Annotated in this window: 39 protein-coding genes and 1 pseudogene (1 of these 40 running past the window's edge); 20 read left to right on the plus strand and 20 right to left on the minus strand. The window is 63.0% G+C overall.

Annotation, left to right across the window (positions count from 1 at the left end):
- Nucleotides 1–1,123, minus strand: the 5' portion of a protein-coding gene (gene tgt / locus EDE08_RS10690; protein ID WP_131868825.1) for a tRNA guanosine(34) transglycosylase Tgt. Its footprint begins 23 nt before the window's first position; the window shows 1,123 of its 1,146 coding nt (coding positions 1–1,123); the start codon lies at nucleotides 1,121–1,123; the stop codon falls past the left edge of the window.
- A 217-nt stretch (nucleotides 1,124–1,340) separates the two neighbouring features.
- On the opposite strand from tgt, the gene EDE08_RS10695 reads away from it, so the two are divergent.
- The 4 genes from EDE08_RS10695 to EDE08_RS10710 all read left to right on the plus strand — a co-directional run bounded on the left by EDE08_RS10695 (nucleotide 1,341) and on the right by EDE08_RS10710 (nucleotide 5,527).
- Nucleotides 1,341–2,525 carry a patatin-like phospholipase family protein gene (locus EDE08_RS10695; RefSeq protein WP_245524760.1) on the plus strand — a complete coding sequence of 395 codons (1,185 nt, stop codon included), beginning with the start codon at nucleotides 1,341–1,343 and terminating at the stop codon, nucleotides 2,523–2,525.
- A 134-nt stretch (nucleotides 2,526–2,659) separates the two neighbouring features.
- Nucleotides 2,660–3,406, plus strand: coding sequence for a TetR/AcrR family transcriptional regulator (locus EDE08_RS10700; RefSeq protein ID WP_131868827.1), 747 nt, complete (start codon nucleotides 2,660–2,662; stop codon nucleotides 3,404–3,406).
- A 249-nt stretch (nucleotides 3,407–3,655) separates the two neighbouring features.
- Nucleotides 3,656–4,258 carry a PepSY domain-containing protein gene (locus EDE08_RS10705; protein ID WP_165935794.1) on the plus strand — a complete coding sequence of 201 codons (603 nt, stop codon included), beginning with the start codon at nucleotides 3,656–3,658 and terminating at the stop codon, nucleotides 4,256–4,258.
- Nucleotides 4,259–4,489: 231 nt separating this feature from the next.
- Nucleotides 4,490–5,527 carry an aspartate-semialdehyde dehydrogenase gene (locus EDE08_RS10710; RefSeq protein WP_131868829.1) on the plus strand — a complete coding sequence of 346 codons (1,038 nt, stop codon included), beginning with the start codon at nucleotides 4,490–4,492 and terminating at the stop codon, nucleotides 5,525–5,527.
- Nucleotides 5,528–5,714: 187 nt separating this feature from the next.
- On the opposite strand, the gene queA is transcribed toward EDE08_RS10710, so the two are convergent.
- From queA to coaD, 5 genes are all read right to left on the minus strand, one after another.
- The gene (queA, locus tag EDE08_RS10715) at nucleotides 5,715–6,782 is read right to left on the minus strand and encodes a tRNA preQ1(34) S-adenosylmethionine ribosyltransferase-isomerase QueA (RefSeq protein ID WP_131868830.1); all 1,068 of its coding nucleotides are present in this window, start codon (nucleotides 6,780–6,782) and stop codon (nucleotides 5,715–5,717) included.
- Nucleotides 6,783–6,902: 120 nt separating this feature from the next.
- The gene (locus tag EDE08_RS10720) at nucleotides 6,903–7,367 is read right to left on the minus strand and encodes a peptidylprolyl isomerase (RefSeq protein WP_028180549.1); all 465 of its coding nucleotides are present in this window, start codon (nucleotides 7,365–7,367) and stop codon (nucleotides 6,903–6,905) included.
- On the minus strand, nucleotides 7,364–7,789 hold the full coding sequence (locus EDE08_RS10725; RefSeq protein WP_131868831.1) for a UCP034077 family protein: 426 nt from the start codon (nucleotides 7,787–7,789) through the stop codon (nucleotides 7,364–7,366). Before EDE08_RS10725 ends, EDE08_RS10720 begins: the two co-directional genes overlap by 4 nt.
- 8 nt (nucleotides 7,790–7,797) lie before the next feature.
- Entirely contained in the window at nucleotides 7,798–8,361 is a 564-nt protein-coding gene (locus EDE08_RS10730; protein ID WP_028180551.1) for a peptidylprolyl isomerase, read from the minus strand.
- 35 nt (nucleotides 8,362–8,396) lie between these two features.
- On the minus strand, nucleotides 8,397–8,894 hold the full coding sequence (gene coaD, locus EDE08_RS10735; protein ID WP_131868832.1) for a pantetheine-phosphate adenylyltransferase: 498 nt from the start codon (nucleotides 8,892–8,894) through the stop codon (nucleotides 8,397–8,399).
- 292 nt (nucleotides 8,895–9,186) lie between these two features.
- Between coaD and EDE08_RS10740 the strand changes: the two genes are divergently transcribed.
- From EDE08_RS10740 to EDE08_RS10760, 5 genes are all read left to right on the plus strand, one after another.
- Nucleotides 9,187–9,444 (plus strand): hypothetical protein, encoded by a 258-nt coding sequence (locus tag EDE08_RS10740; protein ID WP_061881756.1) that lies wholly within the window; start codon nucleotides 9,187–9,189, stop codon nucleotides 9,442–9,444.
- 200 nt (nucleotides 9,445–9,644) lie between these two features.
- Nucleotides 9,645–10,622, plus strand: a complete 978-nt coding sequence (locus tag EDE08_RS10745) for a phosphotransferase family protein (protein ID WP_131868833.1) — start codon at nucleotides 9,645–9,647, stop codon at nucleotides 10,620–10,622.
- A gap of 506 nt (nucleotides 10,623–11,128) precedes the next feature.
- Complete coding sequence (locus EDE08_RS10750; RefSeq protein ID WP_165935793.1) at nucleotides 11,129–13,420, plus strand: TonB-dependent siderophore receptor; 2,292 nt, start codon at nucleotides 11,129–11,131, stop codon at nucleotides 13,418–13,420.
- Nucleotides 13,421–13,425: 5 nt separating this feature from the next.
- Nucleotides 13,426–14,589, plus strand: coding sequence for a PepSY-associated TM helix domain-containing protein (locus EDE08_RS10755; protein WP_131868835.1), 1,164 nt, complete (start codon nucleotides 13,426–13,428; stop codon nucleotides 14,587–14,589).
- Nucleotides 14,586–14,780 carry a hypothetical protein gene (locus EDE08_RS10760; RefSeq protein ID WP_028180870.1) on the plus strand — a complete coding sequence of 65 codons (195 nt, stop codon included), beginning with the start codon at nucleotides 14,586–14,588 and terminating at the stop codon, nucleotides 14,778–14,780. Before EDE08_RS10755 ends, EDE08_RS10760 begins: the two co-directional genes overlap by 4 nt.
- A 90-nt stretch (nucleotides 14,781–14,870) precedes the next feature.
- Here the strand turns inward: EDE08_RS10760 and gyrA are convergent, their stop codons facing one another.
- Together gyrA and EDE08_RS10770 are read right to left on the minus strand one after the other, a co-directional pair.
- Nucleotides 14,871–17,609 (minus strand): DNA gyrase subunit A, encoded by a 2,739-nt coding sequence (gene gyrA, locus EDE08_RS10765; RefSeq protein ID WP_131868836.1) that lies wholly within the window; start codon nucleotides 17,607–17,609, stop codon nucleotides 14,871–14,873.
- A 530-nt stretch (nucleotides 17,610–18,139) separates the two neighbouring features.
- Nucleotides 18,140–20,050 carry an AAA family ATPase gene (locus tag EDE08_RS10770; RefSeq protein WP_131868837.1) on the minus strand — a complete coding sequence of 637 codons (1,911 nt, stop codon included), beginning with the start codon at nucleotides 20,048–20,050 and terminating at the stop codon, nucleotides 18,140–18,142.
- Between the two features lie 148 nt (nucleotides 20,051–20,198).
- Here EDE08_RS10770 and EDE08_RS10775 point away from each other — a divergent pair, with 148 nt between their 5' ends.
- Together EDE08_RS10775 and EDE08_RS39060 are read left to right on the plus strand one after the other, a co-directional pair.
- Nucleotides 20,199–20,984 carry a hypothetical protein gene (locus EDE08_RS10775; RefSeq protein WP_131868838.1) on the plus strand — a complete coding sequence of 262 codons (786 nt, stop codon included), beginning with the start codon at nucleotides 20,199–20,201 and terminating at the stop codon, nucleotides 20,982–20,984.
- A gap of 36 nt (nucleotides 20,985–21,020) precedes the next feature.
- Nucleotides 21,021–21,274: pseudogene (locus EDE08_RS39060) on the plus strand (FitA-like ribbon-helix-helix domain-containing protein).
- Nucleotides 21,275–21,455: 181 nt separating this feature from the next.
- Here EDE08_RS39060 and EDE08_RS10785 read toward each other — a convergent pair.
- The 3 genes from EDE08_RS10785 to EDE08_RS10795 all read right to left on the minus strand — a co-directional run bounded on the left by EDE08_RS10785 (nucleotide 21,456) and on the right by EDE08_RS10795 (nucleotide 23,546).
- Nucleotides 21,456–21,860, minus strand: a complete 405-nt coding sequence (locus EDE08_RS10785) for a VPA1267 family protein (protein ID WP_131868839.1) — start codon at nucleotides 21,858–21,860, stop codon at nucleotides 21,456–21,458.
- A gap of 9 nt (nucleotides 21,861–21,869) precedes the next feature.
- Nucleotides 21,870–22,379, minus strand: a complete 510-nt coding sequence (locus EDE08_RS10790) for a hypothetical protein (protein WP_165942110.1) — start codon at nucleotides 22,377–22,379, stop codon at nucleotides 21,870–21,872.
- 147 nt (nucleotides 22,380–22,526) lie between these two features.
- The gene (locus EDE08_RS10795; protein WP_131868841.1) at nucleotides 22,527–23,546 is read right to left on the minus strand and encodes a GSU2403 family nucleotidyltransferase fold protein; all 1,020 of its coding nucleotides are present in this window, start codon (nucleotides 23,544–23,546) and stop codon (nucleotides 22,527–22,529) included.
- A 132-nt stretch (nucleotides 23,547–23,678) separates the two neighbouring features.
- Between EDE08_RS10795 and EDE08_RS10800 the strand changes: the two genes are divergently transcribed.
- The 3 genes from EDE08_RS10800 to EDE08_RS10810 all read left to right on the plus strand — a co-directional run bounded on the left by EDE08_RS10800 (nucleotide 23,679) and on the right by EDE08_RS10810 (nucleotide 25,566).
- Nucleotides 23,679–24,152, plus strand: a complete 474-nt coding sequence (locus EDE08_RS10800) for a helix-turn-helix domain-containing protein (RefSeq protein ID WP_245524761.1) — start codon at nucleotides 23,679–23,681, stop codon at nucleotides 24,150–24,152.
- Nucleotides 24,124–24,702, plus strand: a complete 579-nt coding sequence (locus EDE08_RS10805) for a VapC50 family PIN domain-containing toxin (RefSeq protein ID WP_207912912.1) — start codon at nucleotides 24,124–24,126, stop codon at nucleotides 24,700–24,702. Before EDE08_RS10800 ends, EDE08_RS10805 begins: the two co-directional genes overlap by 29 nt.
- Nucleotides 24,703–24,828: 126 nt before the next feature.
- Nucleotides 24,829–25,566: a hypothetical protein gene (locus tag EDE08_RS10810; RefSeq protein ID WP_131868842.1), complete on the plus strand. Its 738-nt coding sequence runs from the start codon at nucleotides 24,829–24,831 to the stop codon at nucleotides 25,564–25,566.
- Nucleotides 25,567–25,883: 317 nt separating this feature from the next.
- Here the strand turns inward: EDE08_RS10810 and EDE08_RS10815 are convergent, their stop codons facing one another.
- The 4 genes from EDE08_RS10815 to EDE08_RS10830 all read right to left on the minus strand — a co-directional run bounded on the left by EDE08_RS10815 (nucleotide 25,884) and on the right by EDE08_RS10830 (nucleotide 31,686).
- Nucleotides 25,884–27,959 (minus strand): hypothetical protein, encoded by a 2,076-nt coding sequence (locus tag EDE08_RS10815; protein ID WP_131868843.1) that lies wholly within the window; start codon nucleotides 27,957–27,959, stop codon nucleotides 25,884–25,886.
- The gene (locus EDE08_RS10820; protein ID WP_131868844.1) at nucleotides 27,956–29,515 is read right to left on the minus strand and encodes a tyrosine-type recombinase/integrase; all 1,560 of its coding nucleotides are present in this window, start codon (nucleotides 29,513–29,515) and stop codon (nucleotides 27,956–27,958) included. The genes EDE08_RS10815 and EDE08_RS10820 overlap by 4 nt, the downstream gene beginning before the upstream one ends.
- Complete coding sequence (locus EDE08_RS10825) at nucleotides 29,512–30,726, minus strand: tyrosine-type recombinase/integrase (RefSeq protein ID WP_131868845.1); 1,215 nt, start codon at nucleotides 30,724–30,726, stop codon at nucleotides 29,512–29,514. The genes EDE08_RS10820 and EDE08_RS10825 overlap by 4 nt, the downstream gene beginning before the upstream one ends.
- Nucleotides 30,727–31,191: 465 nt before the next feature.
- Nucleotides 31,192–31,686 carry a single-stranded DNA-binding protein gene (locus EDE08_RS10830; protein WP_061881761.1) on the minus strand — a complete coding sequence of 165 codons (495 nt, stop codon included), beginning with the start codon at nucleotides 31,684–31,686 and terminating at the stop codon, nucleotides 31,192–31,194.
- A 441-nt stretch (nucleotides 31,687–32,127) separates the two neighbouring features.
- Here EDE08_RS10830 and EDE08_RS10835 point away from each other — a divergent pair, with 441 nt between their 5' ends.
- The 4 genes from EDE08_RS10835 to EDE08_RS10850 all read left to right on the plus strand — a co-directional run bounded on the left by EDE08_RS10835 (nucleotide 32,128) and on the right by EDE08_RS10850 (nucleotide 37,467).
- Complete coding sequence (locus tag EDE08_RS10835; protein ID WP_131868846.1) at nucleotides 32,128–32,895, plus strand: outer membrane protein; 768 nt, start codon at nucleotides 32,128–32,130, stop codon at nucleotides 32,893–32,895.
- Between the two features lie 238 nt (nucleotides 32,896–33,133).
- Nucleotides 33,134–33,832: an outer membrane protein gene (locus tag EDE08_RS10840; protein ID WP_131868847.1), complete on the plus strand. Its 699-nt coding sequence runs from the start codon at nucleotides 33,134–33,136 to the stop codon at nucleotides 33,830–33,832.
- Nucleotides 33,833–34,107: 275 nt separating this feature from the next.
- Nucleotides 34,108–37,089, plus strand: a complete 2,982-nt coding sequence (uvrA, locus tag EDE08_RS10845) for an excinuclease ABC subunit UvrA (protein ID WP_131868848.1) — start codon at nucleotides 34,108–34,110, stop codon at nucleotides 37,087–37,089.
- 48 nt (nucleotides 37,090–37,137) lie between these two features.
- Nucleotides 37,138–37,467 carry a hypothetical protein gene (locus EDE08_RS10850; protein ID WP_131868849.1) on the plus strand — a complete coding sequence of 110 codons (330 nt, stop codon included), beginning with the start codon at nucleotides 37,138–37,140 and terminating at the stop codon, nucleotides 37,465–37,467.
- Nucleotides 37,468–37,548: 81 nt separating this feature from the next.
- Here the strand turns inward: EDE08_RS10850 and EDE08_RS39630 are convergent, their stop codons facing one another.
- Together EDE08_RS39630 and EDE08_RS10855 are read right to left on the minus strand one after the other, a co-directional pair.
- Entirely contained in the window at nucleotides 37,549–37,785 is a 237-nt protein-coding gene (locus EDE08_RS39630) for a DUF5615 family PIN-like protein (protein WP_502700585.1), read from the minus strand.
- A 10-nt stretch (nucleotides 37,786–37,795) separates the two neighbouring features.
- Nucleotides 37,796–38,023, minus strand: a complete 228-nt coding sequence (locus EDE08_RS10855; RefSeq protein WP_131868850.1) for a DUF433 domain-containing protein — start codon at nucleotides 38,021–38,023, stop codon at nucleotides 37,796–37,798.
- A gap of 98 nt (nucleotides 38,024–38,121) precedes the next feature.
- On the opposite strand from EDE08_RS10855, the gene EDE08_RS10860 reads away from it, so the two are divergent.
- Nucleotides 38,122–38,763 (plus strand): HAD-IA family hydrolase, encoded by a 642-nt coding sequence (locus EDE08_RS10860; RefSeq protein WP_131868851.1) that lies wholly within the window; start codon nucleotides 38,122–38,124, stop codon nucleotides 38,761–38,763.
- A 129-nt stretch (nucleotides 38,764–38,892) separates the two neighbouring features.
- Here the strand turns inward: EDE08_RS10860 and EDE08_RS10865 are convergent, their stop codons facing one another.
- From EDE08_RS10865 to EDE08_RS10880, 3 genes are all read right to left on the minus strand, one after another.
- Entirely contained in the window at nucleotides 38,893–39,846 is a 954-nt protein-coding gene (locus tag EDE08_RS10865; protein ID WP_131868912.1) for a YVTN family beta-propeller repeat protein, read from the minus strand.
- Between the two features lie 17 nt (nucleotides 39,847–39,863).
- Nucleotides 39,864–40,427 (minus strand): SRPBCC family protein, encoded by a 564-nt coding sequence (locus EDE08_RS10870; RefSeq protein WP_131868852.1) that lies wholly within the window; start codon nucleotides 40,425–40,427, stop codon nucleotides 39,864–39,866.
- 925 nt (nucleotides 40,428–41,352) lie between these two features.
- Nucleotides 41,353–42,120, minus strand: a complete 768-nt coding sequence (locus EDE08_RS10880; protein ID WP_131868853.1) for an AAA family ATPase — start codon at nucleotides 42,118–42,120, stop codon at nucleotides 41,353–41,355.
- A gap of 266 nt (nucleotides 42,121–42,386) precedes the next feature.
- On the opposite strand from EDE08_RS10880, the gene EDE08_RS10885 reads away from it, so the two are divergent.
- The coding region (locus tag EDE08_RS10885; protein ID WP_131868854.1) for a DUF1217 domain-containing protein at nucleotides 42,387–44,533 on the plus strand (2,147 nt) is incomplete at its 3' end.

A 44,533-nucleotide genomic window follows, 5' to 3' on the forward strand; every position in this document is an offset into this window, starting at 1 on the left:
TCGCCCAGTCCTCGCGTGTGCGCTGATAGAACTCGTCGAATTGTCCCTGCGCGATCGCACCTCTGATGCCCTGCATCAGGAACTGGTAATAAGCGATATTGATCTCGGACAGCAGCATCGCGCCCAACGTCTCGCCCGCCTTGACGAGATGATGCAGATAGGCACGCGCGTAGTTGCGCGCCGCAGGCCATGAGCTCTCTTCGTCGAGCGGACGCGGATCATCGGCGTGGCGCGCATTGCGCAGATTCACCTGGCCGAAGCGCGTGAAGGCGACGCCATGCCGGCCATTGCGCGTCGGCATCACGCAATCGAACATGTCGATGCCGCGCTTCACGGCTTCGAGGATGTCGTCGGGCGTACCGACGCCCATCAGGTAGCGCGGGCGCTCTCTCGGCAGCAATGGTGCGGTCTCGTCGATCATCGCCAGCATCACTGCCTGCGGCTCGCCAACCGCAAGGCCGCCGATCGCATAGCCATGGAAGCCGATCGCAACGAGGCCTTCGGCGCTCGCATGACGCAGTTGGGGGATGTCGCCGCCCTGCACGATACCGAACAGCATGTAGCCGTCGGGGGCGTTCTCGAAGGCGCGCTTGCTTCGCTCGGCCCAGCGCAGCGACAATTGCATCGCGCGCTCGATGTCGGCGCGCTCGGCCGGAAGCCGCACGCATTCGTCCATCTGCATGGCGATGTCGGAGCCGAGCAAACGCTGCACCTCGATCGAGCGCTCCGGCGACAGCTCGACCTTGGCACCGTCGATATGCGAGCGGAAGGTGACGGCGTTCTCGCTGACCTTGCGCAAATCCGCCAGCGACATCACCTGGAAGCCGCCGGAATCCGTCAGCATCGGTCCGTTCCAGCCGGTGAACCGCTGCAATCCACCGAGGGCGGCGATCCGCTCCGCGCTCGGACGCAGCATCAGGTGGTAGGTGTTGCCCAGCACGATGTCGGCGCCGGCATCGCGCACCTCGCGCCAATGCATCCCCTTCATGGCACCGGCGGTGCCGACCGGCATGAAGGCCGGCGTCCGCACAACGCCATGCGGCGTGGTCAGCCGCCCGGTGCGCGCGGCCCCATCGGCGGCGAGCACTTCAAAGTGATTGGGGAGATCATTGTGCGGATTCATGGCGGTGCTTATTGCGTGTCGGGGCTGGCCGATCAACCCGCCAGACCGGGCTCCCGCCGATTTGTGCTCCAGACCGGGACAGCAATTCGCCCAAGGGGTCAGCGCCCTTCGCCCTTGCCAAACAAAACGATACCGTGTAGTTTTATCGTGGGGACTGGACGGGATGCCGCGGCGAATTTGCCGGCGGTCGTACATGCGTGATCGCCGGCCACCGACAATGCCCACCCCTTCATATTCGACCGACGCATCCGTCTCCTCGTGCGACCGGATCAGGCAGACTATCGTCCGCCTGACCGCATCGCTGGTCCTGGTGTGCAGCCTGGCGCTCGGCGCCTGCACCTCCCTGCCCCGCACGCCCTATACGGCCGCTGAAGCCAGCACGTCGCGCGTGCTCGATATCGACGGCCTCCGGCGCTACGCCGACGATCCCGTCACGAAATTCAGCTTCGAGAAGAGCAACAGCACCGCGACGAGATCCTATCTGGCGCTGTCCGGCGGCGGTGCTGACGGCGCCTATGGCGTCGGCGTGCTCAACGGCTGGACCGCGGCCAGAACCCGCCCGACCTTCACCGTCGTCTCGGGCGTCAGTACCGGCGGCCTGATCGCGCCGTTTGCGTTCCTCGGCCCGCAATATGACGACACGCTGAAGGAGGTCTACACCAGCGGCATCGCGGAGAGCCTCCTGAACGATCCCAGCATCATGCGCGTGCTGTTCGGATCCGGCCTCTTCGGCAATACGCGGCTGCGCGAGCTGGTCGCGCGCTATGTCGGTCCGGAGATCATGGCGCAGGTCGCGCGCGAGAATGCGAAGGGTCGGAAGCTGCTGGTGGTGACGACCGACCTCGACACCCAGCGCACTGCAATCTGGGACATGGGCAAGATCGCCGCGGTCGGAACGCCCGAGGCCCTGAAGCTGTTTCGCGACGTGATGGCGGCCTCGGCCAGCATTCCCCTGGTGTTTCCGCCGATCATGATCGATGCCGAAGGCCAGGGCCGCAAGTTTCAGGAGATGCATGTCGACGGCGGCGTGACGGCCCCGGTGCTGACATTGCCGGAAGCCCTGCTGTTCCAGAGCGGCCGCATGCCCGGCAGCGCGAGGATGGACATCTACATCCTCGTCAACAAGAAGATCGAGCGCAACTTCGAGCTCGTCTCCAACGGCACCATCGACGTTGCCTCACGCAGCCTGTCGGCAATCACCCAATCGCAGACGCGCTCGATCATCTTCTCGACGTACGATTTCGCCAAGCGCAACCGACTGGGCTTCCATCTCTCCTACATCGCGCGCGACTACCCCGCCCCGCCGTCCGAGGGGTTCGATACGACCTATATGCGGGCGCTGTATCAGTACGGATACGAGAAGGCTGCATCCGGCCAGGCTTGGACCTCGACGCTTCCGTGAATCCGCGTGACGGAACGAGGCCGTGTCGAGACCGTTGACGATACGGCCAATTCGGCCAGATTCGCGATGACGCCCCGGCTGCTGCGCGTTATAGAGCAACGACGACTGTCAGAAACGCGCAGGAATCATTGGGCATGGGATTGACTGCGACCAGGACAAAACCGGCAGCACCGCGGCGCGAGATCCCGAAATCCCGCGGCGGCCGGCCGACGAAGACCGCTGCGATCGAGCGCGACCAGCGGCTGATCGAGGTCGCCACGCGCCTGTTCCTGGACCGCGGCTTCGATGCGACCTCGCTCGACGCGGTCGCGGAAGCGGCCCGGGTGAGCAAGCCCACGGTCTATTCGCGCTATGGCGACAAGCGCGGGCTGTTCGCGGCCGTACTGAGGCGGGAGATCGCCCGCTGGCTCGCGCCGCTGTCGGCCGCGGCAGAGACCCAGCTGAGCAGCGCCGCCGACATCTCGGTCGAGCAGCGGCTGGTCGAGATCGGGCGCGAGATGCTCTCATTCACCTGCGGTCCCGATGCCGTCGCCTTCAGCCGCATGATGACGTCGCAGGCCATCAACTTCCCTGACGTCGCCAAGCTCGGCAAGGAGGAAGGCTGGCTCAAGGCCGTCGCCACCACCGCGCGCTTCTTCGATCATCTGGTGGCGCAAGGGGCGCTCGATGTCGAAGACACGACCATCGCAGCCGAGGTGTTCCTCGACGTTGTCGTCGGACACACCCACCGCATGGCAACGTTCGGAACGGCGCTCGAGCCGAAATCGGCCGAAAAGCGCATGCGCATTGCGATCAGACTGTTCCTTGCCGGTGCCCTGGGTCCTGCCGACCGGGTCCGGGACGCCGCAAAGGGTCCGGCACGCCGCCGCTCCTCCCGCTGACGATTCCGTGAACTGACGCTCTTTCCCCCAAGGGGCCGTCGCAACGGCATTGACCGAAACAAAACGATACGGTATGGTTTAGTTATAAGCTGGTACGGGCCGCTTTTCACCAGCCCCGAAGAGGTCCGGACCGCTTCGATCGTCACGGCAGGTACAGCCCGCCGCGGCGTTCCGCGGCCGGCCTTGCCCAAGGCCGGCCGCGAATTCTTTACGTTCATCCGGCACACTCGCAGGCCGAAGGTTTCGAGCATGACGACAGCCAGACGACGGACCTTGCAACTGCTTGCGATCGCCTTGCCCGCGCTGCTCCTCGCCGCTCCGTCGCAGGCGATCGTGACCGCGGACACGCCGACCGCGCTCCACAACGACACAGATGGTGATGCCGAAGCAGACCGCCAGGCAGTCACCCGCGAGATCGAACGCTTCCGCAGCTCGTCGATCACGATCAGCCAGGCCATGGCGATCGCGGAAGCCCGCCATGCCGGCGCCACCACCGCCGACGTGAGTTTCGACGGCGCTTCAGGCGTCCCTGTCTACCGGGTCAAGACCCTGCATAACGACCGGATTTGGCGCCACACCATCAATGCCGCGACCGGCGAGTTCGTCGGCGGCGAGGCCGCCCTGCCCCTCAGCGAACTCGACAACGAGGACCGCAGCAACCTCGCAGCGCTCGGTGCGATCAGGCACCGTCTTGCCGATGCCGTGCGCGTCGCCGAGCGCGCAGCCTCGGGCAAGGCCATCAGCGGCGGCCTCGTGCGCGAACGCGGCCGGCTCAATTTTGCGATCGTGGTGATCAGCGGCGACGACCTCAAGGAGGTCATCCTGGAGCCGCCGGGCGCCCGGGCCCGATAGCGACGAATTTCCCCCGGTCCCAACCGGGGCGAAAAGCCATTGACGGCCGCAAGACTCTCCCGCATAAGTCGCCGCCATGTTCACGACCACCAAACGCACGACCAAAACCACCACGGCCTCAGGGGCCCGGGGAGGCGTGCGCGCGTAGTCGTCGACGAAAACGCATCAGCTCTACGGCAAGCCCCGCCCTCGATGGTCCGGGGCTTTTTTGTTGTCTGGATTTCAAAAGCAATGGAGGACAAAGTGAGTAACGATCCCGTCGTCGCGATTGTCGGCGTCACCGGCGCGGTGGGCGCCGAATCCATCGCCACCATGGACAAGCGCGGCTTTCGCGTCAGCAGGCTCAAGGCGCTCGCCAGTGCCCGCTCGGCCGGCAAGACGGTGTCGTTCCGTAGCCAGAACGTCGTCATCGAGGAGCTGACCGAGCAGTCTTTCGAGGGCGTCGACATCGCCCTGTTCTCCGCCGGCGGCAGCATCTCCAGGAAGTTCGCGCCGATCGCGGTCAAGGCCGGCGCGGTGGTGGTCGACAACTCCTCCGCCTTTCGCATGGACCCGAACGTGCCGCTGGTGATCCCCGAGATCAACGCCAGCCGCATCCGCGACCACAAGGGTATCATCGCCAACCCCAACTGCGCCGCGATCACCGCGCTGGTGCCGCTGTGGCCGATCCACCGGCAGAACCGCATCAAGCGCGTCATCATCTCGACCTACCAGGCAGCCTCCGGCGCAGGTGCCGCCGCGATGGAAGAGCTCGTCGAATCCACCCGCGCCAACCTCAACGGGCAGGTCTATACGCCCAGGGTGATGCCGCACCCCTACGCCTTCAATCTCTTCAACCACAACACCGCCGTCGATCCCGACACCGGCTACAACGACGAAGAGACCAAGGTCATCAAGGAAACCCGCAAGATCTTCGAGGACGACACCATCGCGGTCGGCGTCACCTGCGTCCGCGTGCCGGTGCTGCGCGCCCATTGCGAGGCCATCACCTTCGAATGCGAGAAGCCGATCACCGAAGACCAGGTCCGCGCCATCATGGCGCAGGCGCCCGGCGTGAAGGTCGTCGACGATCGCGCCAGGAACTACTTCCCGATGCCGATCGACGCCTCGGGCCAGGACGACGTCCTGGTCGGCCGCATCCGCAAGGACCTCAGCGACGCTAGCGGGCATTCGATCTCGATGTTCGTGGCGGCCGACCAGCTGCTCAAGGGCGCGGCGCTGAATGCGGTGCAGATCGCGGAGCTGCTGCCGCAGCGGGTGATGGCGTAGCACATTCTCTATCCGTCATCCCCGCGCAATGGCGAAGCCATTTGTCGCTGGAGGTGCGAGCCGTGCAGCGCAAGGCGCTGCACGGGGAGCCTCGAAGGATGCACGGCCGAGGTGTCGCAGTGGGGCCGTCGCCCTTCGAGGCTCGCCGAGGAGGCGAGCACCTCAGGGTGACGGTGATAGATTTGCTCTACGCCCGAAACAACAGGCATGCATCGCCGTACGAATAGAACCGGTATCCGCTCGCGATCGCGTGCGCATAGGCCTGCTTCATCGTCGCGAGCCCCGCGAAGGCCGACACCAGCATGAACAGCGTCGACTTCGGCAGATGGAAATTCGTCATCAGGACATCGACGGCGCGGAAGCGATAGCCGGGCGTGACGAAGATCGACGTCTCTGCCGCGAAGGGCTGGATCGTGCCGTCCTCGCTCGCGGCGCTTTCGAGCAGGCGCAATGACGTGGTGCCGACGGCGATGATGCGGCCGCCGTTCTTTCGCGCCGCGTTGAGCCGCTCGGCAGTCTCGGCCGAGATGGTGCCCCACTCGGCGTGCATCTTGTGGGCTTCGGTGTCATCCACCTTCACCGGCAGGAACGTCCCTGCGCCGACATGCAGCGTGACGCGGTTGAGACCGACGCTGCGCGCGCGCAGCGCCTGCTCCAGCGCCGGGGTGAAATGCAGCCCGGCGGTGGGCGCAGCGACCGCGCCTTCGTTCTCCGCGAACATGGTCTGATAGTCGGCAAGATCCTGGTCGTCAGGCGTGCGCTTGGAGGCGATGTAGGGCGGCAGCGGCGGGCTGCCGAGATCGGCGATCGCCTGGTCGAGCGCCGGGCCATGAAACGAGAATGACAGCGTCACCTCGCCCTCGCCGCCCTTGGCCTCGACCTCGGCATCGAGATGGCCGAGCAGGCACACCTTGCCCTCGTTACCGAAACGGATGCGATCGCCGGCTGCGAGCTTCTTCGCCGGCTTCACCAGCGCCTGCCAGCGCGAGCCGTCGAGCCGCTTGATCAGGGTCGCCTCGATCTTCGGCTCGGTCTCGCGGCCGATGCGGCGGCCCTTCAGCTGCGCCGCGATCACCTTGGTGTCGTTGACGACGAGTTGGTCGCCCGGCTTCAGCCATTGCGGCAGGTCTGAAATGATCTGGTCGCGCAGCGCGCCATTCTCGACCACCAGCATTTTCGCGGAGTCGCGCGGGCTCGCCGGACGCAACGCGATGCGCTCGGGCGGCAGGTCGAAGTCGAAGAGGTCGGTGCGCATGAGCGCCGTCGCGCCTTAGGTCTTGGCTCGCGTCATTCCGGGGCGATGCGCAGCATCGAACCCGGAATCTCGAGATTCCGGGTTCGCGCTAACGCGCGCCCCGGAATGACCGCTACGCGGTCATTCCTTGTCGGCGGCCATCCGCGCCTTGACGATCTTGTCCGGATTCATCACCGGCTCGCCGCGCTTGATCTTGTCGACGTTCTCCATGCCCTCGGTGACCTTGCCCCACACCGTGTACTGGTTGTCGAGGAAGCGGGCGTCGTCGAAGCAGATGAAGAACTGGCTGTCGCCGGAATCGGGGTTGGCGGCGCGGGCCATCGAGGCGGTGCCGCGCACATGCGGCTCCTTGTTGAACTCGGCCTTCAGCTTCTTGCCGGAGCCGCCGGTGCCGGTGCCGTGCGGACAGCCGGTCTGCGCCATGAAGCCCTCGATCACGCGGTGGAACACGATGCCGTCATAGAAGCCCTCGCGCACGAGCTCCTTGATGCGCGCGACGTGGCCGGGCGCGAGATCTGGCCGCATCTCGATGGTGACGGGGCCCTGCGTGGTCTCGAGGATCAGGGTGTTTTCGGTGACGCTCATGCTCGTCTCTCTTGTGTTGGGGGTGAAGTCTTGTCAGGTGACGTTTTGCGGTTGCGGAACTGGATCGCGAACGGACGTCCCGCGGCGGCGCCGGCCATTGCATCGGTAAATGGCATCGGCGTGCAGCGTTGCAACGCCTCCATCACCGCGATCCGGTATTGCAGCCGGTCATTGTCGGAGGCCTCCGCGGATTCATAGGTAATCCTCGGATGGCCCAGGATGTTTCCGGCCCGGTTAAAGCTCACCACGACGGTGATGTCGAGTGGGCGAGCCTTGGCCGGCGATGGCGGTCTCCAGCAGGTAAGCAAGTGCCGGAAAATGTCCTGGATGGTGTTGACCTGCGCGTCCTCCGCGGCCGTGCTGGAGACTTCGAGCAGCAGCATCGCGGCAACCAGCAGCAGCTTGCCACCGCGGCGCGCCATGGTCGCTCCTATTTGATGTCGGAGGCGACCTGAACCTTCACCATCTTGTCGGGATCGGTGACGGAGCCGCCTGGCGAGCCCGGGGGCGCCTTCTTCAGCTTGTCGACGACGTCCATGCCCTGCACGACCTCACCGATCACGGTGTACTGGCCGTCGAGGCTGCCGCCATCGGCGAACATGATGAAGAACTGCGAGTTGGCGCTGTCGACACTGTCGCCGCGCCGGGCCATGCCAACGATGCCGCGGGCGAAATGCACCTTGGAGAATTCCTGCTTCAGGTTCGGATATTTCGAGCCGCCGGTGCCGTTGAAATTCTGGCCGTCGCCCGTCTGCGCCATGAAGCCGTCCATCACGCGATGAAACGGCACGTTGTTGTAGAAACCCTCCCGCGCGAGCTGCTTGATGCGCTCGGCATGCTGCGGCGCGATGTCGGTCCTGAGCTTGATGACGATGCGGCCCTTGGTGCTGTCGATGACGATGGCGTTGGCCTTGTCGAGGTTCGCCGGCAATTGCTGCGCCACCGCCGGCACCGCGAACAGGAGCGCGGCAAGAACTGCGAGAATTCGGATCATGACAACTCCGGTCAGGATGAGAAGGAAGCGGGCCGTTATCCGGCGAATTTGGCCTTGAGCTGTACCGCGACCTGCGGCGGGACGAAGGCCGAGACATCCCCGCCCATGCCGGCGATCTGGCGCACCAAAGTGGCGGTGATCGGGCGGACCATGGGAGAGGCCGGCAGGAAGACCGTATGCACCTCGGGCGCCATCGCCTCGTTCATGCCGGCGAGCTGCATCTCGTAGTCGAGGTCGGTGCCGTCGCGCAGGCCCCGGATCATGATCGTGGCGCCGTGCTTGCGCGCCGAGGTAACCGACAGATCGTCGAAGGTCACAGCCTCGAGCACGCAGCCAGCCTGGGCTGCCACGGGCCCGCAGACGTCATGGAGCATCTTCAACCGCTCCTCGGTCGAGAACAGCGGCTTCTTGCCCGGGTGCACCCCGATCGCGACCACGAGCCTGTCGCACAGCGAAGCGCTGTGCCGGACCACGTCCAGGTGGCCGTTGGTGATGGGATCGAAGGAACCGGGATAGAAGGCAATGCGCGGCATGGCTCCCTCCTACCGCGCCCGGCCCGGCCCGGCAAGCCGGGCAGGTTCCTTGCCCGTTTCTTGCCCGTTTCTTGCCCGCTTCCTGGCACGTCGCCCGGGAATGTCTCGCTGGACGTGTCGGCAATGGCTGGTTTGTTTCGTCCCCGGGGCAGCCACGAAACAAAACGGAGCGAGAACGAAACCATTTCCCGCATCGGCGAAGACGTCCGGAAACTGGCCATGGTTACTAATCCGGTCAACGAATGACGGGCCGCACACCGGGCGTGAGCGGCCGCATCACAGGGGACCGTCAATGATCAAGACCCTTTCAGCGATCGCACTCTCTGCATGTGTTGCCGGAGCGCTCACCCTCCTGCCCGGCTTTGCCCCCACCGTCGAAGCCAGCGTGCCGCAGCCGCTGGCCAAGAGCGACCGGCTCGACATCCGCACCATCGGAAAGGACTGCTCGCAGCAGGCCTGGCCGAACTTCGAGGCCTCCTGCCTGCGCACCGCCGGCACGAAGACCAATGTCCGCGAGGCGCGCCTCGTGACTGCCGATCGGACCCCGTAGGCCCTGTCAGATTCGCGTCAGCTAACCCCTTCCAGGCCCGTTCCAGTAGCAATTTGCGGCGTACCTTTGCAGACTGTTTGATGTTCGCGCCCCTCGGAAATGGTCCGTTGGGCGCGATTGCTTTGGGGGCGCATTTGTCCCGTACGTCCGTGAAGGAGTCGCCATAGTGCAGACCGCCCGCGCTGCACGAGGCAGCACGAATGTCCAACGATCCGCCTCTGCAGTTGAAGCCACGGCTGGCAATCTCGGTCGATCAGGCGCAAGCGATCGTCCGTCATGCAATTCCCCATGCGGCGGTGCAGGACGTGATCGAACTGCATGGCGGAGAGATCGGTACCGTCCTGGAAATCGCGGTGACGGATTCGCCCGCCTGCGTACTCAAGGCCTACCCTGCATCGCTGCAGTGGAAGATGGCGAAGGAGATCTACGTTCTGGGGCTTCTTCGTGACGTCAACGTAGTCGTTCCCAGCGTACTGTTCGCCGACGACACGAGATCGGTGATCGACCACAACTACGTTCTCATGACCAAGCTCGATGGTGCGGTGCTCGGCCGACGAGAGGCAGCGCTGACGGCCTCACAATTGTTCGACATCTATGCGGAGATGGGCGCGGCTCTGCGCAGGATCAATGACGTGACCCTCGACAGTTTCGGCTATATCGGCCCGAGCGGCGTCTGGACGGCATATCCGAGCAATCATGCCTACATGTCCGCGCAGTTCGACAAGAAGCTGAAGGAGTTTTGCACGCTTGGGGGAGATCCCGCGCTTGCCGAGCGGCTCCGACGCGATCTCGCAGGTCGTAAGCATCTGTTCGACGCGGCAGCCAGCCCCAGCCTGTGCCACTACGACTTTCACGCCGGAAACATTTTGGTCACGTCGCAGGGCGAGCCTCGCCTGTCGGGAATTGTCGATTTCGAGAATGCGACGTCCGGCGATCCGCTGATGGATATCGCGAAGGCGATATATTATTTCACGCCCGAGGATGCGCCGAAGCGAGATGGACTGCTCGCGGGCTATGGCGAAATCGAACGCCCCGACTGGCAGGAAACACTCGATCTCTACCGCGTGTATTGCACGCTCGAATTATGGTGCTGGATGGCGCAGATCGGCAAGCGGGAGGCGCTTACGCGTCTTTCCAATGAGCTGGCGAATGCCAGATGCGACGGCGGTGTCCGCTAGTCTAGGCGCGATTCGCGCTCCCGGCCGATTCCGTGACGCGCTCGACCGAGACGACGTCTCGCCGCACGCAGCCTCGTGGCAAAGCCGACGTTCCGCCTGCGATCGCTGACTGGTGGAGTTCGACGTGATGGCCTACCTGGGAGTGTGCGACATTCGAGCGCAACTGAATCTTGTCTGGCTCCGTCGCCAGACATGCGCAGCAACAAATTCCAACGTCCTTTCGATCGGTTAGCTTCGGTATTTTAGAAATTCTAAGAATGCTTCCAATTTTGACGTTTCGAGCGATTCAAAATTCGATCACCTCGACACCCCGGATATCGACCATCTAACACGCGCAAGGGTGCGAGGTCGCGTGAGGTCAGAATGATCATCCCGCCGGCGCGGCGATCGCCGGATGGGGTGCTGACATGGACTGCGCTGAACACGACCTGCATGGTCGTGCGGATCATCTTTCGAGTAACACTTTCAAGAACACCACGAGCTTACTCGCACTCGGCTGCTTGCTGATGGCGGCCACGCCTGGCAACGCGCAGAGCGCCGGCCCGTCCACCTTGCCGCCGGTGACGGTCGACGCTCCCGTTCAACGCGCTCAACGTCCGGTGCAGCCGCGACGCGACGCCACGGCGCGAGGCAATGCAAGCCGGCGCCCCGCTCAGCAGAGCAGCTCATCGCAGCAGCCCGCGCCTTCCGCACTGGTGGGGACCGCAGCGCGCGTCAATGCCGGGACCAAAGGCTTCCTCGCGACGCGAGCCTCCGGCGCGACCAAGACGGATTCACCGATCATCTCGACGCCGGCATCGATCGCCGTCATCACCCGCGACGAAATCGACGTGCGGCGCGCACAGAGCGTCCGCGATCTCATGCGCTACGCACCCGGCATCTATTTCAGCGACGATACCGACTTTCGCTTCCAGGAGGTCAGGGCGCGTGGATTCACCGTCGAGCAATATCTGGACGGTTTGCGCCTGCGGGGCGGACCGTTCGGCTTTCCGCGCATCGATCCCTATCTTATCGAACGCGCGGAACTCATCACTGGACCAGCGTCGATCCTGTACGGTGCGGCCTCGCCGGGCGGCATCCTCAACATGGTGAGCAAGCGCCCGACCGAAAATGCCTTCGGCGAGGTCTCGCTGCAAACCGGCTCGTTCGACCGCATTCAGGGTGCGTTCGACGTTGGCGGCCCCGTGGACAAGGACAAGACCCTGCTCTATCGGATCACCGGGATCGGGCTCAACGCCAACACGCAGGTCGACAATATCGGCGAGCAAAGGTTCGCGATTGCGCCAGCCTGGACCTGGCGTCCGAATGTCGACACGACGATCACCTTCCTGACCAGCTACCGGCAGGACCCGAAGGGCGGCGCTTTCGCACTGTTGCCGATCCAGGGCACGCTGGTGCCCGGCACCTACGGGCAAATTCCGAGGAATTTCTTCGCCGGCGACCTCAACTATGAGAGCCTCAAATACAAGCAGGCAACCGCCGGCTACGAATTCGAGCACCGCTTCGACGACGTCTTCACCGTGCGGCAGAACGTGCGCTATCTGCACAATGAGCTCAACTATGTCGAAGTGCAGCCCAGCGCCTTCACGACGACGGGCGCCGGTGCCACGCTTCGGTTGGTCGACGGCCGTACCATCAGGCGGAACTTCTTCTCGACCAACGAGAATCTCGACACGTTTGCCGCCGACAACCAGCTCCAGGCCAAATTCAACATGGGACCGTTGCAGCACACCGTGCTCGCCGGCTTCGACTACCAGCGATTCGACTTCAACAACTTCGCCCGCTTCGCCGCTACCAACACACTCGACATTCTGGCACCGAATTACACCCAGAACATCCTGGTTCCGACCGCGCCGTTCCAGAACCTCGACCAGCACCTGCAACAGCGCGGCCTCTATGTTCAGGACGAGGCGAAGCTCGGGCGGCTGACCGTGCTCGGCGGCATCCGCTACGACTGGGCCGAGGGCAACACGCTGGCCCAAAATACCGGCGTGCGCGTCCTCAACGACGATCAGAAACCGACCGGTCGTATCGGCGCGATCTACAATTTTGATAGCGGCGTCGCGCCCTATGTCAGTTACTCGACGTCATTCCAACCGACCAGCGTCGGCACGCTGGTCAACGGCCAGCCCGGCAAACCAACCACCGGCGAGCAGTATGAGGCCGGGGTAAAATACCAGCCGGTCGGCACCAATTTGATGTTCACGGCTGCCATCTACGACCTCAAGCAGCGGAATGTCCTGACCACCATCACCGGCCCCGGCGTTCCGCCCAACACCACCGCACAGATCGGCGAGGTCAGCTCGCGCGGCTTCGAGGGATCGGTGGTCGGAAGCCCCCTGCCCGGCCTGAGCCTGCGTGGGCAATATACCTATCTCGACAACCGGATCACCGCGCCCCAGGACGCCGATTTCGGCAAGCGGCTCGCCCTCACGCCGATGCACACGGCCTCGCTGTGGGCCAACTACGTGGTGCAAAACGGCCTGGCTGCCGGCTTTGGCTTCGGCGGCGGCGTCCGATACATTCACGAGATGTACACGACCAATGCGAACAACCTTACCGTTCCCACCATCGTTCCCGGCGTCTCCGTGCCCGCCAATGTGATCCCGGCCAGCACTGTATTCGACGCAGCGCTCTCCTACGATTTCGGAATGCGGCGCAAGGAGTGGATGGGCCTGAGCGCGGCGCTGAACGTCAACAACGTGTTCGACAAGACCTATGTCTCGTTCTGCACGGCCGGTGGTTGCCGCTGGGCGCTGGGACGAACGGTGTTGGGGACGCTGACCTACCGGTGGTGATGGGAATGACGGCACAGTCAGTCAAATGGTGGTCACTGGTCCACAAATGGACCAGCCTGATCTGCACGCTGTTCCTGCTGATGTTGTGCATCACCGGGCTGCCTCTGATCTTTCATGACGAGATCGACGACCTCTTCAAGTCGGAGGCCTCAGCCCGGAATCTCCCGGCGGATACTCCGCAAGCTCCGCTAAGCCGGCTGATCGACGCCGCCAAAGCGCGCTATCCGCAGCGTTACCTTCAAGTGCTCGGATGGGACGATGATCGTGCCAACGTCGTCAACGTGTTCCTCTCGAGTACGCCGGAAGCGCCCCCCGGGCAGCGCTTCCTGAAGCTATCGTTCGATTCTAGAACCGCGGAGCTGATCGGTGAGGACGCGCAGCAGGGCGGCCTGATGAGCGCGATCCGCATATTCCACCGCGACATGTTCCTGGGGTTGCCGGGTGAACTGTTTCTCGGCGTCATGGGCCTGCTGTTCGTCGTAGCGATCGTTTCCGGCATCGTGCTGTACGCGCCCTTCATGCGTCGGCTCAGCTTCGGCGCTGTGCGTCGTGCGGGCGCTCCGCGGGTCAAATGGCTCGACCTGCATAATTTGATCGGCGGGGTGGCGCTGGTGTGGCTGCTCGCCGTCGGCATCACCGGTGTCATCAACACGATATCCTTACCGCTGTTTTCCGCTTGGCGCGCGGAGGTGATGCCGGAACTGATCGCGCCGCATTTGGGCAAGTCGCCGCTTGGAAAATGGGCCGACGTCGATGACGTCGCGGCGACGGCACGCCGGGCGATCGACGGCAATACGCCGGCCAGCATCATCTTTCCGACGGTCGCGCGGTTCGGGACACCACGGCACTTCATCGTCTGGACCAAGGGATCGACGCCAATCACCTCGCGCCTGTTCACGCCCGCGATGCTGGACGCCGAAACTGGGCAGCTCGTCACCGCGCAGGGCCTGCCGTGGTATCTCCGGGCGTTGCAGGTGTCACGCCCGCTGCATTTCGGGGATTACGGCGGCCTGCCGCTCAAGATCATCTGGGCGCTTCTCGACATCGCCGCCATCGTCGTGCTCGCGAGCGGCGTCTATCTCTGGCTCGGCAGGCGCAAATCACCTCGGATCACCACGCGCGCGCAGGACCGGCCGCCTGCCGCAGCGACATCCGGAATTCGTCCATGACTCGCAAGCGCCACACCACGGGCGAGATCTTTCGCTGGCCGCTCCTGCTCGGAGTGCTCATCCTTGTCGGGCTGGCGTCAGCGCTGTTCGGAGACGATGGCTGGGACGCGCTGTCCTGGGCAGCACTGGCAATTCCGCTAGCCGTGCTCGGCTGGAAGGCATCGCGCCGGCCGCATCTTCCACGATCATAGGCCGGACACCGGCACGTCGCGCCATGCCGGTCCTGTCAAATCGATTGCAGCCGTCGACAGGGAACCGAGAGCTGACGGGATCTGCTTGAGCTACGAGCCGTTCCCGTTCTCGCCATTGCCGCTCTCCGCCTCTTCCGTGATGTGCTCGACCGACACCACATGCTCGTCCTCGGCGGTGTCGAACACGATCACGCCCTGGGTCGAGCGGCCGGCGATGCGGATGCCTTCGACCGGGCAGCGGATCAGCTGACCCTTGTCGGTGACCAGCATGATCTGGTCGGCATCCTCCACCGGGAAGGAAGCCACCAGATTGCCGTTGCGGTTGTTGACGCTCATGGCGACGATGCCTTTGCCGCCGCGGCCGGTGGTGCGGTACTCGTAGGACGAGGTCCGCTTGCCGTAGCCGTTGACGGAGACGGTCAGCACGACCTGCTCGGCCGCCGACATCTCGACATAGCGCTCCTGCGGCAGCTGGAAGCTGCCGGACGTCTCCTCGGCCTCGGCATCGGCCGGAACCTCTTCCGCCACGGCTTCGCCGGCCACCGCTCGGCGCATCTTCAGGTACGCCGAGCGCTCGTCCGAGGTGGTTTCGACGTGGCGCAGGATCGCCAGCGAGATCACCTTGTCGCCCTCGGCAAGCGCGATGCCACGCACGCCCATCGAGGTTCGCCCGGTGAACACGCGCACGTCGGTGACGGGGAAGCGGATGCACTGGCCGCCGGCCGCCGTCAGCAGCACGTCGTCGCGCTCGGTGCAGATCTGCACGTCGACGATCGCCTCGTTGTCGTCGAGCTTCATCGCGATGATGCCGGAGCGGCGGACGTCGACGAAGTCGGACAGCTTGTTGCGGCGGACGTTGCCGCCGGTGGTGGCGAACATCACGTCGAGATTGCCCCAGGTCGATTCATCCTCCGGCAGCGGCATGATGGTGGTGATGCGCTCGCCCTGCTCCAGCGGCAGGATGTTAATCATCGCCTTGCCGCGCGCGTTCGGCGCCGCCATCGGCAGCCGCCAGACCTTTTCCTTGTAGACCTGGCCGCGCGAGGAGAAGAACAGCACCGGCGTGTGCGTGGAGGCCACGAACAGGCGGCTGACGAAATCTTCGTCGCGGGTCTGCATGCCGGAACGGCCCTTGCCGCCGCGGCGCTGGGCTCGGTAGGCTGACAGCGGCACGCGCTTGACGTAGCCGGCGTGGGAGACGGTGACGACCATGTCCTCGCGCTGGATCAGGTCCTCGTCCTCGACCTCGCCTTCCTGCTCCATGATCACGGTGCGGCGCGGCGTGGCGAACTCCGCCTTCACCTCGGCAAGTTCGGTCTTGATGATATCAAGCACGCGCTCGCGCGAGCGCAGGATGTCGAGATAATCGGCGATCTCGCTGGCGAGCTTGTCGAGTTCGTCGCGGATTTCGTCACGGCCGAGTGCGGTCAGGCGCTGAAGGCGCAGATCGAGAATAGCTCTCGCTTGTTCCATCGACAGCCGGATCGTGCCATCCGCACTCATGCGGTGACGCGGATCGTCGATCAGCGTCAGCATGTCCTCGACGTCCCGGGCCGGCCAGTCGCGCGACATCAGGGTGTCGCGGGCGGTGGTCGGGTCGGGCGAGCTCCGGATGACGCGGATCATCTCGTCGATATTGGCGACTGCGATCGCGAGACCGACCAGGATATGCGCCCGATCGCGCGCCTTGGCGAGCAGGTACTTGGTGCGCCGCGTGACGACCCGCTCACGGAAGTCGACGAAGATCGCCAGCAGGTCCTTCAGATGCATGATCCGCGGACGGCCGCTGTCGAGCGCCACCATGTTGACACCGAAGCTCGTCTGCAGCGGCGTGAATCGATACAGCTGGTTCAGCACCACATCCGGCACGGCGTCGCGCTTCAACTCGACGACGACGCGGTAGCCTTCGCGGTCGGATTCATCGCGCAGGTCGCCGATGCCCTCGATCTTCTTTTCCTTCACCAGTTCGGCGATGCGCTCGACCATCGTCGCCTTGTTCACCTGGTACGGAATCTCGGTGATGATGAGCGCCTCGCGCTCCTTGCGGATGGTCTCGATCGCGACCTTGCCGCGCATGACGATCGAGCCGCGGCCGAGGTGATAGGCGGCGCGGATGCCCGCACGTCCGAGAATGACACCGCCGGTCGGGAAGTCAGGTCCCGGCACGATGTTGATCAGTTCTTCAATGGTGAGCGCAGGGTTGTCGATCAGAGCGACGCAGGCATCGATGACCTCGCCGAGATTGTGCGGCGGGATGTTGGTCGCCATGCCGACCGCGATGCCGCCCGCGCCATTGACGAGCAGGTTCGGGAACTTGGCCGGCAGGACCGACGGCTCGGTCTCGTTGTTGTCGTAGTTCGGCTGGAAGTCGACGGTGTCCTTGTCGATGTCGGCCAGCAGGGCCAGCGCCGCCTTCGTCAGGCGCGCCTCGGTGTAACGATAGGCAGCCGCGGGATCACCGTCGACCGAGCCGAAATTGCCCTGGCCGTCGATCAGCGGCACGCGCATCGAGAAATCCTGCGCCATGCGGACCATGGCGTCGTAGATCGACTGGTCGCCGTGCGGGTGATACTTACCGATGACGTCGCCGACCACGCGGGCGGACTTGACGTACTTCTTGTCGGGCGTGTGCCCCTGCTCGTTCATCGAGAACAGGATGCGGCGGTGCACCGGCTTCAGGCCGTCCCGGGCATCGGGCAGCGCGCGCGCCACAATCACGCTCATGGCGTAGTCGAGGTACGACTTCTTCATCTCCTCGAAGATGGAGACGGGGCGAATGTCCGAGGGTTGCGCCGGCTGGTCGCCGGGCTTGTTATCGTCGTCAGCCAAGGGGGAATCCGGTGAGATATTGTCTGGGAATCATATAGCGCATCGGGGGGCGGATAACCACCCTCGCGGCGAGCCGAGAAGCGCTTTTTCCGCTTATTTTTCCAATGGCTTACGGCTTAGAACAGGACATCTCGGACAACCCCGGAAATGCTTCGCGGAACCTTCTCCATGCCCCGGAATCCGCGCAGCCAGGGAGGCCCCGCGAGCCCGTCCGCAGCAGCCGGGAGCCGCGACGGGCCATCTCCTCGGAGTCGGAACGATTTGAGTTCAAGCCGAACATGAAGCGGGCCCGGAAAACCCGAGCCCGCTCCATCGATTAGACAGAATTGCTGACACGAAACGCCAAGCTCCGTCCGCGCGGCGTCTTTCGATCCTCGTCCTCACGAACGAAGTATGCAGGAACGCCCGTCAACTGTGTGTGTTAGTTCGTTGACTTGACTATGGAATCGTCGCCCGGAAGGATTCGTATTGTCAAGCTGGACGATCGATTTGGCCAACACCGCGAGGGAAAAGGCCGGGCGGAACGACCCTCACGCGTCGAACATCCGACAGAGCGCCGTCTCCCGCCGGTCGGCGTGCGCGCTGCGTTCGAGGGAATTCCGGAGCACCTCCGGGTCTCCCACCAAGACGGCAAGGTCCGTGGCACGGGTGATCGCGGTGTAGACGAGCGACCGGTCGAGCAGCCGGGTGGCCTGGACCGGAATGACCACACGCCGGAAGCTGGACCCTTGCGCCTTGTGGACCGTGATGGCGTACGCGAGCGTGAGGTCGTCGAGGGCGCGACCGCCCAGCTCATGGGTGAACCCGTCGAAATCGACCCGAAGGATTGCTCCGTCGATGCTGACAACACGGCCGAGACTGCCGTTGCGCAAGTCGAGCCGATAATCGTTCCGGAGGAACATGACGGGCTCGCCTTCCGCGAAGTGCTTGGTCGGATGCCGGGGCTTGCCCACGGCAAAGATGTCGTGAAAGCGCCGGTTCAGGGCTTCCATCCCGACCGGTCCGGCCTTCACCGCACAAAGGATCCGGAGGTCCTCGGTAAAGCCTCCGAGGTCAGCGACGATGTCGACTATGTCCTCGGTTGCGGCCTTCTCGATTTGGAGATGTGCAACCCCCTGGCGGGCTTGCCCGGCGATCCCGGGCAGAGACGGCAGTCGTCCGGAGCGGACCGCCTGGGCGACGGCTGGGATGCCGGTGGCTTCGGTCTGACGGTAGACCTTCGTCAGCTCAACGGCCGGGATCTCACGTCGATCGATGAGCGCGTGGAGAACCAGCCCGAAGCCGATCGGAGGAAGTTGGCCCGGATCGCCTACCAGCAGGAGCCGGCACCCATCCGGAAGGTGTCGTAGGACGCGGTAGGCGGTCGGCAGGTCGAGCATCGACGCTTCGTCGACCACCACCACGGATTCCGGTCCCAGGCTCACTGTTTGCGCCTCTACGGCCTTTAGGAAGGCAGCGATCGTGGTGGCTGGCCAGCCCGTCGCCTCCCGTATCCGAACCGCAGCCCGACCGGCCAGCGCCATCATGTGCACGGTCCGGCCGAATGCCGTGCATGCGCGGGCAATAGCTCGCAGGACGGTGGTCTTCCCGACGCCGGCGCCGCCCCGGATGATGCCGCAGCGCTGTTGCACGGCAATCCGAACGGCTTCCCGCTGCTCGGCATCGAGGGCGATCCCGAGGTCAGTTGTCTCGAGCCAGCTCTCAAGCTCGGCCGTGGAGACCTCGCGCGCGATCAGATCGCCCATGACCGGTTCCCCGAGCATGGTCCGGATCCGATCGGCGACGTAGCGCTCCATCATGTGGGCACCGGCAGCCTGGAAGCCGTCTCCGACCGCGATCGCGGCCTTTCCCTGGACTGCCAGATCGATGGCCTGCTCCACCACGGTGGTCGTGCACTTCAGGAGACGACGGACCTCTGCGACCAGGTCGCGATGATGCGTCCAGGTGTGGTGCCGCTCCAGCCGGCCGTAGAGCGCGGCCTCGACCGCTGCAACGAGGCGCTGCGGGGCATGCTCGTCGACACCGAGCTGGCGCCCCGCGGCATCCACGACGTTCCAACCGGCGAGCGCCATCATCACGTACGGCGTCTCGCGGAGCTTTGCCGCGGCGTGTTCACCCCAGAGGCGGACGATCTTCTTGGCGAGCCGAGCGTCGAACCTATGCTCGTCCAGCCAAACGACGACATCGCCTTCGGCGAGCTTGGCCTTCCAGGCCTGCGCGAGCATCTCTGCGCGCTCACGGCTCAGAACCGTGGTCAGGCGCTCAACGTCACCGTTGCCAAGGACGGCGTAAAGCCGCTCGCCGAACGTCTCCCACAGCCGGGACGCAGTTGCGTATCCGATGCCTTCGAAAACAGGATCCTCGGCTAGGTGGCGGACAAGCGTGCCTCCCGAGTTAACCGGTTTCTCGCGAGCGGCCTTTGATGCTTGAAAGCTGCTCATGGACCGTGCATCCTCCGAATCGGCCGTCTCGCCGGACCTGCCACAGGGTCAAAGTGGACATTATTTCAAATTGCCTTGGATCGACCGTCATATCCAGGTCGGTGCGTAATCTGTGGACATCGGCCGCTGATATGAACAGGTGGATCCTTTGACCGCTATCCCCTTGACTGAATCTGCCCTCACGTCCGTTAAGCGTGCGGTCAGGCAGGACTATCCGAACCACAAATCATCCCATCTGACTGAGGCGATCGCAGCCGCCTGCGGCTTTGCAAGTCATGCAGCGCTGCGGGCCCGCATGTTGGAGCGTGCGCCGGCGCATCCGGACTTTGCATTGCTCGAGGAATCGCCGTTCCTGAGCCGTCTCGCGGCGGTGACGGGTGTCCCGATATCGGATGAAGACCTCCGTGGATTCTCCTTCGATCACCTCAACTACGAGGGTGCGGACGTGATTCCGACCGCGTCCAAGGGGGCCGCCAAGGTGAAGTACGACGGGTCGCGCAGGCGGCGGGCGTGGCGCAATGTGATGGTGGCCGGGATCAATGCCGGCATCGACCAGGGACTGTTTACGCCACGAGCCGGAGAAAACAGCTGGTCCCAGCCGGATCCGAGGTTTGGAGACAATCCTCGAACGTACCGCTTTATGATCGAGGATATTCCGGCCATTGCCAGCGTTCACGACGCGGGTTGGGACGAGCTGTCAATCCACGTTGCGCTGTGGCCGACGATCGAGGGCGAACGCTGGGTCCGAACGGCGAATGGCGGCTTCCTGGCGGGCGAGGTGTTTGCATCCGGGTGGCTTGAGCGGCGTGATGGTGCGTGGCTCCAGGTGGGAAATGATCCCGAATTTAGTTGCCGGAAGCAGCGCCTGGATCTGATCGCCGCGCTGGATATCCGCCCCAAGGGTTATGCGGATCGCGGCAGTTTTAGGTTTTGAGGCTATCATCGCGATCAGTCCCCGGAGGACGCTATCATGGCCGCTGTCACCATCCGCAACCTCTCGGAGGAGGCGCATCGCGCCCTGAAAGTCCGTGCAGCGCAACACAATCGCAGCGTGGAAGCGGAAATGCGCGCCATTCTGGAGGCCGCCGTGCGTCCCGAGGGCCGGCTGCGGCTCGGCACCGTCCTTTCGGAGATGAGCCGGAAGATCGGCCTCACCAATGCCGATGTTGAGGCACTCGAACATGGCCACGGCGCCGTGCCGCCGAGCCGCTGCGCTTCGAATGATCCTGCTCGATACGCTGCGCGACTGCATACCGCCGTGCTCGCTCCGGCAAGGGGCAGCCCGCGCCACGCCCGCTTCGCGGGCCCGTGTCGCTCCTTGCCTTTCGCTGCGCGCGGCGGTCCTGCTGATCGCGGGTCGGCTCCGAGGGACGGTCAGGCGCCAGTCTCTCCAAGGGACGGGATCTCACCGGGACACCCGTCGCCCAGTCTCGACCATGATGTCCTCGACCTGTTCGAGGTGTCTCAGCTTTTCACGAAGGCCGGCGTTTTCGGCGCGTAGGGACGCATTCTGCTGCTCGAGCGTCAAAATGCGCTGGTCACGGCGATCGGATTTTACGATCGGCTTCTCGTCACCGCCGGCGTCCGCCAGGCCCAATTGCTGGAGCGCATCGTCGAGAAGCCGCTTGGCCGCCGGATTTTTGTAGAGAACCTGCCGATCGAAGCCACAGGCGAGCGCGATCGCCGAAAAATTAGCCTTGCCGCCCCGCTCCGGAAGCTTGCGACCTTCTTGTCGAAGGCTCTCGAGAAAGCCCTGCAGGCGCTCGACGTTTTCGGCGCCGATCTCGCTTCCAGATTTTTGGGTCGCCATGGAGACACCTCAGTCGGTCCGACCGCGATCGTTCTCCTGAAGAGGCGCATCAAGCTGCTCGACAGTCAACCGGTGCAAATAGGCGTTGTGCCTCCACCGTGCGAACCGCGCCTCCAAGATCTCAATCCGCTTGCGCAAGCCTTCAACGACTTCGCCGATGTCCTGCGTGAACTTGGCCATGCGCTGGTAGTCTGCATCAACCCGGCTGCGCCGGAGCTTCCGCCCGAGCTTAGCGTTCTTCAGCTCTTCCTTCTTGTGCTGGAAGGCCAGCTTGATCTTGCTGTGGGAGCCGAGTGCCTGGCGGGTCCAATTACGTCCGAGCCGTTGCTCGACAGCCTCGACGACGTCCTCCCAGCCCATCTCGGGGCGCGACCATTCTTCAATGATCGTGCGAATGATGTTCTCATCCGCCTTACTGATATGGACACGCCGTCCGCGAGCGCCGCGGCGCGCAGTGGTTCGGGGCACCCGGCCAGCGCCGGGTTGCTTGCCCAAACCTTCAAGGATTCGTTTTGCCATCAAGTCCTTCGCCGAAGGATCGAAGGGATAAGCTGATTCTGCCCGAGTCTCGAAGGGGTCTTGCGATGAAGGATTCAACACGACAAAACCTCCCTGCACGCGGGCGTCAGACGCCCGTCGTCAACCACACCTGGGATTTTGAAGTCGCTACGGCCCGAAGAACTTTCTGACCACTGCCGTGGCCTCCGGATCTCCGACATCGATCTGCTCGGCGAAGTCTGGAAACGCCTCGAGGTGTTCTTCCTCGAACGGCTTCGCACCGAATTTCATCACTAGCCTGCCGACGGCATAGGCCTGATCCTTGGCCATGCGAGCGGCGGTACCATCCAGGCCACCCAGGGTCGCCAGCGCGTGTTTCGTCAGCGCAAAGGCGCGCGGATCCATACCGATTATTTCGACGGGCGAGCCGTCGCGCGCGACCGTGGTGGCGGAGACCGGCGCGAGGTCCAGAAGGCAGTGCAGCACCGAGATCTGCTCCTTGGACGCCTCCGAAAGGCGATCTATCGCCCGACGAACCGACTGCTGGGTGTGCAGGTCAACGTGGAAGCCGTGGCTGTTCTTGATTAATGGAGTGGGCCCGTGGAGCGTGAAGGACTTGTCAGCGCGCTGAATGACGGGAAGTAGCTCTTCCAAGGCTTCTTGACGGCTTTCCGCCGACGACAGGAGGTCCAGGTCGCCCTGGGGTTTAATCACCATCGGCAGCATGGCGCAGGCGTAAGCTTCGTAAAGAGAAAGAGCCGCGCTGCCGATCACCATCAGCTTCGGCCCGAGCAAATCGTTTGTGCCTAGTGCGCGCAGCACGTCGCAGGCGATCGGCTCCAACCGGCCGATCCGCAACGCCCGTCCTACCCGGATCAGCGGCAAAAGCTCCCGCGTCCATTCGGCGACGGCCTTATCGACCTCGGTTCGACCGCGGTCGAACTCGGCCTTCTTCTTCTCGGTCTCCGGCGACCGACGTCCGAGCGAGTTCATCTGCTTTTTGCCGGTGACAGGGTCGGTCCAATAGCTCGTGAGGTATTCGTACCCTCTGACCTTCTTCCAGCCCATCGCGCCCCGATACAGTTCCTGTTGCTTCATCAGGAAGACGCATTGGCGCCAGATCTCCCGGACATCTTCGAGATGCCGGATCTGGGCGCGGTCCATCGGAGTGGGTTCGAGATCGGCCATTTTTCTACCGAAAACGGAAACATAATACTATGAGGTAGAAGAAATTGCAACCATTCCTCGTGAGCGGCTGGACTTTCCGCGGCGAGTTACACATATTACAGTTATGGCGAGTGCTGGAGATGGAGTCCTGCCGTGGCCGAAGCGATGACACGACTGAAGGTCGAGGCGATCGAGCGCGAGGAAGCCCGCAAGGGAGCAAACTTCCTCGAGCGAGCGATTGCGCTTGAGCACGCCGGGCTGTTTCTCACGAGTGCCAATGGCAAGAAGGTGACGGTGGAGATGCCGCCGACCCTGATGCTCGTGCTGAAAACGCTGCTGAGGACGTTGGCCGATACCGGCGAAGCGCTCGTCTTGTCTCCCGACCTGGAGATTTCACCGGAGAAAGCCGCCGAGATTCTCGGTATTTCGCGGCCCCTCGTCTATCAGCGCATGGATGCGGGCAAACTCCCGTTTCGTTCGGTCGGGACACATCGCCGGGTCCGCGTAGACGATGTCGTGAACCTGAAGAAGGCTGAGGACGAGCGGCGCGCGCTCGCGGCGGCCCTTTCGGCTGACACCGAGGATCTCGAAGCAAACTATGCAAAGCCCGGTCAAAGCTCTTCTTGACGCGAACGTCCTCTATTCGAACCACCTTCGTAATCTACTGCTCCAATTGGCTCAGAACGACCTCTTCCAGGTCAAGTGGAGCGGGGGGATCGAGGAGGAATGGCTGCGCAATATGGAGCCGCGCACGCGAGAGCGCATTGAGGCGCACACTCTTCCGCTCATAAGACAGGGCTTTCCGGATGCCATCGTGACGGGGTTCGATCCGAACCACGTCATCGGAAAGACGGATGTGAAAGACCGCCATGTCGCATCGGCGGCCGCGGCAATCGCGCCCTGTGTCCTCGTGACGAACAATCTGCAGGATTTTGATTTCGAGGCACTGAAGGCACTTGGGGTGCAGGTGCAATCGCCCGACGAATTTCTAACAGCGTTGGCTATTTCGAAGCCCGAAGTGATGGAGGCCGCAACGCGCGAAGCCGCGGCGAACCTCACGAAGTCCAATCCGACGTGGGAGGACTATTTGACCCAACTTGCGACAGGATGCGGCTTACCGAAGTTTGTCGATTGCCTCCGTTCCAGCCCTGGCGTCGCGCCGGCCACCGCACCATAGCGGGACGCCTGTTACAGCGTTCGGGGATCAGACTGATGATGCCAACGGAGCGTCGTAGGACCGTGCTTGCGCTTGGAGACGAGAGTCGTCACCGATATCTGGATGAATTAGGAAGGGAGCTATTCGATGGGGGAAGCCAAGCGACGGAAAATGAGAGAGGCCGAGCTCGGGCCCGTCGTCTACCACCACACCAGCACCCTCCGGACGAACCTGCTTTGGATGTCGGGGGTCATCGAGGTTGAGGGGCAATCGCGGTGGCCAGCGTTTCATCCGAAGCTGGGCGAAATTCGAACAGACGCGCTGATGCGCCGGGCAATGAAGGATTTTCCGCCAGTCGCCTGGTTCACGTCCGAGATCGACATCCCAAATTGCCTCAGGAACACGAGGGTTTTCCTGACGGATAATAAGACCGGTGAAATCCGCTATGAGGAGGAAGAGACGGGCCGGCAGCTATCCGACGTTCTCGCCCTAAACCGCGTCGCGATCGGCTTCAGGCTCTCGGAAAACTCCTCCATCGTGCCCTGGCGCGATCACCCGGGATATCTCACCTCGGAGGGAGCAGAGCTGAACGAAACGGCTCGCGATGTCGGCGACGACCCCGACAAATGGTACGTCTCCGAGCAACCGATCGATCTGCTCAAGTCGGTTCAAATATGGTCTTCGCGAAGCGTGACAAATCCCAAACTGGAGCGCTGGGACTGGTACCTGAAAGACGTGCACAACATGGTTCGGGGCTGTCGCACCAATAACGGCATGTACATCCCGCCAACCTGGCTGAAAGACGAGGAGGCTCGTGCACTCGCCCGAGCGATGGGCATGCCGGCCATTTCCGGAGCTGCCGATATATCGACCCTGCCGAAGTGACCACCTCCGCCGAAGGGCGCTTTCTGGGACGAAGTTCAAATCGCTGTCCGAGCAAAGGTGCTCGGGCTTTCCAGGGATCAGGGCGCCTGCCCCCGAGCGCCTTCGTCTCCGGCTCTTCCTTGGCACCGTCGTGCTCGCCCGCAAGGGACGCTTCGCTCTACGCCCTTGCGTGCTGCGCGCGCCGTTGCCTGCGGGACGCCTGCGACGGCGGCTCCGGGGATCAGACTGATGATGCCGGCGGACCGTCGTAGGACGACGTGTTTGAGGTCGGACGGAGCGTTTCCAAGGTGGCGCAGATCGCGTCCTGCCTCCCGCGATCAGCCTTGGGAGGGCTCATCCTCCTTTGGCTCATCCCCTACCTGCACCAAGGTGCCATCCGGAATGTCCGGATCGTTGTGGACCGCAAGCGCCTTCTCCAAGCCAGCCACGATCTTCCGATTGTGGTCCACGTAGTTTGAGGCGCCATACGTCTCTTCGCTGACCTCCTTCTCGGACTCGGCGAGCATGGCTTTCTGCTCCTGGAGCATCTGCTGCGTCCGAGCAATGTGCTTGGAATCTCCCTTGATGATTAGGTGCTCGCCGCAATCGGCACAGCCGCCGTGCTTATGGCACGGCGCAAGCGTCCAGTCCTGGAAGCACATGCCGATGTCCGTCGTGTGTGCGGTGGCAAAGCGGGCCTTCAGGAACTCGTCACGCTCGACCGGCGGCAAGCGTTTGAAGGTCTCGGCCACCGACCCCATCACGGCCCCGGTTTTGAGGACTTCGCGGGTCGTTTCGGCAAGCGCCATGCCGCTCATATGGTCGTATACTGAGTTTTGGTGAAGGTTCTTTCGGCCCGACCAGCGCGCGATATCGAGCTGAGAGACGCCTCCTTCCTGTGCGAGCGTGTTCAGATAGTGCCGAACGGCATGGCTGCGGAGGTTGTAGGGTTTGCCGTGCTCGTCGCGCAGGTCCAGCCGTTCGAACACCGATTTCACATAACCGGATCCGGTCAGGAACGTTCGCATGTGCCGGTCGGAGAAGATCGTCACGATTGACTCGAAGTTGTTGCGAACCGGATGGAAGAAATTCAGGGGCAGCAGGAGCAGGTATTCTTCCAGCGACCGAGGAGCGTCTGGCGGCAACTTGGGCTGCAGCTCCAGTATCTTTTGCTCGATGTCGCCCAAGCGGTAGACGCATTGGGGAATTCCGGGCTGGCCGGGCAGTTTGCGCCGTTCTTTCGGCTCCACGCCCCAAGTATGCAGCGTGAGGCGGCCGGCGTTGAAGGTTGAGACGCCGAGAAGATTGGGTAAATCGCGTGACCACACCTCCGTTTCGGGATCCGCCAGTCGCCAGGGCGGAGGCAGGAATGCCCTCCCAGGGTGCTGTGCCATCCACTTGGCAACGTCACGCGCCGGCTGCGTGATCCGGGTGATGTCGGCGATCGCCTTTTTGGCGACATCGACCATGGCGGTTGGGATCCACTTGATCGAATCCGGGTATCCCTTCGATCCGCCGTACGCGATGCCGAAATTCTCGACCTGCTGTCCTGAGGCATCAAGCACCGGCTCCCCGTTGGAGGTGGCCTTTTCCGTGCGGATGCAGTCCACCCCAAGGTTCAAAACCTCGTTGATGCGCCAAGGCGCACAGAACAGAAGTTCCAGGATACGCGCGCGCAAAATGTCCGTATCGAGCGTCACCATGGAGGTCATCGCGATGATTGCGTCGATGACCTCCTCGTTGGCCATCTTCTCGGCGCGGCGGGATCTTGCCTGATCATCGATACGGGACCCGATATCGTCCTCGCGACTGATCGGATTCCGGAAGGAGATGATCGCCTTGGTGAGTGCCCGATCGTTCAAAAACTTCGCAATCTCGACGAGCGCGCCGGCCTGAGAGTAAGCGGAAGTCCGCCTCATCCGCCCCTCGAGCAACCGAGCCGCCCGAGCAAAATGCTCGGAGGTCAGCTCGGCAGGGTCATAGTTCCGATCGGATAGAACCTCGTAGAGAGCCTTGCTGGCATCGACGACCTTGGTGTGGGACCCGAAGGGCCGCGCGAACTCGCGCAGAACGACGATCGAGCGGATTAGGTTGCCAAACGGGCGAGCCATGACTTCGCGGCCGTCCTCGCTGGCACGGCCCTTACCGCGGGTCATGAAGTACAGCTTCCGCACCTGGGCGGAGGTCGGCCTGAGCTTCCGGGTGGACGTGATATCCCAGACTGGCGCGTCGAAATCGACGTCGGGACCGAACGCCTGGAGCTTCCGCGCATGCTCGACGAGCGCGCTCATATTGGTGCGGCAATCTCTTTCGATCCGAGACGGAAGGATGAGAATTTCGGCGCTGGTCGTGCGACTGCTAGGCCGGCGGGGGTTAGCCTTCGACCGCGGCGCTGGCGAAACGGGAACGGTCATTCCGCAGCTCCTTCACACAGGGTTACGACCTCGGCGACCGCCAGAATGGTCGCATCGTGAAGGCGGACGATCTGCGGGTCCCGACCGTCTTTCTCGCGCCGATCGCGCTCGGCGCAGAGCCAATCAAGCATTTCGCGGTGCGGACCGTTCTTCCAGGGCTGAAACTTTTCGCAGGTGTAGCAGGAGATCGGCGCGTAGAGGCCGCAGGCGCCGGCGCCGCACGTCCCCAAGTTGCCGTTACGCTCCGGCGTCTGGCCCGGCCGCCGACGAAACCAGGGAATACGCTTTGCCGGGTTGCCGCCGTTGACGGCCTCACTCTCGTCCACGACCAGGCGGCCCATGAAGGCGTCGGCGAGCGGCGCCAGCTTCAACGCCAAGGCGGCATCGAGCCGCTGAACCTGGTTCGAGCGCGTCTCGTAATAGACCTGGACGGTCTGCAGGTCTGAATGGTCGAGCATCATGGCGAGCTCGACCGGAAAGGCTCCTTCCTCGACGGCGCGGGTCGCAAATGTGCGACGAAAGCGCCGCGCGGTCACGATGAGATCACCACCCGTCCGATGCGACTTGACCCCGAGCTTACGAACCGCGTTCTTGAGCATGTCAGTGATGTCACTAGGAATAACGTGCATCGCGTATTCGCGAAGTTGCCCGCGAAGATCCAATCGCGGTCGAGAAGCCACAAACAACGGATGGGCGTACTCTTCAGACCAGCGCGCCGCCTTACGTCGTGACATGTTCTGATCAATGAGAGCCGCGACCAGGGGCCCAATTTCGTCGTTCAAAATCTCTGGATGAAACTGAGCGCGGAATTCCTCATCTCCCTTTTTGATCCGGGGCACGTAGAGCATGTGCTGGATGCGACCCGTCCCGTGCTCGACAATAGGCTTATAATCTTCCTCCCGCAGGAGCGCGTAGGCCAACGGATTGCAGCCGAGGCCGATCGCCAGCCACAACGCCGTGCGTTCCTTGAGATCAAGAACCGATGAACTCGCCGAGGCCCGGAGCGCAGTCGTCAACGCGATGAATTCGAGTTCGTCAAAGGCCCCCTTCTCGGGATCCCTGGTGCGAACGGCGTGTCCCACCACATTGTGTTCGATCACAAGATCGTCGAGCCTTGTTGCAGTCTCGGGTGAGAATTGCCGAAGCCCTTGCTGTGCGCACCATCGATACCAGGCACGAACATAGCCCAACCGGTAATCGGCAAGGCGCGGGATTTGCCGGAGTTCGCTTATAAGACGCTCATCGATATCCGCACCGTTCTCAGCACAGGCCCTGAGATGTTCAGAACGATGCAAATAGACCAGGGCGTCGAAGGTATTGGTGACGTGATCCACCGATGTCGCTTGAACGAGTTCGGCCAAGTACAGGGCAATGCTGGCCAACAAACCGGCGGACTGGACGTTCAACCTACGAAAATTAAGAGCTTCTGGTCTAAGAGAATTTAGCTTCCACACCCACCCGGTCGCATCGACCTCGATGCCGGCGCGGTCGTAGATGACGCCCTGGCTGGGAAAATGGCCATTGCCAGCGTCTTTGGCCACCTGCTTGGAAATCATTGCTCAACCTCGCGGGTGCTCTTGTCCTGCATCTTGAGCATGACCGTCCGAGCCCGCCTGCGGATCCGACGACCCTGGTAGTGGTCGCCTTGCTCGGAGGTGCGTGTCCACCCCTGGCTCTGGTTGCGGGCGTGCTTTTCCATCGCTTCGGGCAGGTCGAGTTCCTCGGCACCATCGCCAAATCTATCGTTCCATGTGTGACGAAGGACATGGGTGGTGAACTTGGCTGGGATACCCGGCACCTTCTCACGCAGTTGCGTGTACATGTAGGTCACGGTTGAGATGGAGATCGGCCTGCCTTGCTGCGAGAGGAACACGTACGGCAACTTCTTTGCCCCAGGCACTCTCTTACGGGTGCCAAGGATGTAACTGTTCAGCGCACGTACCAGCCTCGGTGTCAGTGGCACCGGATGAGCTAGCGTCTTTGTTCTCGGCGGGTTTTTACGCGGATCCTCGACGTCATCCGGCCGACGATGGACGATGAGCATCGGCTCATCACCATGAAGTTGGAGGTCACGCCCCTTTGCGATCAGCGCCTCAGACTTGCGCAGGCCGGCATCGTAGTAGAGCAACCAGAGCGCGTAATTGCGCTCCTGGTCCGAGGGCCTGAAGGGGTTGCTTGGATCGCCAGGCGTGATGGCCTTGAGGAAGAGTTCGCGATCGGTGTCGCTCAAACCCTCGCGCGTTACCTGCTTGGGAACTCGGATTTTGCCGACAATGGCCTTCCTGAAGTCGGCAAGACGCAGTCTGGCCTCGGCGAGCCGACTATCTCGTACCGACATCCGACTAATGGCATTATCCGCGTGGAATGAAACGTAGTCGCGAATGGCCTGGCACCGAGTTTTCCAGGTCGAACCCGCAACAACCGACTTGCCCTTGCGTTCACCTTCGGTCTGGCGTCTGCGGTGATGGAGGTTGACGCGCAGTTCGGACCGCAAAGCGGCCAGCTCCTCGCGGCTGAAGAGGTCGAAGCTCTCGATCCTCTGGCGCAGATCGATTCCGCAGCATGCGGCCCAATTGTGCAGCATGCAGACCGCTAGCATCTGCCTTTCCATGGTGCTCAGCGCCATGGACGTCGGGCGCAGATGCACGACGCAGTAAAGATTTGGCCAATCGACCGGCAATTCCTGCGAGTCGACGGTGAAAGTGAACAGATCACCTTCGAGGAGACGAATGGTCTTGGTGTGGAAAGGCGGGATTTCCTGCCACATCGGAAGAGATACTCAGGTCGTTGATGATGGACCCAAAAATCTCACGAGCCACCCGAAAAGCTCTAATTGCAAAGCATCGGGCCGCAATTCTGCAGCTAACCATCAGAACGGGCGAAGGATTTGCTCTCTAACTTTACAAACCATAGAAAATGGAAGGGAAGATTCGTGCTCTGCAAAACGGCCTGCGCCCCAACACTTTTCTCATCTGTCAAAGACAAAGTGCAGGAATCCGCTCGCGGTTTTCCCCAAATTCGTCCACCGCTAAGCACGACCGGCCTGCGCTATTTCGTTTTGGAAAGATTCTGCTCTGTAAAAATAGAGCTTTCGTAGCAAAACTTTACAAACTGCGAATCCTGCATTCGAGCAGCCAACGAAGTTTACAAAAACGATCAAGGCGATTTCCCCTAACCCGTTGCCGGATCGAAGAAATCGCCTCGAAAATTTACGTTCTGATATTCCTAATTGTCAGAACGGGATATCGTCATCCATGTCGCTGTTGCGGCCGCCGCCGGCGGCGACGGGACGGCGCGGTGCGCTGCTGACGGGACCGGAGGAGCCGAAATCGCCGCCCGGCTCGTCGCCGAAGCTGCCGCCTCCCCCGCCGCCACCGCGGCCATCGAGCATCGTCAGCGTCGAATTGAAGCCCTGGAGCACGACCTCGGTCGAGTACTTCTCGACGCCGCTCTGGTCGGTCCATTTGCGGGTCTGCAGTGCGCCCTCGATGTAAACCTTCGCGCCCTTCTTCAGATACTGTTCGGCGACCTTGCAGAGCCCTTCATTGAAGATCACGACGCGGTGCCACTCGGTCTTCTCCTTGCGCTCGCCGGTCGCCTTGTCACGCCATGTCTCGGAGGTGGCGATGCTCAAATTCGCGATCGGCCGCCCGTCCTGGGTGCGGCGGATTTCAGGATCCTTGCCGAGATTTCCAACCAGAATGACCTTGTTGACGCTTCCCGCCATCGCCGCTCTCCACTCCGAATGCCACTGAATTTCAAAAGGGCGAATCCCGCTGCCCGCGTTCCTCTGCGCCCCGTTGACGCGACCCTATACGCTTGCGGGACACCAATCAGCCCGCCACCCCCAAGGTTATCCCCACATATAGCATCCCGCCCGACTATGTTCCAGATTTGTTCTTCGTGCCAAAGGCACTGAACAGATTCTGGTCACACGCCGATGGCGCGGAACCCGGATGGAACTTTCCCGGGTTCCCGAGAAGAAGGAAAACCGCTTAACATTCATCAAGTTGCAGCTATTTCGATCAGTGCGCGAGTGTGGCATTTCGGGGACGGATTTTGCCCTTTCCTTGGGCTATCGTTGCCTTGGAATTAATTCATATGGGCGTCGCGCCTGATCAGCCCGCTTCGGGGACTTCAAGAAGCGGGCGAAACTGGGGAGACTGCAATGAATAAGATTCTTTTTGGTGCAATCAGTGCAATGGCGTTGGGGCTGGCGGCCCCCGCAAGCGCGGCCGATCTTGCCGCCCGTCCCTACACCAAGGCTCCAGCGCCGATTGCCACCATCTACGATTGGAGCGGCTTCTACATCGGCATCAACGGCGGTGGCGGCACAAGCCGCAAGTGCTGGGATTTCGTGACCCCGGCGACCGGCGTTCTGGTCGGCGAGGGCTGTCACAATGCGACCGGCGGCACCGTCGGTGGTCAGGTCGGCTACCGCTGGCAGTCGACGAACTGGGTGTTCGGTTTCGAGGGCCAGGGCAACTGGGCCGACTTTACCGGCGACAACATCAGCGCGGTGTCCGGCCTTCGCAACCAGTCCACGATCGACTCTTTCGGTTTGATCACCGGGCAGATCGGCTACGCCTGGAACAACGTATTGCTCTACGTAAAAGGCGGCGCCGCCGTCGTCGGTGATCGCTATCGGACCTACGATGTGGCGACCGGCCTCGAGTTCGACCGGGCCAACGAGACCCGTTGGGGCGGCACGGTGGGCGTGGGCGTCGAGTTCGGATTCGCGCCGAACTGGTCGGTCGGCTTCGAGTACGATCACATCTTCCTGGGCCACCGCACGATCGACTTCACCGGATCCGGCAATTTTGTCACGGCTCCGCTCGGTGTTTTCACGGCCTCCAATCGCATCGGCCAGGACGTCGATATCGGTCTCATCCGGTTGAACTATCGCTGGGGCGGCCCGATGATCGCGAGGTACTGATATCCCGCTGATATTGTTGGAGATCAAAGGCCGGCCTCGCGCCGGCCTTTCAGTTTTGGGCGCGACCTGCCCCGGGGCAACGAGTCAGTAACCATTACCTTTTGCGTCGTTGTGGCTTTTCGGAGACACAACTTGCGGCTTTGGTGGTGTAAGCACAACCTCAGTTGGGCCGTTGAGTCCGCTGCCCTTCCTGTCACGGAAGGCAACAACAGAAACTGGGACTGGGATTTAGTTGAAGATGAAGAAGGTTTTGTTGGCTTCGGCCTGTTTGTTCGCTCTTGCCGCTCCGGCCTCGGCCGCCGACCTCGCGGCTCGCCCTTACACCAAGGCTCCGATTGCTCCGGCCGCTGTTTATAACTGGACCGGATTCTATCTCGGTGTCGTCGGCGGCGGCGCTTGGGAAGAGTCCTCGACCGATCCGAAGATGAACGGCGGCTTCGTCGGCGGTACCGCCGGCTACAACTGGCAGACCGGCAACGTCGTGTTCGGCCTCGAGGCCGACGGCGCCTGGGCTGACGTCAGCGCTTCGGTCACCGGCTCGACCGTCGTCCCCGGCTTCGGCGTCGCCACCGCCACGCTGAGCTCGAAGACCGACGCCATGGGCACCGTGCGCGGCCGCATCGGCTGGGCCGTCAACAACGTCCTGCTGTACGGCACCGGTGGTTACGCCTGGATCGACAACAAGGTCACCGTCAGCGCGCTCGGCGTGAGCGTCTCCGACAGCCAGTGGCACTCCGGCTGGACCGTCGGCGCCGGCGTCGAAGCATTCTTCGCGCCGCAGTGGTCGGTCAAGGGCGAGTACCTCTATCGCAGCTTCGGCAGCGAGAACTACTTCTCCAACCTTGGCGTTCCGCTGGCGTCTGGCACGATCAACTTCCACACCGTGCAGGTCGGCGTGAACTATCACTTCGGCGGCCCGATCGTCGCGAAGTACTGAGCTTCGTCTCCGACGCGCTTGCGTTACGAAAGGCCGGCCTCGCGCCGGCCTTTTTGTTTGGCGGCACGCTCCAGCGCAGTTCCGCACGCCCGCTGCTGCCAAATGCCGCCAGCGCGCCAACAATCCGTTGACGATTCGCAAGTCGCACTGGAAATCCGCCGCCGTTCTTCCTACGTTCGCTGCCATACCCATCGGCGCCGTTCCCGGTTCCGGGCGAAGCGCGCCTTCAGCATTGGCGCGATCGCGCGTCTTTGGATTCCTTAAGGACCAGCGGGATGGACGAAGTGATCAAGGCGAAGCGCCAACAACAGAACGCGGGCTCGAGCCTGCGCGCAATTACGATCCGTGGCGCGCGCGAGCACAACCTCAAGAATATCGACGTCGAGATCCCCCGCGACAAGCTGGTGGTGTTTACGGGCCTCTCCGGTTCCGGCAAATCCTCGCTCGCCTTCGACACCATCTACGCCGAGGGCCAGCGTCGCTACGTCGAATCGCTGTCTGCCTATGCCCGCCAGTTCCTCGAGATGATGCAGAAGCCCGACGTCGACCAGATCGACGGCCTGTCGCCGGCGATCTCGATCGAGCAGAAGACGACGTCGAAGAACCCGCGCTCCACGGTGGGCACGGTGACCGAGATTTACGACTACATGCGCCTGCTCTGGGCCCGCGTCGGCGTGCCCTATTCGCCGGCCACGGGCCTGCCGATCGAGAGCCAGACCGTCTCGCAGATGGTCGACCGCGTGCTGGCGCTGCCCGAAGGGACCCGCCTCTATCTGCTCGCGCCGGTCGTGCGCGGCCGCAAGGGCGAGTACCGGAAGGAGCTCGCCGAATGGCTCAAGAAGGGCTTCCAGCGCGTCAAGATCGACGGCACCTTCCATGAGCTCAGCGAGGCGCCGACGCTGGACAAGAAATTCCCGCACGACATCGACGTCGTGGTCGACCGCATCGTGGTGCGCGCCGACATCGGCCAGCGCCTCGCGGAAAGCTTCGAGACCGCGCTGAAGCTCGCCGAGGGCCTCGCCGTGGTCGAGTTCGCCGACGCGCCGGCGGCCGCGCCTGCGGAAGAGAAAGAGAAAAAGAAGACTGCGAAGATCCACGACAAGAGCGGCCCCGAGCGCATCCTGTTCTCGGAAAAATTCGCCTGCCCGGTCTCCGGCTTCACCATCCCCGAGATCGAGCCGCGGCTGTTCTCGTTCAACAATCCCTATGGCGCCTGCCCGGCCTGCGGCGGCCTCGGCGTGGAGCAGCATGTCGACGAGGATCTCGTCATCCCCGAGAAGGACCTGACGCTGCGCAAGGGCGCGATCGCGCCCTGGGCCAAATCGTCGTCGCCCTATTACGTGCAGACGCTGACCGCGCTCGGCAAGCACTACAAGTTCACGCTCGACACCAAGTGGAAGGATCTGCCGAAGAAGACGAGAGACGCGATCCTCTACGGCTCCGGCGACGATGAGATCAAGTTCTCCTACGAGGACGGGGTGCGCTCCTACGACACCAAGAAGCCGTTCGAGGGCGTCATCACCAACATCAACCGCCGCTATCGCGAGACCGAGAGCGAGTGGGCCCGCGAGGAGCTGGCGAAATATTTCCATGACGTCCCCTGCGAGGGCTGCAAGGGCTTTCGCCTCAAGCCCGAGGCGCTCTGCGTCAAGATCGGCGGCAAGCATATCGGCGAGATCTCGGAGCTCTCGGTCAGGAAGGCCGGCGAATGGTTCGCGGGCGTGCCCGAGACGCTGAACACGCAGCAGAACGAGATCGCCGGCCGCATCCTGAAAGAGATCCGCGAGCGCCTGACCTTCCTGCTCGACGTCGGCCTCAACTACCTCACCCTGTCCCGCTCCTCCGGCACGCTGTCCGGCGGCGAGAGCCAGCGCATCCGCCTGGCCTCGCAGATCGGCTCGGGGCTGACGGGCGTGCTCTACGTGCTCGACGAGCCCTCGATCGGCCTGCACCAGCGCGACAACGCCCGCCTGCTCGACACGCTGAAGCGGCTGCGCGACCTCGGCAACACCGTGGTCGTGGTCGAGCATGACGAGGACGCCATCCGCCTCGCCGACTACGTGCTCGACATCGGCCCCGGCGCCGGCATGCATGGCGGCAACATCGTCGCCGAAGGCACCCCCGCCGAGATCATGCGCAACCCGAAATCCCTGACCGGCAAGTATCTGACCGGCGAGCTCGAGGTCGAGGTGCCGGAGCGGCGCCCGCCGAACCATCGCCGCACCATCAAGGTCGTGAACGCGCGCGGCAATAACCTCAAGAACGTCACGGCGGAGATTCCGCTCGGCCTGTTCACCTGCGTCACCGGCGTCTCCGGCGGCGGCAAGTCGACGCTGCTGATCGACACGCTCTACCGCGCCATCGCCCGCAAGCTCAACAATGCCAGCGAGGGCGCCGCGCCGCACGACCGCATCGAGGGCCTCGAGCACATCGACAAGATCATCGACATCGACCAGTCGCCGATCGGCCGCACCCCGCGCTCCAATCCGGCGACCTATACCGGCGCCTTCACGCCGATCCGCGAATGGTTCGCCGGCCTGCCGGAAGCGAAGGCGCGCGGCTATGAGCCCGGCCGCTTCTCCTTCAACGTCAAGGGCGGCCGCTGCGAGGCGTGCCAGGGCGATGGTGTCATCAAGATCGAGATGCACTTTCTGCCCGACGTCTACGTCACCTGCGACGTCTGCAAGGGCAAGCGCTACAACCGCGAGACACTGGAGGTGCTGTTCAAGGGCAAGAGCATCGCCGACGTGCTCGACATGACCGTCGAGGAAGCCGCCGAGTTCTTCAAGGCGGTGCCGCGCGTCCGCGAGACGTTCCAGACCCTGCACCGCGTCGGCCTCGACTACATCCATGTCGGGCAGCAGGCCACCACGCTCTCGGGCGGCGAAGCCCAGCGCGTCAAGCTGGCGAAGGAGCTGTCCAAGCGCGCCACCGGCCGCACGCTCTACATCCTGGACGAGCCCACCACCGGCCTGCACTTCCACGACGTCAAGAAGCTGCTGGAGGTGCTGCACGAGCTGGTGGCACAGGGCAACACCGTCGTCGTGATCGAGCACAATCTCGAAGTCATCAAGACCGCCGACTGGGTCATCGACCTCGGCCCCGAAGGCGGCGACGGCGGCGGCGAAATCGTCGCCTGGGGCCCGCCGGAGGACATCGCGAAAGCGCCGCGGAGCTACACGGGCAAGTTCCTGGAGCCGGTGCTGAAGAAGGCACGGAAGCCGAAGCGGCGGAGCACGAGCGAGGCGGCGGAGTAACACCGCTGCCTTGACCAGCCGGAATCAAGGCGAGGTGGAGGAATCTCCATGCCAAGCCGGACCTATGCGCTATTTCGGAACGCCATCCTCGCCGAACGCCAGGTGACCTGCGTCTACGAGGGGCGCCATCGCGAGCTCTGTCCACATATCATCGGCACCAACAAGTCCGGCGAGGAGGCCGTGCTGGCCTGGCAATTTGCCGGAGAGAGCAGCGGATCGCTACCGCAATGGCGCTGCCTGAAGCTGGCAAATGTCAGTGGTGCCCGGGCGCGGGACGGCCACTGGTATGAAGGTGGCTCGCATCGAACCACTCAGACTTGCGTCAGCGACATCGATCTCGATATCAACGTTGACGTCCGCGGGTTGCGGTCCCGCTAGCTCTGCCGACGAATTCAATCACCGCCTCGCCCCGCGCGACGGCTTCCGCAATTTGCGGCATGGCGCCTAGAAACCGGCGGATCAACGTGCGATTGTCGATGTTGCCCACGCGCACCCATAGCACGATCGGTCCCTAACTCTTCGCGACGCGAGAAGCGAAAAGTCGCGATCCTTGGTAACGAGGCGATCGAGAAATGGTTCGTTCCAGATCACCCCGTCGATCGCGTTTGCCATCCCGAACTCGGCCACATGAGCCGCATCGTATCCAGCGCGACGCATGGCCTCCGCGAGTGCAGGCGGAAGCTGCGCGTCGATCAGATAAAGTACGCTACTTGGCCGCTATGATCGGGTGGTCGACCTGACGGGCGGCATAAGCAAGCACCGCGTCGATGTCGGCCTCTTCCAAATATGGATAATCGTCGAGAATGCTCTCGCGCGACTGTCCCGCGGACAGCAGTCCCAGGACGTCGGCGACCGTGATGCGCAGATCGCGAATGCATGGGCGCCCGTGCATGCGCTGCGGATCGACCGTAATCCTTGCCAGTAGCTCCGACATCTGTCACCTCTAGGAAACGTCAATATAGCACCTCAAATGATATCTGTCAGCGCATCGCGGCCGGCCTGACGCACGATCCGCTCGGCACCTCCACCTCCATGCCCTACGCCCTCGCCATCTTCGACCTCGACGGCACCCTCGCCGACAGCTTTCCGTGGTTTCTCCGCACCATCAACGATGTCGCCGATCACTTCAATTTTCGCCGTGTCGCCGATGAGGACATCGAAGAGCTGCGGCATGCTTCGAGCCGCGAGATCCTCGCCCGGCTCGAAGTGCCCCTGTGGAAGCTCCCGGCGATCGCGCGGCATGCGCGGCGGTTGAAGGCTGAGGCAGCTGGCGAGATTCCGCTGTTCGCTGGCGTCGAGACGATGCTGCGGACGCTGGCCGAGAATGCCATTCAGCTCGCGCTGGTGACCTCGGACAGCGAGGCCAATGCGCGCGAGAAGCTCGGCGAGGCTGCGTCGCTGTTCGCGCATTTCGACTGCTCTGCGTCGCTGTTCGGCAAGCCTGCGAAATTCCGCCGGGTCGTGCGCCGCGCAGGCGTCGAGCCGGGCCAGGTCATCGCGATCGGCGACGAGGTCCGCGACATCGACGCGGCGCGCGCGGTCGGCATTGCCTGCGGGGCGGTGTGCTGGGGCTATGCGGCGCCGGCGGCGTTGCGGGCGCTGAGGCCGGATCATGTGTTCGAGCGGATGGATGAGATTGCGCCGACGCTAGCGCGGACTGGTAGGGTGGGTTAGCTCTGCAGATGCGCAAAGCGCATCTGCGCAGCGTAACCCACCACTTCTGTCTCCGCGGAATCCAAAGAGGTGGGTACGCCTTCCGACTGCGCTTCGCGCAGCCGCAAGGCTAACCCACCCTACACACCCCTACTCCGTCCTGCGCAAGAACGCCCCGAACGCGCGCGGGCCGTCGCCGGTCTTGACCTCTCCGATCACCTTCAACTCGGCCGCATCGATGATATGAAGCGTGTTGCTCTCCCAGCAGGCGACGATGATGCGTCTGCCGTCGGCGGTCGCCGCGATGCCTTCGGGATAGTCGCCGACAGTGATGCGCTTGATCGGCTTCAGCGTCGTAAGGTCGAACACGGTGACGGTGCCGCCATATTGGTCGGTGACGAAGCCGCGGCCCGGCGTCAGCGCCACCGCATAGGGGCGCATCCCGACCGGCACCCGGCCGATCTCGCGGGCCTCGGCGATATCGATGACCGAGACATCGTCGGAGCCGACATTGGCGGTGTAGGCCCGCCTGCCATCGGCGTCGATGGTGACGCCGAACGGGCGCGTGCCGACCTTGATCATGGCCTTGCGTTGGCCCATCGCGGTGTCCACCACCGAGACGCTGTCGTCGTCGCGGTCCGCCGAGAGCAGCAGCTTGCCGTCGGGCGTCACCGCAAGGCCCGACGGCGAGGCGCCGACTGCGATGCTGGCCGTGACGCTGCGGCTCGCCGTATCGATCACCCGCACCGCTGCGGCATACCAGTCGGCGACATAGACGGTGCGGCCGTCGGGCGCGACGGCAATGCCGAGCGGCCCGCCGCCGACCTCGATCCGCCCCGCGACTTGCCGCGCGGCCGCGTCCACCACCGTCACCGCCTTGGCGTCGGGACTCGTCACATAGGCAAAACGTCCGTCCGCGCTGACGGCCACGCCCGCCGGCTTGCCGCCGATCGGAATCGTCGCAACGCTGCGCGACGTCGCGAGATCCACGACCATCAGATCATCGCTGAGCTGGTTGGTGACGAACGCCTCCTCGGCGGACGCGCCGCCGAGACCGGCAGGGCAAAGGCTGGCGGCGAGCGCCGCCAAGGCCAGCGCCTGCAAGACCAGCGCCCGCACTGTCAGCTTCCGCTCTCGATCTTCTTCTTGAGCGCCTCGAGCCCGGTCTTGTACAGACCGCTCACCGCGGTCCTGGCGGCCTCGTCGCTCAGCTCCGGCGGCGGATCGTTGTTGGGATAGCCGCGATAGAACGCGCCGGCCCATTCCAGCTTCGCCTTGCCGTCCGGCGCGGGCGACACCGTCAGCGTCGAGGAATAATTGGTCACCGGCAGCACCTTCACGTCGACCTTGGTGATCCGGTACGAATAGCTGAGCATGTCGGGCTCGTATTTGTAGAGCTCCTCCTCGACCGTTGCGCCGCCCGTGAGGGTCAGCGTCCGCGTCGCGCCGATCTCGTTGCCCTTCTCGCCCGTGGTCTTGGTGACGGGTGGAAGCCAGCTCATGTCCTGAAAATTGCCGATCGCCGCCCATACCTTGGCCGGGGCCGCGTTGATCTCGATGGATTCCCTCACCTTCTGCCGGGTCGGCCCGTGGGCCCAGACTGGCTCGAACGCCGTCGTCAGTGCCATCCCCGCCACCGCCAGCGCCGCCACCCCGGCGATCGCCGGTCCCATCGTCATCCTCATGTCGTTTCCTCACTTGATCCTGCGCGACTTGACGCGCGCTGGAAGCAGCGTAGCGCATTTTTGGACGGTGGGGAGACCGGTTCGTGGCGCGGCTGTGGCGGCGCGCTCCCCACCATCACACCATCCGTTGCGGTGCCTGACGGGCAAAACACGCCAGACCACGGTCAAGCCCTGCGGGCGGAAATAATTCGCTTTACTCGAATTCGGAATTATCGCATGTTTTGGCCATCCCAGCCCGGGCCGAGGGGCGGATCGCGATCGTCACGAACGCGGGATGGGAATGTGGTGGACGCAGCCCGCGTCGCGCGCAGACGGTTTGCAGGGCGGGTCACTCCGTGAGCAGACGAGGCGCGCACACGACGGGCGCAGCCAGCGTACGGCAAAATCGTGTGGTCCCGGCGCCCGGGGTCTGCGCGCCAAGGCTTGTGGTGACGTTGCCGCCCGACCGGGTTCGCATCGTCAGCCATCCGCAAGGCGACGGGGGCAATAGTGCATCGCTCCCCGAGGAGATCACGACATAAGCCGTAAAACCACTGCGCAGGGAAGGCCGGATGTTTGGCTTCACCTGTATGCCGCTGTGCAGTGTTTTTAGCACACGCTTTCGCACAGTGGACCGCGGGTGCCAGCCGGCACCCGGCCTTCCCTGCGCCCTCGGCACTTTTGAGGGCGGCGTTTAACGCAAAGCTCGGGCACGGTGTGCCGCGAGAATGCAAAGCCACGCGTATGATGCAGGTAGCAATGCTAGAGAAATTCGGGCTTTCGTGCCCCGGACGCAGCGCAGCGCCCCTTTGGCGATGCGCTGCAGAGCCGGGGCCCATGCAACAGCACGACGCGCGGATTCCTGGGGCCCGGCTCTGCGCCGCAACGCTCACGCGTTGCAGCTTGTCCGGGACACGAGCGCGGAAAATGATGCCACTTCGCACTCCTACTCCGCCAGCGTCGCCTCCACGAACCCGCGTGGATCGGCACAAAACTCCCGCATCACCCGGTAATGATCGGTCTGTTCTACCGTCGTCGGCTCCAGGCCGTATTTCCCGAGTCGCAGCAGCCGCGCGTTGGGATAGGCCATCAGCACCGGCGAGTGCGTTGCCATTATCACCTGGCAGATGCGGGACTCTTCCATGCGGCGCAGCAGCTTCAGGAATTCGATCTGGCGTGCCGGCGACAGCGCCGATTCCGGCTCGTCGAAGATGAAGATGCCCTGGCGTTGGCAGCGTTCTTCGAAGAAGCGCAGGAAGCCTTCACCGTGGGAGTGCGAGAGGAAATCGGGACCGGCCTGGCCGGCGTCCCGTGCGGCCTTGTCCAGATATCGCGCAACCGAGAAAAAACTCTCTGCACGGAAGAACCAGCCATTGGTGATCTTCGGCAGCCAGCTTGCGCGCAGCGCCTTCGAGAGTTGGCCGCCCATCTTCTCGCGTGCTTCGGAATGATCGACCGGCCTGTAGCCCTTGCCGCCACCGGCATCGTCATAGCCGGCGAGCGCCGCGATGCCCTCGAGGATCGTCGATTTCCCGGTCCCGTTCTCTCCCACGATGATGGTGATGGCCGCATCGAAGTTGAGCTCGAAATCATCGGGGAAGATGGGCAGGCAAAACGGATAGGCCTCCCGATCGTGAACTTGCGACGGATCGAGCCAGACCCGTTTCAGGTATGGCGCGGGCAGGTTGATCGTTCGGTTGCTTCTTCGGCTCATGCCAACTCCAATCCGGCCATCCTCAATTTGAACATACCGAGAACGAAACCTTCGCGAAAGCTGCATTTGAGAAACATATGGAAACAACCAGACACAAACCCGACCTACGTCACTCGGGCGCAGAGCGCTACCTCAGCTTGCGCTGCGAAACCGCCCCGGGAAGACGTAGCTACGAGTCAATCTGCTGGCATGAGGTCAGCTCCCACCTCGCGACTCCGCAATGATTGCCGGACGTCCGGGACCGCAAGGCCGCCAGGAATGCCGCGATGGTGACGACGTATTTCGGCTACAGCTACATCACGCGCAATCTCAAGCAGTCCCTCACCCGGGTCGAACAGCAGCCGGACGTCGCACGGGAGGCCGCCTATTACAAGGCCAACATCGGCAAGGTGAAAACCGTCGACGATTTGATGAAGGACTACCGCCTGTATCATTACGCGATGAAGGCGTATGGCCTGGAGGACATGGCATATGCCAAGGCCTTCATGAAGCAGGTGCTGGAGAGCGACCTCAACGATTCCAAGAGCTTCGTCAACAAGCTGGTCGACAAGCGTTACCGGGAGTTTGCCGCCGCATTTTCCTTCAACGGCGCTGCAACGCCCGTTGCCCAATCGGACAACCAGACCGACGAGATGATCCGTCTGTACACGGCGACCAAGAAGAGTCAGGTCGATGCACTCGCCAGCGACTCGAATTACTACAGTGCACAGATCGGCAACATCAGCAGTGCGGACGAACTCCTGAACAACGATCGCCTTCGCAACTATGTCTATTCGGCATACGGGATCGATCAGAGCAAGTGGCCGCGCGACACGATCAGTCAGGTCCTGCGCAGCGATCCGTCCGATCCGAGCAGCTACGTCAACACCACCTTCGCGTCTCAGTTGAGCGGCCTCAACGCCCAGCTAGCTCAAGCCAAGTCGGACGTGAGCGCCACCAACACGAGGATCGCCGACTACACGGCCCAACTCTCGCAACCTGGCGCCGACGTGAGCCAGTTGAAGGTCCAGATCCTGGTCGAAAAATATCACCTGGAATCATACACGGGCAGCGTAGCAAGCCTCAGCGACCAGATCGCGACGATAGGTGACTTGGTAGATCTGGCTGGCGCGTTCGAGTTTTCGCCTGACGGGTCACTTCCGCCAGGCGTGTCCGCGCAGACTGCTGCAAACGTTACGCTCACGGCAAAGCGGTTCGACGACAGCAAGTCCGCCGTCTATTCGGCGGCAAGCCCGCTCAACGAGGCCTTTGCCATCAGGCAATTCAGGACGGCTCTTCTCACCGTCAATTCGCTCGACGCGTTCCTGTCGAAACCGGACGTGTACAATTTTGCGCTGGGCGCCGTCGGCCTCGATCCCAAGGAGGTCACCCGGGACAGCATCAAGGCCGTTCTCGAAAGCGACCTCAGCGATCCCAAGAGTTACGTCTATACCCTCAAGGACAACCGCTATGTCCAGCTCGCCCGCGCCTTCAACTTCGATGCAAAGGGCAATCTGACCACTCCCCTGGTGGCTCAGGACGCCGCCGAAGTGCTCGAGATTACGAAGGACTACGTCATTTCAGCGGTGAAAAGCGCAAGCACGGCGAGCACCCAGCAGCAGGCGGCCGTGCGGGCACAAGCCACCAAGGATGCGACGGATTATCGGGAGGCGATCGCAGGTATCGACAGCGCGTCCGATCTTCTTGCAAACAGGCCGATGGTCGATTTCATTCTCCTGGCCAAGGGTCTGGACCCCAGGAAGGTCAGCACCGAATTCCTCAAGAAGATCTTCGCCTCCGACCTGAACGATCCAAAGAGTCTTGCGAACACGCAGAGCGATTCCCGCTTTGCCGACATCGTGGCGTCGTTCAACTTCGACAGCAAGGGCAACGTCGCACGCCTGCCGATGATGGGTCCCCAGAATCGGGATCAATTCCGGGAAACACAGGCGAGCTATCTTCAGCAAAGCCTGGAGCAGCAGCAAGGGGAAACAAATCCCGGCGTCCGGCTGGCGCTCTACTTCCAGCGAAAGGCGGGCGACATCACGTCGGCATACGACATCCTCGCCGACAAGGCTCTTTCGGAGGTGTTCAGGACCACCTTCAATCTGCCTGACCAGATGGCGGCGATGCCGATCGACCGGCAAGCCAAGTACGTGGACAAATTCATGAAAATCAAGGATCTGTCCGATCCTGCGAAGGTCGCGAAGCTGCTGAATCGATTCTCAGCCATGTATGACATCAAGAACAGCGAGAGCACGGGCCAGGCGCAGTCTCCCTTGCTCAACCTCTTTCAAGGATCGAGCTCGGGCCTATCGGGCATGAGCGCATCCACGTACCTAGAGCAAAATCTGACCGACTTGGATCGGGAGGGATTCCCATGGGAGTCAAAATCTGATTCACCCTGTGTGCTGGACGAGGAGGCCGGCACACA

The sequence above is a fragment of the Bradyrhizobium sp. R2.2-H genome (genome assembly GCF_004346455.1).
Lineage (GTDB): Bacteria > Pseudomonadota > Alphaproteobacteria > Rhizobiales > Xanthobacteraceae > Bradyrhizobium > Bradyrhizobium diversitatis.

What these genes read in the sequence shown, in the direction of transcription:
- EDE08_RS10725 (WP_131868831.1), bottom strand. Translation starts at nt 7,789, where the DNA reads ATGGCGCGCCGCGGTGGCAAGCTGCTGCTGGTTGCCGCGATGCTGCTG.
- coaD (WP_131868832.1), bottom strand. Translation starts at nt 8,894, where the DNA reads ATGCCGCGCATTGCCTTCTATCCCGGTTCCTTCGATCCCATCACCAAC.
- EDE08_RS10860 (WP_131868851.1), top strand. Translation starts at nt 38,122, where the DNA reads ATGCCCTACGCCCTCGCCATCTTCGACCTCGACGGCACCCTCGCCGAC.
- EDE08_RS10790 (WP_165942110.1), bottom strand. Translation starts at nt 22,379, where the DNA reads ATGGCAAAACGAATCCTTGAAGGTTTGGGCAAGCAACCCGGCGCTGGC.
- EDE08_RS10720 (WP_028180549.1), bottom strand. Translation starts at nt 7,367, where the DNA reads ATGAGCGTCACCGAAAACACCCTGATCCTCGAGACCACGCAGGGCCCC.
- EDE08_RS10810 (WP_131868842.1), top strand. Translation starts at nt 24,829, where the DNA reads ATGGGGGAAGCCAAGCGACGGAAAATGAGAGAGGCCGAGCTCGGGCCC.
- EDE08_RS10820 (WP_131868844.1), bottom strand. Translation starts at nt 29,515, where the DNA reads ATGATTTCCAAGCAGGTGGCCAAAGACGCTGGCAATGGCCATTTTCCC.
- EDE08_RS10840 (WP_131868847.1), top strand. Translation starts at nt 33,134, where the DNA reads ATGAAGAAGGTTTTGTTGGCTTCGGCCTGTTTGTTCGCTCTTGCCGCT.
- EDE08_RS10815 (WP_131868843.1), bottom strand. Translation starts at nt 27,959, where the DNA reads ATGACCGTTCCCGTTTCGCCAGCGCCGCGGTCGAAGGCTAACCCCCGC.
- EDE08_RS10880 (WP_131868853.1), bottom strand. Translation starts at nt 42,120, where the DNA reads ATGAGCCGAAGAAGCAACCGAACGATCAACCTGCCCGCGCCATACCTG.
- EDE08_RS10695 (WP_245524760.1), top strand. Translation starts at nt 1,341, where the DNA reads ATGCCCACCCCTTCATATTCGACCGACGCATCCGTCTCCTCGTGCGAC.
- EDE08_RS10740 (WP_061881756.1), top strand. Translation starts at nt 9,187, where the DNA reads ATGATCAAGACCCTTTCAGCGATCGCACTCTCTGCATGTGTTGCCGGA.
- EDE08_RS10770 (WP_131868837.1), bottom strand. Translation starts at nt 20,050, where the DNA reads ATGAGCAGCTTTCAAGCATCAAAGGCCGCTCGCGAGAAACCGGTTAAC.
- EDE08_RS10700 (WP_131868827.1), top strand. Translation starts at nt 2,660, where the DNA reads ATGGGATTGACTGCGACCAGGACAAAACCGGCAGCACCGCGGCGCGAG.
- EDE08_RS10870 (WP_131868852.1), bottom strand. Translation starts at nt 40,427, where the DNA reads ATGAGGATGACGATGGGACCGGCGATCGCCGGGGTGGCGGCGCTGGCG.
- EDE08_RS10830 (WP_061881761.1), bottom strand. Translation starts at nt 31,686, where the DNA reads ATGGCGGGAAGCGTCAACAAGGTCATTCTGGTTGGAAATCTCGGCAAG.
- EDE08_RS10755 (WP_131868835.1), top strand. Translation starts at nt 13,426, where the DNA reads ATGACGGCACAGTCAGTCAAATGGTGGTCACTGGTCCACAAATGGACC.
- EDE08_RS10850 (WP_131868849.1), top strand. Translation starts at nt 37,138, where the DNA reads ATGCCAAGCCGGACCTATGCGCTATTTCGGAACGCCATCCTCGCCGAA.
- EDE08_RS10795 (WP_131868841.1), bottom strand. Translation starts at nt 23,546, where the DNA reads ATGGCCGATCTCGAACCCACTCCGATGGACCGCGCCCAGATCCGGCAT.
- EDE08_RS10710 (WP_131868829.1), top strand. Translation starts at nt 4,490, where the DNA reads ATGGAGGACAAAGTGAGTAACGATCCCGTCGTCGCGATTGTCGGCGTC.
- EDE08_RS10785 (WP_131868839.1), bottom strand. Translation starts at nt 21,860, where the DNA reads ATGGCGACCCAAAAATCTGGAAGCGAGATCGGCGCCGAAAACGTCGAG.
- EDE08_RS10745 (WP_131868833.1), top strand. Translation starts at nt 9,645, where the DNA reads ATGTCCAACGATCCGCCTCTGCAGTTGAAGCCACGGCTGGCAATCTCG.
- EDE08_RS10805 (WP_207912912.1), top strand. Translation starts at nt 24,124, where the DNA reads ATGCAAAGCCCGGTCAAAGCTCTTCTTGACGCGAACGTCCTCTATTCG.
- EDE08_RS10730 (WP_028180551.1), bottom strand. Translation starts at nt 8,361, where the DNA reads ATGATCCGAATTCTCGCAGTTCTTGCCGCGCTCCTGTTCGCGGTGCCG.
- EDE08_RS10760 (WP_028180870.1), top strand. Translation starts at nt 14,586, where the DNA reads ATGACTCGCAAGCGCCACACCACGGGCGAGATCTTTCGCTGGCCGCTC.
- EDE08_RS10855 (WP_131868850.1), bottom strand. Translation starts at nt 38,023, where the DNA reads ATGTCGGAGCTACTGGCAAGGATTACGGTCGATCCGCAGCGCATGCAC.
- EDE08_RS10835 (WP_131868846.1), top strand. Translation starts at nt 32,128, where the DNA reads ATGAATAAGATTCTTTTTGGTGCAATCAGTGCAATGGCGTTGGGGCTG.
- queA (WP_131868830.1), bottom strand. Translation starts at nt 6,782, where the DNA reads ATGCGCACCGACCTCTTCGACTTCGACCTGCCGCCCGAGCGCATCGCG.
- EDE08_RS10750 (WP_165935793.1), top strand. Translation starts at nt 11,129, where the DNA reads ATGGCGGCCACGCCTGGCAACGCGCAGAGCGCCGGCCCGTCCACCTTG.
- uvrA (WP_131868848.1), top strand. Translation starts at nt 34,108, where the DNA reads ATGGACGAAGTGATCAAGGCGAAGCGCCAACAACAGAACGCGGGCTCG.
- EDE08_RS10705 (WP_165935794.1), top strand. Translation starts at nt 3,656, where the DNA reads ATGACGACAGCCAGACGACGGACCTTGCAACTGCTTGCGATCGCCTTG.
- EDE08_RS10825 (WP_131868845.1), bottom strand. Translation starts at nt 30,726, where the DNA reads ATGTGGCAGGAAATCCCGCCTTTCCACACCAAGACCATTCGTCTCCTC.